Origin of the sequence: Undibacterium hunanense (assembly GCF_014284335.1) — a bacterium.
Taxonomy (GTDB): Bacteria; Pseudomonadota; Gammaproteobacteria; order Burkholderiales; family Burkholderiaceae_D; genus Undibacterium; species Undibacterium hunanense.
The window spans coordinates 173,014-230,684 of sequence record NZ_JACOGF010000003.1 but is presented as its reverse complement, the minus strand read 5'-3'; the positions used below and the strand labels follow the sequence as shown (position 1 = coordinate 230,684).

The window sequence follows — 57,671 nt, the reverse complement described above, 5'->3', positions numbered from 1 at the left end:
GAGGGGGTAACCCTTGACATTATGGAGGCAGGCAAAAGCCCGCTTCATGATACACAAGCTGAAAAGCCCGGATGCCTGAAAAGCACCGGGCTTTTTTCTTGATTTTTAAATGGTCTCAATTCACAGAGACCCAGCAATAGAACCCGCCGCATGGCGGTCGTGCCGGAAAACACCGGATAACACGGGATTCTTTAACAATTTGGGAAGATGTAATGATGAAATCTCGGTTCGTGATCCATGTAACAGGATCATGAACGGAGACGACATCTCAACCTGCGCATGGCATATCGCCGTGTTGCACAACTCAAGGATGACGCTATGTCATCCAACAAAAAATGGATTGATATTCCGCTATGGACGCGGGGCTGTCTGTAAAACAGTTGCTTAGGCTGGCCAGGTTCGATTCCTGGGCGATCCACCATCAGTATTTCTTGTGCTTGCACCAAGGCGGAAAGTTACTGAATTTGAAGAAAAAATAAAATAATAATAAAAGAAGAAAAATTATGTTTACGATTTATTGGACCATCGTTGTTGATGGTCAACGACTGGCTAACTCTAAAGAATTTGGCCGTAATGAAATGACGCAGGCGCTGCACTTTGCAGAAGCCTTGCGCACAAAACAGCGCAATGGCCTGGCGATATGCCATGTCACCATGTCATCTGAAAACCCGGATTCTGTCGGCCTGGCCGGCGTAGCTGAAACAGATTCCAGCTATGCGTGGAAAAAACGCAGGCTGTGATGCTGTCGATTCCATATGTGCATGATCAAACGCACTTCCCACATGCGTTTCGTCAATGAAAATCTCTGCCTGGTTTCCTGAGAGGTCAAAAGGCGCAGTCTGCAAAACTGTTGTTCGCCGGTTCGAATCCGGCACCAGGCTCTTTATCAACACGCATTCCTGTAATGGAAGCGATTTAAAACAAGCTCGACGCATTCGTCAGCGATCATTTATGCAGCGTATGGCAAATGAAAATACCTCACGATTTTTGTTTGTTGTCACCTTGGCTGGTGAGCGCTGCGCCATTTTGTATTTCACTACATTGCTAGCGAGGTGTGAGGAACGCTTGCCCGAAAAGCTTTATACGATGATTGCAATTAGTCGCTACAATGTAAGAGTCAGTCCCCGTCTTCCCAAATTGAAAACATCCCAAAGAAACAGGTGATGTATGCAACAAATACTGGTTTTAGACATAGCAGGAATACCATACGACTGGATCAGTCAAAATGATGCCGCGACCCATTATGCTGCCCAAAAGGTAGCATGGGACATCGGCGATCAGGTGCTGATGCTGCGTGGGGGCTATAACAAGGATGGCGAACAGTCAAAAATCGTCGTTCGTCCCATCATTTCCATACGTAATAGTGAACGTATGTCGAAGAATAGCCGACATCAAATCCCGCTGGGCGATGGTAATCGTCTGTTATATGCACGTGACAAGTATATTTGCGCCTATTGTGGTGAGAAATTTCTTTACCACGAACTGTCTCGTGATCACGTGCTGGCACGTTCTCGAGGCGGTAAGGACGTGTGGGAAAACTGTGTTACTGCGTGCCGTATCTGCAATCAGAACAAGGGCAGTAAGCTGGTACATGACTTCAGACCATTGATTTATGTACCGTATGCTCCCTGTCGTTTTGAACACTTCATTTTGAGTGGCAGGAACGTGATTGCTGATCAGTTGGATTATCTGACCGCCAAATTGCCACGCCATAGTCGTTTATTGCAGTGACGGGCGCGCCATAGCTGCAGTTGGCGTAGTTTTGCATAAGTCCTGATAGGAAAAATCCACTTAACATGTATTGTAAATGCATGTTAAGTGGATTATGATGTTGACAGGAAATCTTGAAAGATGATTTCTTTGCGGTTTCGCATCATTTTTTTAACTTTAAATATGTATTTAAAATACATTTAATGAGGATTTTATGCTGGATATTTCCACTCGTGAGCTGGTTAAAGCCACCGTCCCGGTTCTGAAAGAACACGGTGTCACGCTGACGCGTCATTTTTACGCACGCATGTTTGAACACAATCCCGAATTAAAACCTGTCTTTAATCAGGGTAATCAGCAATCCGGCAACCAGCAGCAGGCGCTGGCAATGGCTGTGCTGGCGTATGCGGAGCATATCGACAACCCCATGGTATTGATGCCAGTACTGACGCTGGTCGCAAACAAGCATGTCAGCGTAGGTATCCGGGCAGAGCACTATCCTATCGTAGGCAAGCATTTGCTGGCATCAATCAAGGAAGTGCTGGGCGATGCGGCCTCGGATGAGCTGATCGCTGCCTGGGCTGCCGCCTATGGGCAACTGGCTGATATATTGATTGCCCAGGAAGCTGCCATCTATACACAGGCCGCAGCTCTCCAAGGCGGCTGGACAGGCTGGCGCAGCTTTGTCATCAGCCAGAAAATTGCAGAAAGTGAAGAAATCACCTCTTTCTATTTGCGTCCGGCTGACGGTGGCAAAGTGCCGGCATATCGCCCGGGGCAATATGTGTCAGTCAAGGTGTTCGTGCCGGAACTGGGCATCATGCAACCGCGTCAGTACAGTCTGTCCGCGGCACCGGGCGGTGAATGCCTGCGTATTTCCGTCAAACGGGAAGCCGGAATAGAGAATAAGCCGGCCGGACTGGTCTCGAATGTATTGCATCGTGACCTGCATGAGGGAGCGATACTGGATCTGGCACCACCTATGGGTGATTATGTCTTGCATGAAGACCGTGAGACGCCTGTGGTACTGATCAGCGCCGGTGTAGGGGTAACGCCCAAGATGGCCATGCTGGAGCATTTGCTGCATAACAAGACATCGCGACAAGTCCGCTTTTTACATGCCTGCCGGCACGGTGGCGTACATGCATTCAAACATCATGTACGTGAACTGACCGGGGCACATGCGCATGTAAAATCGATGATTTACTATGAGTCACCAAGGGTAAATGATCGGCCATCAGTGGACTTTGATTACAGTGGCCGCCTGAACCTGCAAGCCGTTGCAAATGAGGTTATCTTGCCTGAAGCCGATTATTATGTCTGTGGGCCAATACCCTTCATGCAGGCGCAGATTACCAGCCTGCGCGCACTGGGTGTGGCAGCCGACCGCATTCACAAGGAAGCGTTTGGCAGTGGGGGATTTGCGCACTAGGTGCAATAAGCGCAATAAGTACAATAACTGGAATTGACGCCATATCGCCATCCTGATTACGTGGCGTCAGTTTTCATGGCGACATTACTTGAAGCTTAATTTTCAAGGATTTTGGCAACTGTATTATCATGCTTCACCTGACCCTGATTCCAGAATTTTTATGCAACTAACTCACTTTACCGACCTTGGCTTGCGCGTGTTGATGTACCTAAGCCATAAGGAAAGAGAAGAACCCGTGACGATTACTGAAATTGCGACGAAATTTGCGATTTCACGTAATCATCTGGTCAAGGTGGTGCATTTCATGGCACAAAAAAACTGGATCATAACGACCAGAGGTAAAGGTGGTGGCATGGCGCTGGCGCGTCCGGCAAAAACTTATAGGCTTGGTACAACGATCAGGGAACTGGAAGGGGAGAGTGCATTGATTGACTGTGCTACGCCGCCATGTGAGTTGCGTGGCAATTGCCAGCTAAAAACTATACTGGATCAGGCTTTGTCGGTCTTTTATGCGCATCTGGATACCCATACACTGGAAGATGCGCTGGCTGGCAATACCCATGAGGCAATTGTCATGCTGCACAAATTGGGTTTTGTGGACAGAGCACAAATCAGCCGGGGTGCGCAGATAAAGCAATGACGGGGCACATCAGGTGATGCTGTTTTTTTGCATGACATCACCTGATTGGTGCTTGTTACTTGGATAGTACGACAGGCAGAATTGCTTCCAGCTCGCTTGCCCATACTTCATAACCTTCTGCAGACAGATGCAGTTTGTCTTTGCTTAAACCTTTCCAGTTATCGCCCACAGCCGGAAATTTTTCTGCCAGGTTCAGGTAGAAAATGTTTTTCTGGTCTGCCAATGGTGCCAGCAAGCCGTTCACTGTCGCCATTTTTTCGGTGGCGCGGGCGTTCGGCAAAATACTCAGCAAGACGACTTTGATGCCAGAGAATTTTTTCTGGGTAGCGGTAATCACTGCCTTGACGCCATCGCTTATCTCTTCCGGCGTATCGTTCACATTATTGGTACCTATCAGTATTACTGCTGCTTTCGGGCTGAAGGCGGATAAATCGATGTTTTCCAGACGCCAGATGGTATGTTGTGTCTTGTCTGCCCCCAGTCCAAAGTCGATGGCGCGTTCTTCAAAATGTTGCTTCCATACCGGTGAACCTGCACCCCAACGCCATTGCTCGGTAATGGAGTCGCCGATGAAAATCAGGTCGGCTGGCCGATTTTTTCTAAGCGTTATATAGTCATTGAAATAGGTCTGGTAATTGATTCTTGGGCTGTAATTCTGATCGCTGGCAAGCGTGGTTGCCTGTTTGGGTGGTACTGGTGCGGAACTGACCTGTGCGTTACAGAAAGACGTGACCAGAAGGGCAGACAAAAATAAACGTTTCATGATGTGTTTTCTAGTGAGTGAATTGCGTCAGAAAATGCTTTAGTCTGCCTGCGGCGAAATGACGCCAGCTTTGAGCGACAGATAATTGTTCAACCCATTGTTGGATAAACCCTTGATGCCAGCCACGACCGATTCAGCATTGATCCTGGCGCCGGCAATATTGGTGTGGGTGCGCTGATCGCTGAACAGGGTGTCCACTTTTTCCTTGCCCAGGACATCATAAGTCTTGCCGGTGATGGCGGTGACATCAATCAGGGGGACTTGCGTTTCCCTGGCAACAGCATTTGCCAGCTTGCGATGTTCGGCAAAATCGTTGGCCCATTCTTTATGTGGCACTGGCGTGGCAAGAATGACAGAAATGCCTTTGGCTTTGGCATCTTGTATGTATTTCTTCAAATACCAGCCATAGCTGTGCACGACTTCAATACTGCCATCAGGCTTGGTGATGTTTTCAGTTTCTTCACCGGCGCTGCGTATGCTGCCGCGAAACTTGCCTTTGATATCCAGCGGCCCAACATCATTATGCCCAAATTGCACCAGCACAAAATCGCCAGCTTTCATTTCACTCAATACTTTATCCCAGCGACCTTCCTGTATGTAGGTGCGGCTGCTGCGGCCACCTATGGCACGGTTGATGACATTGATCTTGCTCAAATCAAAATAGGGGGCAATTTCATCGGCCCAGCCACGCATGGGGGCGTCACTGCGGGCAGTGGAATCGCCGACGATAAAGAAAGAGGGCAGTTTCGGATCAACCGCATGCTTGGCCGATGCCTGCTTGCTTTCGTCTACCACCGGTCTGTCATCTTCCTTGGTAGCTTGCGCTGAGGCCGAACCTGCAACAGCAAAGAAGAGCAAAAACTGTGCGGCTTTGCGCCAGGATAAGAAAAATGATTTGGTAATGATCATGAAAACCTCTGTGCAGACAATGTAGTAGCAAACATATCGATATGGTTCAACGTAGAATTAGCTGCCGTCAGGCTTTTTGATGCTGACCATGGCGGGGCTGGCCGGGATGGAGAATGACTCCAGCGCATCAGGTTTGGCCGGATCAAAACTGCCGACATCGGCGAGGATGGATTTTGCAAGTGGTAACTTGGCTTGCCGTACACCCTCCACAATACACTTCGCCAGTTCATAAGCTCCATAAGCATTATGATGGGTGCCGTCGCCCGGTTTAAATGCCAGCAAGGATTTTTCTGGTCCCAGCGCTTCATAAAAAACCTTGCTCATGGCATGCAGGTCAATCAGTGGCAAGCCTTCTTCTTTGGCCACTTCACGTACCGCATCCGGATAGCCCTTGTGTGAATTGATGATGGTCCCACCTTCAAACGTACGGCGTTGCACCTGGGTGACCAGTATCACTTGTGCTCGCTTTTCAGCCAGGGCTGCCGTGTATATTTTCAGATTATTCTTGTAGGTAGCTACATCCACTGCCTTCATGTCATTGTGCCCAAATTGTATGAACACATAATCGTAAGGTTTGACCAGGCTCAGTACTTTATCCAGCCGGCGTGCTGATTTGGACGAAGCCAGGGATTCGCCGGATTGCGCATAATTGGCGACACTGACATCTGATGAAAAGAAACGTGGCAGCATCTGCCCCCAACTGGCGTAAGGTTCGCCAGGCTGATCGGTGACGGTAGAGTCGCCCAGCAAATACAGGGTAGGCAGATTGTCTATGCGCTCGATATCGATGGCATCCAGGCTAGGGCGTGGGCCATTGAATTCCAGCGTCAGCTTATCGTCCCAGGTAAATTGCTCTTCGCCGGTTTCGCGTGGCTTCAGTTTGACTTCGCCACCACCAGCAATGCCTGGGCGACGTACGTTGACGACGAAACTTCTTTCTATGCGTTCACCTTTTTTTGTTTGGGCTTTTTCCAGCATCAGGCGACGGGTTTCGGCCTTGACCGTGGTTTCAGAGGCCTCATCGGCGTCACCCAGCGTGAGTTTGACGCGATAATTACCTTCTGGCACAGCAACGGAAAACAGGAAGGGTTTGGTACTGCTGACACCATTGCTTGTTGCCGTGACCTGGGCGCCGTTTTCAAAGCCATATCCAGCTTCTGCCGAATACACGGCATTCGCTTTCACTGTAGTGGACTTTGCCCCTGGTTTGGCACTGAAATCAAACGAATATGTCTGTGCATGGAGCGTATTGCTGAAGGCAATGCTAGCAAGGAAAACAAACAGGCTGGAAGTCGGCAATTTTTTCATGGAGATCAGGAAATGGATGTGGCAATAAAAATACCTGTAAATTATTCACGCATTTTAGGGCAGCCATGTAGCAAAGTGTGTCACCCAGGAAAACAATCAAAGCGGTGATTGACATCAAATTGACGTCAAATCGACATTAAATCGGCATCAAATGAAAACGACCTGGCGACAGGAATCGGCAGGCCGTAGATTGCTGTGTTGCCGCAAAGTTGTATCAGGATTGTCCGGGTGGAGGGCGGCGCATTTCCTGGCGGTTGTTCCCAGCGCCACTCGGCGTAACGCCACCAAAGCGATACGACAGACCTATATAGATCAGGCGGCCATCATAGCGCCGTGTATTGCGTTCTTTAAGTGTATCGGTATCGACGATGGTTTCCGTTTTGTTTGAATTAAATACGTCAGTGACGTTCAAAACCAGATTCAGGCTAGGTGTAATCGTGTGGCGCAGGCTGAAATTGGCGGTGGAATTGGGTTGGCGATAGCCTTCGCCAGACAGGGTTTTTCCTTGCGCATTCAGGCTTATTTGTAACTGATCCTGTTCGGTCAACTGGTAATTGAAGCGCCCACGCAAGCTTAAGGATGATGCCTTGCGTGTGATTTCCTGGCCACTTGTAGTCAGGATTTCCTGACCGACAGCATTCAAGATTCTTGGGCCGCTTGTAGTCAGAATTTTTTGTTCGATAAACAAGAGGTTGCCGCTAGTATTGATGGAAAGCTTGGGCGTTAGCTTGCCGCTGAGCGTGAACTCGATGCCGCTGGAATGATTGCCGCCACCATTTTCCAGCGTTGTCCGTACTACAGTGCTGCTGATGGGAATTTGGCGAGTCAAAATACTGTCGCTTTCTGTGCGATAGTAGCCACGGATATTCATATCCAGCCCGATTACCCTGGTTTCATACGCCAGTTCAAAAGAATCTGTCTGTGCTGGCTTCAATTTTGGATTGCCACTGGATTCATTGAAATCATCGCGATAGACGACGAAAGGATTGAGCTCATTGGCATTCGCGCGACGGATGCGATGGGCATAGCTGAAACGTATGGTGGTATCGTCACTGGCCTTGTAACTGGCAAAGAAGCTGGGAATATAGTTAATGTAATGATTGGTCGCTTCTATACCTTGCGTCAATTGCTGGATGTCGATATGCGTATACTCTGTTCTCAAACCTGCCAGTACACCCCATTTTTCATTCAGGCGCAATTGATACGATCCGTACAGGGCAATATTGGCTTCATCAAGATTGTAGCTATTGGTTCGTAACGGATTCAAGGTAGCGACGTTACTGAATGGGTCAATATTAAAAAAACTGGTATCAAATTCGCTTTTGTTGTTGGCTATTTTGTAGCCCATTTTCAACAGACCCTGATCATCGGGACGTTCATAGTCACCGGTAAAATCAACGATTTTGATGTTGTTGGCATTGTTTTGTTTGCTGTGTACATCGGGAAAAGAGGCGGGATTGATCGCATACACGTTGGAATATGCATTGGAGCTGGCATTGTCCGACCCTGAAACGCGCAAGTCCACCCGCATGATTTCGCCGTTGATATCACCCTTGTGGTCATAGCGCCCACCCCAACTGTAGTTGGTGCTTTCGCCACCGCGCTGTGTAGAGCGCACATAGTCATTATTGATTTGGCCAAAGTTCAGGTAATGATCTGATGATTTGTTGTCATTGTTGCGTCTGGCATAGGAAAAATTGGCAGCCAGCGTGTCCTTGGTGCCGACGTTGTACGTGATAGCAGCATTGATGCCAGAAGAATTATTCAGACCCGCAGAACTGGATGTCTGAGTGCTGTGCTGATCAGGATTAGTCAGGGTGCGGACCGAATCACCTACAGAATTTCTGCCATCGTGGCGGAAGTTGATGCCCCCCTGTATACCAAACGGACCTTCATGGTAACTGCCGGATACGGCACTGTTGTAGCGACCTGCTGATCCGGCATTGGCATTGACGACACCGAAACCACCGGGCTGACGATTGCGTCGCATGACCAGGTTGAGAATAGGCCCGCCACCGCCTTCGTTACCAAACTGCGCGCCGGGATTATTGATCACCTCTATTGATTCAATGTCGTGCGACGGCATGGCATTCAGCGATGCGCCACGGTTGTCGCCCTGCATCATGGCGGACGGTTTGCCATCGATCAGGATTTGTACTTTGGTGCTGCCGCGCAGGCTGACAGTGCCATCAGGGTCAACTGATACAGAGGGGATATTATTGAGTGCATCGGCGGCGGTACCGTTGGTGCTGGCTACATCCGCTTTAACGTCATATACCTGACGATCAATACGGTTGCTGGGACGTTCTCCCTGCACGGTCACGGAAGGTGGCTCGCCGCTACCATTGGCTGGAGTATCAGATGCAGCAGGTTTTGTCTCGGCTTTGCCGACTGTACCTGTCTTGCTGTCGGTCTCTTCCGGCTTGGTTTCTACAGGCTTGGCTGGCGTGGTGGGAGTCGTTGCTTTGGCTGGTGCTGTTGCAGGCGCTGTGGGTGTAATGGGTGTAGCCGGAGCAACTGGCTTGTCCGGGGTTTGGGCGTAAGCTGTTTGCCCCATGCAAAAGATATCTGTGATCAATGCACCCAATACCAGATTGCGTGTGGTCTTGCCACCCTGGCAGACAAATTGCGTTACAGTTTTTCTGTACATTTTTTTGCGGTGTGTTGTCATGATTTAGGTTTAGTTGTACACCAATGAATGAAATTGCCAACACTATGACGCAAAAATGTCCGGGTGGTTCAACTTGCTTTGTATCAGTTTGTTGTCAAAAGATGGATGCGTACCGTTTGTTTAGAACTCATTTCATCAATAGGGGTGAGATGCGTTTGTCTCATAACGTGGGCTGGCAAGGCGGACGAGGCAGTCAATAGCGGGTCTATTGACAACGAGTCGAATTGTTCACACCTTGCAGTCCAGCACACGTTATGAGGCAAACCCTTCGGGAGCGGGCAATTCGGGCGCATTGCAGTGCGAGGTTGTGACACCACGCTTGCTAAGGCACCAGCCTTAGCTACGCGACACGCCTTGCACTGCATCCCGAATCGCCTTGCTCGCACTCATCCCTATTGATGAAATGAGTTCTAATCATTGTCGGTGGCATCCATTTTCTTCAGGTCCGCCATCGAGGGAATATACTCACCGATGAGTGCCAGATTCTGTATTGCAGCCAGGCCCCACTGCGCTGTGTCATTGGTACTGATCCATGGCACTTCATCAAAGGGATTGAGGCTGTTCACCCCCTGAACGCGTGTGGTTTTCAGCAACGGGCCAGGTACGCCACGGTTACCAAAAAACTCGCGCCAGGCGCGCTGTGCCAATGCGGGATTTTTGTTTTTCCAGGCGACGTAGGCAGTGAGTCTGGAGTGGCCGTTACGCAAGGCATTGCCCGCACCATGTGGCATACCCAGTGCATTGATCTGTTCCTGTTTGCCAGCATTGAAGAGTTCACAATACTGTAGCCATGCCTGTACAAACCTGGGTTCGTCGGTCAAGGTCACCAGTTCGGCAAAAATTTCTACCGCACCAAAGACAGCATTCAAATGGCTGGCTGATGCGCGGTTACCAAAGACATTGATCAGGTGGCTGGTATCGGCATCATAGGCAAAGCTGTTGCCATTGAAGAAGCCGTGTGGCATGCCGGCAATGTCACGCATGCCGGTCAATATCTTGTCACGGTATCTGACGTCACCGCTGCGTTCCCATTCGGTCAGCCAGTTACCGGCGAGTGAACCCCAGTCTGTGCCGAAACCGGCATGTGCCTTGATATTACTGATGTCTTCCCTGGGTTTTAGTTTGCGCGCCGGGTCTGTGCTCTCCAGTTTTTTGTCGGCATCTATCAGTGAATGCATGATGTCGCCTATGCGTTCATCTGCTGTCAGGTAGTAATAAAAGCGGCGATAGACGGCTGCACTGATGCGCAACTGCTTTGCACTGCAACCCCAGTGCTGTACATTGTGGCGTGAACCCAGACCGGCAAACTGACCCAGGTGATGGGTATCAACTTCGCTGGTATGTCTGACCATGGCTTCGGCAAAACGGAAGATGTCTGCCCGTCCGGTACGCAGGAAGGAATACCACAGCCAAAGGTCGGGGGATAGTTCGGAATTATCCCAGGCAAAACCGCCGACGTCATAACGCCATTCATGCCGGTCCAGATCATAGGTATGGCGGATGTCACCATAATCCCAGAAACCATACCAGTGGCGCTGTTCAACCTGTTCCTTGTAAAAATTAAAACGGAAATCGAGCTGGTCTTCAAGCGCTGCTTTTACCGGATGCGAGCGATCTGGCAAGCTCCACAGTCCGCCGAACACGCCAGTCGCCAGGAAATGACTGGGCTTCGCTACCAGTTGTGACGGTGTCTGTATGGCGTCAGCAAACTGCACCAACTTTTCCCTCGAAGGGGTGGCGGCGCATATCCATAAGGTGATTTCGCTGCTGCGGGCTACACCCATGGGGCTGCCAAATCCTTTTTCGTAATCTTCGTAGGTGATCTCCAGGCCTTCGCGTTCCTGATCATGGGTTTCCATACCCATGCCATCATGATAAAAGCGCAGGTCCATGGCCGGGGCATCCGGGGACCACATCCAGACGGTGACCTGGGCGGTGTCGGTATGCGCCTGACGGATATCCAGCTGGGTAGGGTGGCGCTGCCAGAAATCGCGCAAGCCAAAAGCAACGCCGCCACTGATGCTACCTATATAGCCGGTGCCAGGTGACCTGTGTCCCCAGGCGGCTTCTACCCAGCCATAACCGGATTTGGTACGTTTGCGTATCTTGAAACCGTCTGCCGATTGTTGTGACAGGGTGTAGTCACCCCATGCCGGTACCAGATGGATCAGGCGTTGTATCACATCAGGGAACTGTGACAGTGGTGGGCAGGCAAGCCCTGCCAGTTGGGCATTGCGTACTGCCGGGCCGGGGTCACGGCGCAGGCCGGTCATATTACGCACACCTTCTGCCCACAAGCCGGCATTTTCACCGGCAAAGCGCACATGCCTGTCATGTAGGGCATCACGCATGGCGACATCGAAACGCAAGCCTATGCCACGCAAGAAATCGCGTTGTTCGTCTCCATCATAAACAAAGCTGTGCATGACGCGTATGGTATCCGCGCCTGCATAGAAATACAGCCTGACCACGAAAGGCAGCCAGGCCCGTTTGGCATCCTTGTGCATGCCTTCCACCTTCAGCACCGCACGTACCGGGCCATGTTGTTCAAGGCTGACCTGGCTGATATTGCTGATGTAATTTTGCTGACGGGTAGTGCCACTTTCACCATCCGGCTGATCGTCGGTGATGACGACCAGGTGGCCATTGCGCATGATATCTTTGCCATCACGCTGCACGCTGCGGATAAACTGCGCCCCATGAGCGGCGACATCACATACTATCACGCCGGTATCTATCAGATACCCGTCTTTGCTTTGTTTGACACTGACGATGTTTTCAGATGGCGGGGCAGTTTTTGCTACAGGTTTGACCTGCAATTCTGAACCCAGGCTGACGCCGGCGGCTACCGCATGTGCAGTCCACTTCAAGGTACCATCGGGCCAGTATGCCAATGGCCAGCTTTGGGTAGGCAAGTCTTTGCCGTCCTGATTGATCAGTTGAAACTGCTGGCTTTTGCTGATCTTGCCGCGTGGCCAGGGTACGCCTACTGTCGCACCCGTCAATACTTGCGGGGTTTTGCCTTCCAGCCAGTTCAGACGTATGAATTCATTTGCTTTTACCATCGCGCCTGTTTCACCCGTAGACAGATTCTGCGCCTGTAGGGAAGGGATGTGACCGACAAGCGCAGTAGCTGCCGTTGTTTTGATGAAGCTGCGACGCGTTAATTTAAACATTGTTCGTTACTTTGCATGTCTGGTTATAGCAGTACTTACTTGCGGTACTTATTAGCGGTACTTGTTTTGCATTACTGATGATCATGAAGCTTCAGGAGATATCAAGGTGTATAAATAAGCTCTGGTTTGGTCAAAGTCATGCCATCGCCCAGATAAAAACTTGGGTGAGGTGGCTGGTTGTAACCGGCATTTTGTCCTGCCACCTGCATTCTGTATTGTGGGTTGTGCATCAGGCTGGTGATGCGGTGCACTGTCGGTATGGTGGTACTGAATACCAGCAGGGCAGTGCTGTCATTATTGCGCCAGACGACTTCTTCGCGCCAGTCACCAAACAAGTCAGCCGACAGCACAGGGGTGGATTTGGTGCCATTATTGGATGCTGCATTATAGGTTGCACCATTCAGCAAACGCTCGAAGGCGAAGGCTTTGGGGTTCCATTTTTCTATCAGGGTACCGTCCAGCGATTCACGCAATAACTCACCATCCCACCAGATAGCAAAGTTGACGCGTCGCGGGTGCTGAGGTGAAATCTCCACACCGCCAGCACTTATCAGGCCACCGACTGATCCCCAGCATTCTTCACCAGGGTAAGCCGGGTCTATGTCCATGCAGACGCCACGGCCAACATCGGCACCTTTGCCATCTACGCTCCAGATTATTTTTCCGGTAGCGGCATCATGCATTTCCAGACCATGCGGGCCATAACAACTTGGTGTTTCATGCACCATATAAATTTGTTGCCCCGGGCGATTGGGGTCAAGCTTGCCTACATGCAGGGCATCACCGTGGCACAGGCCCGTGCTGTACAGCATTTTGCCGTTGCTGCCTACCGTAGCAGCGCCATAAATGAGATCGTCCTTGCCATCGCCGTCCACGTCGGCGACCGACATCCAGTGTGCGCCCTGGTGATTGACCGGGCCGCCTTCGATATCGCTGTCAAATGTCCAGCGGCTGGTGAGTTTTCCATCGCGCCAGTCCCAGGCTGCAATGACTGCGCGGGTGTAATAGCCGCGCGAAAAGACAGCGCTTGGACGTTCTCCATCCAGAAACGCCACCGTGCCAAGAAAGCGGTCCACCCGGTTGCCATAGGCATCCCCCCAGGCTGCGACATCACCACGTGTCGGGATATAGTTTGTGCTGGCCATGGCGGCACCCGTCATGCCGTTGAAGACAGTCAGATATTCAGGGCCAGATAAAATATAACCTTTATCGTTACGATAATCGGCAGCAGCATTGCCTATGACTTTACCTTTGCCATCTACGGTGCCATCCGCAGTTTTCATCATGACTTCTGCCTTGCCATCGCCATCAAAGTCATACGCCAGGAAGGTGGTGTAATGTGCTCCGGCGCGGATGTTTTTTCCCAGATCAATGCGCCACAACAGTTTTCCATCAAGCTTGTAGGCATCTACGTAGGTATTGCCGGTGTAGCCAGCCTGGGAATTATCCTTGGCGTTGGTCGGTTGCCATTTGACGATGAGTTCGTATTCACCGTCGCCATCGAGGTCAGCGGCTGAGCCATCGTTCAGTACATAGCTATAGGCAGATCCATTCGGCGTGACACCATCAGCAGGTTTTTGTACCGGTATGGTTTTGTATAAATTATTCCACGTGCTTTTTGGGGCATCTGCCAGTAATTCGGCACCGTCAATGACCGGGCGTATGGTGTAGCTGCTGGCGGTTGTGCCTGCATCATCGGTGAAATTGGTTTCACGCTGGGGTACGCGGTTTAATTTGTCCTGCCCGCGATAAATGTTGAAACTGATATTGTCAGGATCGGTTCCCAGCAGACGCCAGCTGATGAAATTGCTTTTGCCGGTATTGATGGCGACGACACCGCGATCCAGTTTTTCCATTTGCTTGCCGCGCGGCGATGCGTTGGCAAGGCTTATGGCTTTTGCTTTAACAGCGGCAGTGGTCGCTTCGGCCTGCACCTGACTGCTGCAAACACCAGCCAGGCTGGCGAATACCAGAGCGCCGGTCAATACATGATGGATTTTCATAGGTGCAGATTTTCCGTTTGTCATCAGCGTTGCAGGTTGGAAGGGCTTGGTACCAGCTCCAGCGGCGCACCGCCACGGGCGGTACGTATCTTGACCAATTCCAGCGGTTCCAGCGCATTCGCAGCCTTGCCGTCGGTACTGACGGCCAATGTAAGCGTATTTTCACCATTCGGATTCAATATGCCTGGTGGCAGGATGAATAGACGCTGCGGACCTATATGAGAAATGAAATTTCCCATATTCCAGCCATTGACGAAAATCAGGACACGGTTTCTGCGGTCAGAACGTGGCTGGCTGGTATCACCTATGGCCAGACCCAGTTGCACGTCATGACCTGCCGGCATATCCAGGGTGAAATTGGTACGTAACCAATACGTACCAGCCGCTGGTGGCGCCGCATCTGGACTGGCTTTTTCCCAGCCACCGTTGTCCGGTTTGGACTCGGCCTTACTGCTGACCGGCAAATACCAGCCTGCACGTTCGCCATACAGACCACCGTTATTCAAAGGTCCGCGCACCAGATCGGCGATTTCTTCACCACCTTTATTGCCCTGGATTTTCCAGTTGATAGGTGTAGCAAATTTCTCTTTGATGTCATGCGTCAGCGACGCACTGATCAAGCCACGTGCGACTTTATGTTCGTCATCCGCCGCCAGATCCCAGTTGTGGGAATTATTTCTGACCATGACCGACAGTACATGTTCGCCTGCATGCAATGCTTCGGCGGGCAGCTTGAAGTTGGCTGTGCCCCAGTTATCTGGCTTGGGTTTTCCGGTTGGCATTTCATTTTCACCGATGTAGACACCATCCAGCCACAGTTGCATGAAGCCTGCGCCACCACCACCATAACTGATTTCCAATTGTTCAGGCAGTGGTTTTCCGGCCAAAATCTTGAAGTTGCCACGGTACCAGACATCGCCATGGTGAAAGCCATAATCGCTCATGCTGAGTATGGGTTGGCCAGCAGGAGGCGTGGTCTTCACGGTGGCAGCCGTGGTGGTCAGGTCAGTCTTGCGCCATTTGCTGTCGTCAAAAACTTTGGCAGCCTCTGGCGAATCCATGCGACGCATCCATGTCTGTTGCATCAGTTTTGGTAAAACAATGTCAGCAGGGCCAGCCAGGGGCTCAGTCGACAAGCTGCCATCGGCATTTTTGTTGCTGGTGATGGCGGCAGTATTCCAGGTGATTTGTGTGACGGCTTTAGGTGCCCATATGTCCAGCTTACTGCTTTCGTGCGTATCGCCACTCAGGTGCAGGGTGTTGCCTTGCACATTGGCCTGGCGCACCAGTGCTGGCGAACGCTCAAGGACGGGGCCGTGTGCGGTTTCCTGGCGCCAGAAATTGCGACCGGTTTCATCGTCTGCAAGCAACAACAGTAAATCTGCTTTGCCACCACCACTGATGCGTACGCGTATCAAATCCTTGTGTACATAATTCAATCGCAGATCGCCCGTTTTTTGATCAAACACCGCATTGGTTGCACCTTCCAGTACTTCGACCTTTGGCGCTGATTGATAACGCAATACGGTTTCGCCATCTTCGCCCTTGCGGCCGTACAGCAAGGCGATATCGCGTTCATCCTGCTGCAGGTGGGTCTGGGTGTCGGATGTGGTGTAGACCAGATGCTGACGCTCCATTGCATAGTCAGACAACAGCAGTTTGACGTTCTGGTCCTTGATACGCAAAGTACCTGCCTGCGGGATCTGATAGCTGCCATCGCGTGTGGTGAGCTTGAAGCTGAACAATTCTTCTGTGGTTGAATCGGTCTTGGTATGGATGGCGAAAATCAGGTGCGAGCCATTCACCGGACTGATATTGTGATACAGCCTGACAGCAGGATTGGAGGTGGTGATTGCCTCGCCTTTATCCATGGCGCTCAACACAGATTTTGCGGCTTCTACAAAATGCCCCATCTGCTTCAGTGTCAGGGCTTTTTCACGCAAGCCACGGCCTTCGTCGATGGCTGCTCCATAATCGTAGGACGTATATACAACCTGCGCAGGCAGCCAGCCCCAGGATGTGCCACCATACATCATGTAGACGGAATGGATGGAAATGCCATTGATCAAATTGGCACCGTAGAACGTGCGCACATAATTCGATCCGGTGCGTTGCGCGGTGCAGTCATAGGTGCCGACGCTGCCCCAGAAATCAAACCAGCCGCCGCCCATTTCTGCTGCAAAGCCTGGTGTATTTGGCGAGGCGAGGGCGCCAATCTTGACTGGCCCGGTTCCTGTATTGGCAGGAATTTCACCATACATGCCCCAGTTGGGCACGACATTTGGTTTGCCAATTTCTTTGGTATTGGTACAGCCACCACCGGGGTAACCGTCAAAACTGTACAAATCGGTGGGGCCAGGGACTGCATAGGGCGCGCTGGAATTGGGCGGCGTCCAGTTCGGCAGACGACCGGCAGAATTGTGGAACAGCGGCACGCTGATGCCATCTGCCCTGGCTTTGTCTGCCAGGTGCTGCATGTAGCGCTTGTGCGTATCCGAGGTATTGGATAATTCGTTTTCCAGCTGATAGGCAATGACAGTGCCACCACCATTGGTGATTTGATGGCGCGCGATAATCGCGTCAATCTGAGTCAGCCATTCATCTGCTGACTGCATATATTCAGCAGCATCAGTACGGGCAATCGCTTTTTGCCTGGCCAGATAACCAGGGAAACCGCCCAGTGTCAGTTCAGCATTCACATAGGGGCCGGGGCGGGCAATGACATACATGCCTTCCTGTTCTGCCATTTCTATCGCCAGTTCTACATTGCGTATGCTGGAAAAATCATATTGATTCGGGCGTGACGAGTGATAACCCCAGTCAAAGTAGATGGCTACCGTGTTGAGCCCGGTGGCTTTCATTTTCTGTATGACATCACGCCACAGTGAGGGATTGGGTAAGCGGAAAGGGTGAAATTCACCGGCCCAGATCATTTCCCTTTTGCCGTCTATCATTAGCGAGTGTTTATCCCAGGTGATCTTTTTCGCTGGCGATTTTGCGGCAATCGCCTGCTCCAGGACTTTGGTAGGTTCACTGATGACAGTGAAGTGGCGTACCGCACCCGATACACCCCCCAGTTCCTGCTTGGCTGTCCAGGTCTTGAAATTGTCCTTGCTGTCGGAATACCAGTAATGCTTAGTCGTATAGTCGTCAAAGTAAATGCGCCAGCCGCCATTTTTCAGCTTGACCAGGGCCTGACCTTCCGAAGGCTTGCCCCAGCCTGCCCAGTCACCCGTTTTTTCCACTTTCCATGGACCAGCAAGGGCAGGGGCGGTCGCCATTTCTATGTACTTGCTGGTTTCATTTTTAGTGAAAACCACATAGCGTGACCCATCCTTGATGGGGAAAGTATCAATGTAATTATTTTGCAGACCTGCCATGGCCTGGGCTGGCGAGAAATTGGCATACGTTTTGTCCAGCGCATGCAGCACGTAGGCACCAAAGGGCCCCTTGGTTCCCTGTGTGGATATGGACACGACAATGTGGACAGTGCCATCACTGTCGGTGAACCATTCAGGTGCCCAAACATTGCTGATTTTGGCATTCGCATCCGGCAATTGCAGGTGCACGTCACGTACATGCTGCCAATGGCGCAGGTCGCTGCTTTTGGCAACGCCAAACGTATCGCCAGCCCAGCCGGTAGTGTAAATCACATAATAATAACCATCATCTGCATGCAAAATGGAAGGATCACGCAGCAGGCCTTGTGGCGGTGTATACGCTTCAGAAGCCAGCGGTGCAAAGCTGGTGCCGTCGTAAGAAGTAAACAGGCTGAGCTTGTTTTGTGATGTAGAAGGAAAGGCTGACATCAGGAAGCTGGTGTCACCCTTGAGCGGAATCACTTTGGGGTTGGCATTTGGTGGGGCAACCGTACTATTGGTCTGTACCTTGTTGGTACTGGTCAGCCCGAAGCTGTCCATCAGGGCATCGCCAGTGACGGGCGGGCTTTGCGGCGAATTCTGTGACGGTGCAGTATTTTGTGCCTGTGCCAAGCTTACGCTGCACGTCAATGCCAACATGGTCAATCCGGATCGTACTACTGAGTTCATCATTTTCCTTCTGACGAATAGTCAAACAAAGAATTGGGAATGAGTAGATGAATGCCCACACTTGGCAATGAGCCATGGCCATCTGGCATGGAAGCTTGATTTGATACGGCTTAGTGTGAGATGTCTCTATTTTTATGGCCGCATTACTATCTTGATTACTATCTTGAAATGCAGCTTATTATTTTGAGTATCAATTTCAGGAAGGGGCATGTCAACAAAACTGAGCTGGTTTGCTTCATGTAATCACGTTTCTGAGCAATGGCAGGATATTTGTATTTTCCTGTCAACCAATTGAATATAAGCAGTTAATTAACTGTTCTTCGCACGATTGGTTTTGCGCATTCAGGCAAAATCAGTCTCGCTTTGCTCAATATTAATCATCAAGTTGAACATTCTGACTGGACGTTCGTTTGTTTTTTAATGGTAATCTCGAATGATAATTTGCATGGATAAAAAGAAAAAATGCCATGAAAAATCTATTTTAAAAAGATCAGCCGGAGACAAAAGATTGAATAAGCAGACATCATCGCCATTGCGACGCGGCTTTTTGCGCATGTTTGGTACGGGCGCTGTGGTCGCTACGCTACCCGTGTACGCACTGCCAGCGATGGCACAAAAAAAATCAGCTTCAAATGCGAATCTTGCTGGTAATTTCAATGTCAGGGCTTACGGTGCTGGCGGCGACGGTAAAAAGACAGATACCGATGCCATTAACCGTGCCATTGCCGCAGCGGCAGCAGCAGGGGGCGGAACAGTGTTTTTCCCTGCGGGTAAATACCTGAGTTTTTCCATTCGCCTGCAAAGCCATGTCAGCCTGTATCTGGATGCTGGCGCCACACTGATTGCGGCTGATCCGGCAAAGCATGGTGGCAGTTACGATGCAGCAGAACCGAATGAGTGGGATGCCTATCAGGATTTTGGCCATAGTCACTGGCATAACAGCCTGATCTGGGGTGAAAACCTGGAGCATGTTTCCATTCTGGGTACCGGTCTTATCTATGGTGCTGGCCTGACTCACGCGGGGCCGGGGCCACGTCGTGTACCCAAACCTGGCGACATGCCTTCCAGCCTGGGTGATAGTGATCCGCACGGCGAGCGTGGTAGCGGCAAGCCTTACGGTGCCGATATGATAGGCAAAGGCAACAAGGCGATTGCCTTGAAAAACTGTAAAAATGTCATTTTGCGCGACATCAGTATTTTTAATGGCGGTCACTTTGCCTTGCTGGCGACCGGCACCGACAATATGACCATAGATAACCTGAAAGTGGATACGGACAGGGATGGGTTTGATATTGACTGTTGTCGCAATGTTCATATTTCCAATTGCAGCATCAATTCTCCGAATGATGATGCGATTTGTCTCAAAAGTTCGTTTGCGCTGGGGTATAAGCGCTTTACTGAAAACATCAGTATCACTAATTGCCAGGTGTCCGGTTTTGATTTGGGTACCTTCCTGGATGGCAGTTTCCAGCGCAAGCAGGAATTTGCGCCAGACAAGGAGGGGGTTGCTGGCCGCATCAAGCTGGGTACTGAGTCAAACGGTGGCTTTCGCAATATAACAATCTCCAACTGCGTGTTCGAGCGTTGTCGTGGCCTGGCCATCGAGAGTGTTGACGGTGCCGTCATTGAAGATATTGCCGTCAGCAACCTGGCCATGCGTGATTTAACCAATCCGCCGCTGTTCATTCGGCTGGGCAGCCGTTTGCGCGCACCTGATGGTGCAGTAACCGGTGCCATACGACGCATCAATATCAGTAATATCGTGGTATCGGGTGCCGATTCGCGTTACGCATCCATTATCAGTGGTGTGCCTGGCTACCCAATAGAAGATGTGCGCATCAGCAATGTGCATGTTGTGCATCAGGGTGGTGGTGACATCAGTAAAGTACTTGCCAATCCACCGGAAAATGCCGGTAGCTATCCTGAGCCCAGCATGTTTGGCCTGAGCCCTGCACATGGCTTGTTTGCGCGCCATGTCAAGAATCTGGACTTGCATCACGTGGATATCACTTGCAAGCAACCCGACAGTCGGCCTGCCTTTGTTTTGCATGACGTGAACCGCGCTTATTTTGGTCAGGTGAATTTCCCTCAGCAAGCAGGCTCGCCAGGTTTCAGTCTGCAGGATGTGAAAGAATTTTCAGTAAAAGACTGTAGTGGTCTGGCAGATACCCAGCGCAAACAGGTTGCACGAGAGAGTTTGTAAAACGAAAGCGCTTATCTGCAGTGGCAGGCATTGATCAGTGTCGGATTGACGATCAATGCTTGATCTTCATCCGATACTGGCAGCAGGCGATCCTTATCTATTGAGTCATTCCCTACCACGTTCCTATGCCCACTCATCGTGTTTTACGTCGTCAAAACAGGTTTTTGCTGATTTTTTCCTTGATGGTTACGGCAATATCTGCCTCGCCTGTATCGGCAAGAGTACCGGATCAATATGCATCCGGTGGCAATTCTCAGGGCTATGATATGGCACCGGAAACCAGGCTGGAAGTGGTGCAGGCAGCCGTTGCCGCACTGTCAGCCAGCAAGGTGCCGGGGCCGTTCCAGGCCAACTGGGATTCGCTGAAGAAAAATTATCAGGTGCCTGCCTGGTTCAATGAAGCGAAGTTTGGCATTTTTATGCACTGGGGGCTGTATTCTGTTCCGGCGCATCATAATGAGTGGTATGAAAAACATATGTATGGCGCTGACAGGCAATGGCATGCCACGCATTTTGGTGATCAGGAAAAATTTGGCTACAAGGATTTTATCCCCATGTTCAGGCAGGAGAAATTTGATCCTGACGAATGGGCAAGCCTGCTCAAAAAATCGGGTGCCAGGTTTGTGATTCCCAGTGCCCAGCACCATGATAATTTTGCCATGTGGGATAGCGCCGTCACGCGTTTCAATGCCAAACAGATGGGACCTGGCCGTGACCTGATCGGTGAATTGGCCAAATCTGTGCGTGCGCAGGGCTTGAAGTTCGGGGTTTCCAATCATGGAATAGAGAATTTTCAGTTTATCAATCCGCCTGCTGACCTGGCAGCCAGGCTGAAAGCGAAAAAAGCTGATCTGTATGATCCTGAATGGGCTGACTTTTATAACGTCGCAGACCGTAGTGACGAGGCATGCAAGAAATTTCTGGTGGACTGGTATCTGCGCAATGTGGAGCTGATAGATAAATATCAGCCAGACATGCTGTGGTTTGATAATGGTGTTGACCAACGTTATCTTGATCCGCTGAAATTGCAGATCGCAGCCTATTATTACAATCGCGCCAGTCAGTGGGGGAAAGAAGTTTCCCTGAGCACTAAAAAAGCAGCGTATTCGCCAAGCAATCAAAATACCGAGACGATCGCTTCCATCATCGATTTTGAAAAAATCGGAGAAAGATCACCTTCCGGCATTCGTCCTGGTGCCTGGCAGGTAGATGAGCCCATAGGCAGCACCTGGGGCTATACCGAAGGCATGAAGATCGCCAGTCCTGCCAGCATCATTGCCAAACTGGCCGACACAGTCAGTAAAAATGGTACCTTGCTGTTGAATATTTCGCCCAGGGCAGATGGCAGCACTCCGCAGGAACAGCAAGATACCTTGCTTGGCATTGGTCAATGGCTTGCGGTGAATGGCGAAGCGATTTACGGTACACATAGCTGGACCAGCTTTGGCACAGGTGGTGGCCGCAATGAGGCAGGCCCGCATATCCGTTTCACCGTAAAAGAGGGCAACCTGTACGCCATCATCATCGGTGCAAAACCTGGTGCAGAGTTGTTGATTGCACCATTATCCACAGCGACCGTGTCAGGAAAAATAAGCCAGACCAGCTTGCTGGGCAAGGTAGAAAATCTGGCATTCGTACATGATCAGGCCGGTTTGAGGCTACAAATGCCGCAAAACCTGCCTGCATCGCCCGCCTATACGCTGAAAATTACAGGACTGAAGATGAATTCGTCATCCGCAACGCGTTCGGGTAATCCCACCTGGTAAGAAAAACGGATTCATCGAAAGCGGATGACCTTTGCTTTTCTTTGTATAGCCATGTTCGTCGCTATTCCAAATTCATATACTTTGGGCTAGTTAATTCATATTTCTTATCATGAGTGCCCATCTACACTCATGACTTCACTTGCCAAACCATTGCGTCATGAAAATAACAAAACTGACTACTTACCGTGTTCCTCCAAGGTGGATGTTGCTGAAGATAGAAACCGATGAGGGTATCGTCGGTTGGGGCGAGCCTGTCATTGAAGGACGGGCCCGTACGGTAGAAACAGCCGTACAGGAATTTGCACCTTACCTGATAGGGCAAGACCCGGCCCGCATCAACGACCTATGGCAAGTCATGTACCGTGGTGGCTTTTATCGTGGTGGTGCCATTCTCATGAGCGCCATGGCTGGTATTGATCAGGCTTTATGGGATATCAAGGGTAAAGCCCTGGGTGTGCCGGTATATCAATTGCTGGGTGGCCTGGTGCGTGATCGCATGAAGACCTACAGCTGGGTGGGCGGTGACCGTCCTGCTGACGTGATCGCGGATATCCGCCGGCTGCGCGAAGCGGGCTTTGATACCTTCAAGATGAATGGTACGGAAGAATTCGGCATCATAGACAGTGCTGCGGCAGTCGATGCTGCGGTGGGCCGTATTGCCGAGATTCGCGAAGCATTTGGTAGCCAGATCGAATTCGGCATTGATTTTCATGGTCGTGTGGCTGCACCCATGGCCAAGGTCTTGTTGCGTGCTCTGGAACCGTATCGTCCTCTGTTTGTTGAGGAGCCGGTGCTGGCAGAACAGGCCGAATATTATCCGCGCCTGGCAGAAAGTACTTCAATACCACTGGCAGCAGGCGAGCGTATGTATTCGCGCTTTGAATTCAAGCGCGTGTTTCAGGAAGGTGGCATCGCCATTGTTCAGCCTGACCTGTCTCATGCCGGTGGTATTTCCGAATGCCATAAAATTGCCGCGATGGCAGAAGCTTATGACATTGCCCTTGCACCGCATTGCCCGCTGGGGCCGATTGCCCTTGCCGCCTGCCTGCAACTTGATTTTGTCGCCCATAACGCCGTCTTGCAAGAACAAAGCATGGGCATCCATTACAACAAGGATGCAGAGTTGCTTGATTACGTCATCAACCGCGAAGATTTGCGCATTACAGATGGCTATATTGCAGCCTTGCCGAAACCGGGCCTGGGCGTGGAAATTGATGAAGAGCGTGTGAAAGAGGCCAGCCTGCGTGCCCCTGACTGGCGTAATCCCTTGTGGCGTCATGCGGATGGCAGCGTTGCAGAATGGTAGGACTGAATATGGAACGCAGCAAGGACATCGCTCCCTTGAGTGGCAAGGAAGACGTACGTCTGATCGGTATAGACTGGGGTAGTACAGGCTTGCGGATTTTTTTGATGAGCGAGAATGGACGGCTCATCGGCAATCGTGAAGCGGCCTCCGGCGTTTCCGTCATACAGGGCGGGAATGCGGGTTATATGCGCACCTTGCAGGAACTTGCCGGCGACTGGTTGACGACCTGGTCTGATGCGCCTTTGCTGGCATGTGGCATGGTCGGCAGCAAGCATGGCTGGCAAGAAGTGCCCTATGTGAATTGCCCGGCAGATGCACAGCATATTGCGCGTAATGCTGTTCGTGTTGATACCGGCAGTTTGCTGGCAGCGCCCCACAGCCTGCACATTTTGCCCGGCTTGTTGTACCGGCCTGAAGGTGGGGCACCTGATGTCATGCGCGGCGAAGAAACGCAAATCGTTGGTGCCCTGCAAGGGCAGTCCGACTGGGCCAGTCAATCATGCATAGTCATGCCGGGTACGCATTCCAAATGGGCCAGTATCGTCGATGGACAAGTACATGCCTTTGCCACCCATATGACAGGTGAATTGTTTGCCGTGCTTAAACAGCATTCAGTGCTGGGACGATTAATGCCGATAGCATCGGATGCTGCGACAGGCAAGACCGAAACTGAAGAAGTTTGCTTTACAGCGGGCCTGGATGCTGCACGCAAAATGCTGGGGCAGGGCCTTGGCCATCAACTGTTCAGTGTGCGTACCCTGGGTCTGATGGGCGATATGCCGCCTGCTGGCTTACCAGATTATTTGTCTGGCTTGTTGATTGGCAATGAAATACTGGCAGGCTTGCAATGGCGCTCAATACATGGTCTGGGTCATGCTCCCCTCATACTGATCGGTGAAGCGTCTCTGTGTGCTCGCTATGCACGGGCTTTGTCCTACTTGGGTGTCAAGCCCGATGCCGTGCTGGTCAATACTGCGCCTGCTGGCTTGTGGCACCTGGCAAGTTCTGCCCGTTTGGTGTGATCCCTGGTCACCTCTGCATCTACCTTTTCTGGAAAACAGTACATGACAACTTCCCTTATCAGTTTTGATCAGGCATTTGCCGCTTTACCCCTGGTTGCCATTCTGCGTGGCATACGGCCGGAAGAAGTGCAGGCCATTGCCCTTGGCTTGTACGAAACAGGCTTTCGCATCATAGAAGTGCCGTTGAACTCACCTTCTGCGCTTGAATCAATCAGCCTGCTCAGTCGCAGCCTGCCTGCGGACGCCTTGTGTGGTGCCGGTACGGTGTTGAGTACCGATGCAGTAAGGCAGGTGCGTGATGCGGGTGGACGTCTGATTGTCATGCCGCATGCCGATACGCAAGTCATCAGCGAAGCCAAGGCGCAGGGGCTGTATTGCGTGCCTGGTGTATGTACATTGACAGAAGCCTTTGCCGCTTTGCATGTCGGTGCCGATGCGGTCAAACTTTTCCCGGCTGAATTGATCACGCCACCTATCGTACGCGCCATGCGGGCGGTATTGCCATCCACTCTGCGTTTGTTACCTGTTGGTGGCATTACCCCTGACAACATGCAAGCTTATCTGCAGGCAGGCGTCAGTGGCTTTGGCCTAGGTTCTGCCCTGTACAAGCCGGGTATGGATGCGGCGGCGGTACAGCAGCAGGCACGCAGATTTGTGACTGCGATCAGAGAGCAATCACAGGGTAATGCAATTTTGTAAGCAGGTAGTTGATTTTTTGAAAATATCTATTCCAATCGGATATAGATAATTCTTAAAATTGTATTTGTTCGGAATAGCTTCGCTTGCTATCTTATTGCATAAGTTATTGCATAAGTTGGCAAATAAGTTAGCGTGCAGTCTCTAGTGACAAGTCTGGCCTGGCCAGATATGGATGATGGATTTTAATTGCCCTTGTGTTCGATGGGCCTGTTTGCAGGAAGTCTATGTTAGTCAATCCGCTTTTTCAAACCGAGTCATCAGCCAGCGATAAGGCCAGCCTGCAACAAGCGGTGACTCATCATGCAACCCTGGGCGAAGGCCTCGGCTGGCATGGTGCGACAGGAAGCTGGTGGTGGACCGATATCGAAGCCGCGACTTTGCAAGCCTGGTCGCCAGGCAAGTCTGTTATTACCTATAAATTACCTGACCGGCTGGGTTCGTTTGCACACTGCCAATCCGGACGCATGCTGCTCGGCCTGGCGAAGCGGCTGTGCTTTACCAGTCCGCCAAAAAATCCTGGGGCGACATCAGCCAATCCTGTAAGCGCAGGTGCAACAAGCACTACTGCGTTGCAATTACCTGTGCAGTCACTGGTGGCAGTTGATCCGGCAGAAACACGTACACGCGTCAATGATGGTCGTACTGACAGACGCGGTTATTTTGTGTTTGGCACCATGAATGAGGCGGCTGAAAAACGTCCCATCGCCAGCTTTTACCAGTTTTCCATGCAATATGGCCTGCGTCGCCTGGCTTTGCCGGCAGTGGCAATTGCCAACAGTATCTGCTTCAGTCTTGACGGTAAGACCATGTACTTTACCGATACCCTGACGCGCCGTATCCAGCAATGTGATTATGACGCTGAATCGGCAAGGGTGGATAATATCCGCCTGTTTGCCATACCCGATGACGACAGAGCTTATCCGGATGGTTCCGTGATAGACAGTCGTGGCTGTCTGTGGAATGCCGAGTGGGGTGCGGGCAGTGTCACGCAGTACGCGCCGGACGGGCGTCGTTTGCAAAGACTGTCGGTCGCTACCAAAAATCCTACTTGCCCGGCTTTTGGTGGTGCCAATGGCGACCAGCTTATGGTGGCAAGTGCCCGCCAGGAAATGAGTGCCGAAGAACTCTTGCGCATGCCCGGTGCAGGTAGTCTGTTTCTATTGCAGATGGATGAGCCGCTTGCCGTTCCCGATACCTTATTTGATGACAACGATGCTGGTGCAGTATTGCAGCCAGTCCCTAAAACAATAAAGAGACAATGATAATGAAAAACGCAATAAAAAAAGTCTGTTCGCAACTGATAAGTGCGACCCTGACTGCAGGTTTTCTTGGCCTGGCTGCGGTTTCGGCTGCACAGGCGGCTGACCCTGTAAAAATAGGCTTCCTCGTCAAGCAGGCGGAAGAACCATGGTTCCAGGACGAATGGCGCTACGCGGAACAGGCGGCCAAGGAAAAAGGATTCACTCTGGTAAAAATTGGTGTGGCCAATGGTGAAAAAATGATGGCCGCCATCGATAATCTGGCAGCGCAAAAAGCCCAGGGCTTTGTGATATGCGCGCCGGATGTCAAGCTGGGTATGGCAGTTGAACGCGCTGCCAAAAGAAATAACCTGAAAGTGATGTCGGTAGATGATCAGCTTGTCGATGGCAGTGGCAAACCGATTGCATCGATTCCACATATGGGTATTTCTGCCTATGAAATTGGAAAACAGGTTGGCCAGGGACTGATAGAAGAAATGAAATCACGTGGCTGGAATATGACTGAGGTTGGTGCCATGCGCATGGCCTTTGATCAGTTGCCGACCGCACGTGAACGCACCCAGGGTGCCGTGGATGCATTGAAGGCCGCGGGCTTTCCGGTGGCAAATATTGTCGATGCAGCGCAGGCGAAAACTGATACTGAAAGCGCATTCAATGCCGCCAATATTGCGCTGACCAAGCAAACCAGATTCAAGCGCTGGGTTGTGTTCGGCATGAATGATGAGGCTGTCCTGGGAACCGTCCGTGCAGCAGAGGGCAGGGGGCTGCGTAATGATGCCGTGATAGGTATCGGCATAGGTGGCAGCAAAACTGCATTGAATGAATTTGCCAAACCCAGCCCTACCGGATTTTATGGCACAGTATTGATCAGCCCCAAGCGCCATGGCTATGAAACTTCGGTCAATATGTATAAATGGATTGCCGAGAGCAAGGTGCCAGCAGCCTTGACCCTGACTACCGGTGTATTGATGACACGTCGCAATCAGGCTGATGTCCGCGCCGAATTCGGACTTTAGGATATTACCTGCCATGTCGTCATCTCAGGTTCCATCTCTTCAGTTTGAAGAGGTCTGTAAATTCTTCCCGGGTGTGAAAGCACTCAACGGCGTCAGTTTTGAAGCACATGCCGGTACTGTTCACGGCCTGCTTGGTGAAAATGGTGCCGGCAAATCCACTCTGTTGAAAATACTGGGTGGACAATATAAACCAGACGGTGGTCGCCTTTTGTTGAACGGGAATGTCTGTCATTTCACCTCGGCTGGCGATGCCATTGCAGCAGGGATAGCAGTCATTCACCAGGAACTGCAATATGTTCCTGAATTAACCGTAGCAGAAAATCTGTTGCTGGGGCGTCTTCCTCAAAAGCTGGGCTTCGTGAACAGAAACGAAGCGCGGCGCATGGTTAGCCAGCGTTTGCAGCAGATGGGTGTGGATTTGAATCCGGATGCCAGGTTATGTGACCTGTCGATTGCCCAGCGCCAGATGGCAGAAATATGCAAAGCCTTGTTGCAGGATGCGCAAGTCATTGCTTTCGATGAGCCGACCAGCAGCCTGTCGTATCGTGAAAGTGAAATTCTGTTCCGGCTGATACGTGACCTGCGGGCGGCTGGGCGCACCATTATCTATATATCGCACAGACTGGAAGAATTGTATGCGCTGTGTGATGCCTGCACGATTTTCCGTGATGGTCGCAAGATCGTCACCCATCCCGTCATGGCTGATGTGCCGCGTGACGTGCTGATCAATGACATGGTCGGGCGGGAACTCAGCGATATCTATGATTACCGCCCACGGGCAATTCAGTCTGAAAGACTGGTGGTCCGGCAACTGAAGGGGGATGCACTTCCCACTGGCCAGGATTTCAGCGTACGCGGTGGCGAGGTATTGGGATTTTTTGGTCTGGTTGGTGCCGGTCGTAGCGAGTTGATGCGACTCTTGTATGGCGTTGATAAACGTGGTGGCGGTTCCAGTGTCGTGCTGGATGGTACTGCAGTTTCTAATGATGGACCTGCTGCTGCGATTGAAGCAGGTATTGTTCTGTGCCCGGAAGACCGCAAAGAGCAGGGTATTCTGGCGCAGGCATCGGTGGCCGAAAATATCAACATCAGTTGTCGTCGTCACGGATTATTAGGTGGTTTGTTTTTAAGGCATAAACGCGAAGCAGAACTGGCTGATCGCTTTATCCAGAGATTAAAAATCAAAACCCCGAACCGTGAACAGGAAATTCGTTTGCTGTCTGGTGGTAATCAGCAAAAAGTCATTCTGGCACGCTGGTTGGCTGAACCAGGCATGAAAGTATTGATACTGGATGAACCCACACGTGGCATTGATGTCGGTGCAAAAAACGAAATCTATCGCATCATTCATGAAGTCGCAGAGCGCGGCTGCTGTGTCATTGTCGTATCCAGCGAATTGCCTGAAGTCTTGGGCATCTGTGATCGCATCATCGTCATGCGCGAAGGACAGATCAGCGGTCAGCTTGAACGTGCGCAGGCAAACGAAACAGCAGTGCTTGGTCTGGCTTTGCCGGATATGCAAACCACATAATTTTTACAGGAATCTTCCATGTCTTCCCTTAGTCCCGCACAGGCAGATGATGAATCAGCAGTTAAGCAGCCAACACTCAAGCAAAGTACAGGTATGAAAACTACTCAACACTGGTTACAGGAACAGAGCATGCCTCTGGCGTACGCCTTACTCTTCGTGGTGTTGTCATTCACGGTAGAGAATTTTTTCTCGACTACCAATATAGTCGGGCTGATGCTTTCGGTCGCGCAAATCGGTATGGTGGCCTGCACCATGATGATGTGCCTGGCATCGCGCGACTTTGATTTGTCGGTCGGATCCACCATTGCATTTTCTGGTGTATTGGGCGCGATTATCCTGGAACGTACACAAAGCATCACGCTGGCAGTCGGCGGTGGCTTGCTGGCCGGCGCCCTGATTGGTGCCGGGAATGGCGTGTTGATTGCGTATTTGCGCGTGAATGCCCTGATTGCGACACTGGCCACCATGCTGATGGTGCGCGGTCTTGCTTTTATCGTGTCCAAAGGGCAGGCAGTGGGTATTTCAAATGAGACCTTCATCAGTTTTGGTGATGGACGTTTGTTTGGCCTGCCTTATCCTGTACTGGTAGTGGCGGCTTGTTTTCTGGTATTTGGGGTGTTGCTGAATCATACGGTTTTTGGTCGTAATACATTGGCGATAGGTGGCAATCCGGATGCGGCACGCCTGGCGGGGATACGGGTAGAACGTTTGCGCATATGGATCTTCCTTTTGCAAGGATTGGTGACTGCATTGGCTGGCTTGATCCTGGCTTCGCGCATCACGAGTGGTCAGCCAAATTCTGCACAAGGCTTTGAACTGGATGTCATTTCTGCCTGCGTGCTTGGTGGCGTATCCCTGCAAGGTGGCAAGGCTAGAATATCTGGTGTGCTGGTTGGTGTCTTGATCATGGGAACAGTGGAAAACGTCATGAACCTGCTGGACGTTGATGCTTTTTACCAATACCTGATGCGTGGTTTTATCTTGCTGGCTGCCGTGCTGCTGGATCAATTGAAAAGCCATGCAACACGCAAATCATGACTGATCAATCTTTACAAGTGCAAGCTTCTGTAACTGGCAGGTTGCAGGGTAAAGTCGCCATAGTGACGGGATCCACGCTGGGCATAGGTGCTGCGATTGCACGTTTGTTCTTGCAGCAGGGTGCGCGGGTTGTTCTGAATAGCCACAAACATGATGAAACAGCGACGCGCATCATCGCAGAACTCGGAAGTGAAAGCTGCTTTTTCATTCAGGGTGACGTAGCCGATGCGGCAGCAATGCGGTCCGTGGTGGAGCAGACCCTGGCAAGGTTCGGGAAAGTGGATGTACTGGTCAACAATGCCGGTATGAATGTGTTTGCCGACCCTTTGCAAATGAGTGACGAAGAGTGGCAACGTTGTTTTTCTGTCGATCTTGAAGGTGCTTGGAATACTACCCGCGCTGTTCTGCCAGCCATGCTGACACAGGGTGCAGGCAGTATCATCAATATTGCATCGGTACACGGTCATAAAATCATACCTGGCTGCTTTCCTTATCCGGTAGCCAAACATGCATTGATAGGGCTGACACGCTCACTGGGCATAGAATATGCCGCACGTGGCATACGTGTGAATTCGATTTCACCCGGGCTGATCATGACCGAGGCAATCCAGTCCTGGTTTGCCAGTTGCCCTGACCCCGTGGCAGAACAACAACGGCAGGCTGATATTTTGCCATGCCGCCGTATAGGTGAGCCGCAAGAAGTCGCCTATACTGCGGTATTCCTTGCCAGTGATGAAGCACGTTTTATTAATGCCACCGACATCTTGATTGATGGAGGCCGATCACAGCTATACCATGATTAACACCTGACCACTATTCCATATTGCTGATGCCATGAGCAACTCCAGCCCTGATCGTTTTGTTCGTACACATTTAAAAACACGACACCTGGTGTTGCTGGTCGAACTGGGTCGGCATGGTTCCATTTTTCATGCAGCTGAAGCCGCACATCTGACCCAGCCTGCAGCATCAAAATTGTTGACCGAGCTTGAATATGCGCTGGGTGTGCAATTGTTTGAACGCTTGCCACGGGGTATAGCACCCACCTGGTATGGCGAGATCATGATACGGCGTGCTGGTGCCGCATTGGCAGAAATGGATGCGGCACATCAGGAAGTCATGGAGCTGCTCTCTGGTTTAAGTGGTTGCGTATCGATTGGCGCCGTGATGACGCCATCTACCAACCTGATTCCACAAGCGGTAACCTTGCTCAAATCACGTCATGCGCGTTTGCATGTGGCGATACAGGTTGATACCAGCAAGATACTGATACAACGTCTGCGCGCCGGTGAACTGGATATGGTCATAGGACGCATCCTGGACACAGAATCCGCTGCGGAATTGAATTTTGAACCGTTGACCGATGAACCGCATAGTCTGATTGCACGCGGCAATCATCCGCTCGCACAACGCAAAAAATTAACACTGGAAGACCTGGCGCAGGAAGCCTGGATACTGCCTCCCGGAGGCAGTATTTTGCGTGATCGTCTGACTGCTTTATTTTTATCTCATGGGCTTGATCAGCCGACAGAAACTGTTGAAACCCTGTCGCTGCCTGTGATCACCAGCCTGCTGTTGGCAAGCGACATGATCGTCGCCTTGCCAGAAGACCTGATCAAGACTTATCTTGATTCAAATCTGCTCACTGTGCTCCCATATGATCTTGGATTGCGCATGGATGCCTATGGAATTGTCACCAGAAAGCAACATCGTCTTTCGCCAGGTGCGCAAGCCATGCTCGATGTTTTGCGCGAGTTGGCGCTGCAACGCGCGAATAAATAATTTTCCTCAGCGCTTCACTCAAGACGCAACATCTCCCTCGTCGCTTTCTACGCGGAAACTAAGCTGGGTATAGTTTTGCGAGCGATGTGATGAAAAAATAAGCAAATTTATCTTCGCCTCAGCATCTTTTTTTATTTTCAATAAAGCATGTTGCAGCGCATGAAAATGCATGAAAAATCAAAAAACGTATTTGGTTATTTCTATATTTTCTCGTCTGAAACGATCAATTTTCTGCTTAAAAACCAATCACTTTCTTGATTCTTTTTTTCAGGTTCGTAATTGGAATTAATCATCACTTAGAATCATTTTCGTTGAATGTGCTTGTTTTAATGACAGACCAAAATCGATGGTCGGAACACAGCCAATAACACAGCCAGTAGATGGCCGACAACCGGAGGAGAACATTGTGTTAACTAATCGCAGCAAGAAAGTATTTTTCAATCCCAAACTTAAAGGTACAGCATTGGCTGTACTGTCCGTCATGGCCGCCAATTCAGGTATGGCACAAGACACAAAAAAGCCCGCTGAAACAAAAGAGCAGGCAGATCAGGTTGTCGTTGTTTCTGGAACGCGTAAATCGGTCGCTTCAGCCATTGACAGAAAACTGCGTGCAGACACTGTCGCTGATTCCATCGTTGCTGAAGACATTGGTCAGTTTCCTGATAAAAACGTCGGTGAGGCATTGTCACGTGTTACAGGCGTACAACTCGAACGTTCTTTTGGTGAAGGTACCAGCGTTTCCATCCGTGGTGTTGAACCGGATCTGAATCGCATCGAAATCAATGGCGTATCCGTATTGAGTACGACTGGCGGAGCTGGTCGTGGCGCCGATCTGCGTGAATTACCTGCAGAACTGATTTCTTCGATTGACGTCATCAAAGGCGTGACCGCCAATATGACTGAAGGCGGTATTGGCGGTTCGGTGCAAATCACCACGCGCAAGCCACTCGATTTCAAGAAAATGACTATCGTTGGCAGTATCGCTGGTGAACAGGCACCGCAACGCGGTGGTGTACAACCACGCGCCAACTTTTTCATCACCGACAAATTTCTGGATGGCCGTCTTGGCCTGATGGCGAACATCATTTACGACAAGGTATTAACCCGCGGTGACTTCTCGCGAAATACTTCATGGCGTTATTTCCGTGACTGGGATTTTTCTGCTGATAAAACTGTTCCCAGCATAGACCCGGTACTGGCAGGCGTAACTACCAAAGCGAATTGCTCCAATCTGAGCGCACCGGCGAATGCGACGCAAACTGCAGCAGCAGCGACAACAGCGCTGCAGGCTAGCTGCGTGTCGCAATGGAATGATTATTCACCACAGATTGCCCGTTACGGTATCTGGGAACGTGATCATGAAAGAACATCAGCCGAGTTGACAGCGCAATACAAATTCACTGATCGCCTGAATGCATGGGCAAGTTATCAGACCAACGTCCAGAATCAAAGATTGCGTGACTACAATTACGGCACCGACTTCAGTGCAGTAACGCGCTTGTCCAGCACAGGTACTTTGCCTACCTATAATGCAACTACTGCCGTCCCAACAGGCGGTTCATGCACACCGGTTTCGACAACGACCACGCCGGCTGGCATGATCGTGGACAATCATATCGTTACTCAGTATGTGTTGGGTAACTGCCTGGTGCCAGGTACTGCGGCTTCACCAAATGGTGGGCAGGCAGGCTTCAGTACATCCTTGCGTGATTTTGCATTGAAGATTGATTCTAAATACACGACAGCCGGTTTCAACTATAAAGGTGAAAAACTGGATGTGGATGGCTTGATTTCTTCTGCCAAGTCCACGTACAGCAGTGATTCGAATAATCTGATATTGACGCAGAATGCGCCAGGATTGCAAGTCAATCTCGATGCTTCCGGGCAGCCGCATTTTACATTCCCATCCGGCTACAATCCGTCAAATCCTAATTCTTATGTTGCTGCCCAGTTGCAGTATCGTCCTTCAGAAACAATCAATAAGGAAGACCAGCTCAAGCTTGATTTCAAATATAAGCTGAACACGGATTTCCTGTCACGCATCTGGTTTGGTGTGCAGGCACAGCAGGCAAAATCCAGCCAGTATAATGGCGGCGGTTATCTTGCCAGCGCGGGTAATGATCTGGTTAGTACAGCAGATGACGTGTATGTGCAAACAGCAAACATCAATCAGACTTATAACTATGATCCACTGAATACGACCAATGTAGTGCGTGCCACAGTAGGTCCGACAAATCTGGCTGATGCAAATGCCTGGACCAAGTCGATCAATAGCTCTGCAATGGCTGCATTGGCGCAATCTGTGTTCTCGACTTCGCCAGGCACTTTCTTCAAGGGCTATAGTGGTATCAGTAACGTGCCTGCCAATTGGGTGGCACCGTCTTTTGCAAACGTTGCTTCCATTTTCGATTTGACGCATTTCAATCACGATTACCTGTATAACGCACCAGGTAGCGATGGAAAAATGTATGCGCAGATTCCTGCCTATGTCGTTGATGAGAAAGTTAAATCTACGTACTTGCGTGCAGACTTTGACACTGAATTGTTTGGCAAGGATATCTTCGGTAACATCGGTGTCCGTTATACGCAAACACGTGACGTTTCCCAGGGTTTGTTCAAGCAACAGATCAATGTGGAAAAAACACCTGGTTCTACCACGTTCAATACAGTCATTCTGTCAAATTCCATCACCAGCATCGACAATACCTATTCAAATGTATTGCCTAGCTTTAATGCTGGTGCATGGCTGATACCAAATCAGTTCCTGGTGCGTGTGGGCTGGGGCAAAGTCATGGCGCGTCCTAGAATTCTGGATATCGTCCCGAATGCGACCTGTACCAAAAATAGTGGCGCAGCGCAGTTTGGTGGCGATGGCACGGATGATTGCACGGCCGGTAATCCGTCTTTGAAACCGTTCCAGGCAACCAATACCGATCTGAGCCTGGAATATTATCCAAATGCTGACAGCCAGCTCAGTCTTGCCCTGTTCCGTAAAAACATCACGGTCGGTAACAGCGTATCGACCAACGTAAAAAATGTGGATCTGTTCAAAGACGGTACCTTGTGGGACGTCAAAATGCCAATCAACTATCCAGGTGCTGTGACACGTGGTGTTGAACTGGCAGGCAGAACAGCATTGACTTTCTTGCCAGGTTTCCTCAGTGGTTTTGGTGTTGACGCCAACTATACCCGCATGACTTTCACATATGCACCAGGTACAGAACGTTTGAATCCACTGGATAACTCGATCCTGCCTTACGCCGGTTTGTCCAAGAATGCATACAATCTGGGCTTGTGGTACGACAAGGACAAGTTCAATGCACGTCTTGCCTATCACTATCGTGACCGTTATTACACAGGTACCAATGACGTTTCTGGCAATCCTAACTTTATCGAGAAAACCGGTTATCTGGATGCGAAATTTCAGTATCGCTACAATAACTTCGTCACTTTCTCTTTTGAAGGTAAAAACCTGACTGATCAGGCGAACATCACTGATGCTGGTGACATTTCTCGTCCAAATGAACTGGCATGGTCTGGCCGTCGTTACTTTGTTGGTGTATCGATCAAGAATTAATTTGTAGGGCGTTTTGGAAAGCGCAGTAGTTCATACCAGCCATTCTTGACCAGATGGCTGGTTTTTTTTCATCATGAAAAATTAAAACGAACTGCATATTCCGAACTGTATATTCGCTTCTCTTTTACTTATCTCATGACCACATTTTTTAAACATCGAATAAGCATTTTTTCACTGCTATGCGTGATCATGATGTCTGTCTGTGCCTCGCTGGCAGCGCAACCGCTTTTCAATAATCCACTTGTGAAAAATCGGGCAGATCCGCAAATGTTTTTGCATACGGATGGCTACTATTATTTCACCGCTACCGTGCCAGAATATGATCGCATCGAATTACGACGGGCACCCAGTATCAATGAAATTAGTACGGCAGATGCCAAAGTGATCTGGCGCAAACATACAAACGGTCCCATGAGTCATCATATCTGGGCACCTGAGTTGCATTTCATCCAGGGTAAATGGTATGTGTATTTTACGGCCGGCAGGGCAGATGCCATTTGGGACATTCGTTTGTATGTGCTGGAGAACGCTTCCGCCAATCCGCTGGAAGGGGAATGGATAGAGCGTGGTCAGCTAAAGACGGGTAGAGAATCCTTCTCACTGGATGCGACCACCTTTGCGCTTGCCGGGCAGCGATATCTGGTGTGGACCCAGCGTGACCCTGCACCAGACAAAAAGAATACCAATATTTATCTGGCGAAAATGGATACGCCCTTGTCCATTACCGGGCCGGTCGCCTTGCTGTCCCGTCCTGACTACAGCTGGGAAAAAATTAAGTATGAAGTCAACGAAGCGCCTGCCGTATTGATCAGGAATGGCCGCGTATTCATTACCTATTCCGCCAGTGCGACGGATGAAAATTACAGCATGGGTTTATTGACTGCACCCGCAGATGCTGATTTGCTTGATTCCAGGGTGTGGCAAAAGTTTGCCCAGCCGGTATTCAAGACGAGTGCAACAAATGCCCAGTATGGGCCTGGACATAATTCATTCACGACCACCGCCGATGGTAAAACGGACGTATTGGTATACCACGCCCGTGATTATCGCGAAATCAAGGGCGATTCCTTATATGACCCTAACCGCCACACCCGGGCCCAGGTATTTTACTGGCGTGCAGATGGTACTCCTGATTTCGGTGCACCTGGTGCGCCTACCATCAACCTGGGAAAGCAGGCAGCCAAACCCCTGTTTCGTGACCCGGTGATGGATGGTGCTGCCGATCCTGTTCTGGTACGCAATGCCAAACTGGGGAAATGGTGGATGTTTTATACCAATCGCCGCGCCAATGCTAGCGAGGCACGCGGCGTCACCTGGGTACACGGCACACGCATAGGCATTGCCGAATCGGATGACGAAGGAGCGAACTGGCATTACATTGGCGAAGCCGATATAGAATTGCCAGCGCAAATGGGCGGGGCAGAAGCTACCCATTGGGCACCGGACATTATCCGTGCGAATGATGGTAGCTACCACATGTATCTGACGGTGGTGCCTGGCATTTTTGAAGACTGGAAACATCCTCGTTACATGGTACATTTGACCAGCCAGGATCTGCGGCACTGGCGTAATGCCAGGGTTTTGCAACTGGCGTCTGAACGTGTGATCGATGCCACCGTGTTGCGTTTGCCGCAGGGCGGATATCGCATGTGGTACAACAACGAAGTCGATAAAAAATCGATTTACTATGCTGATAGCCCGGATCTGGAAAACTGGACAAACAAAGGCAAAGCTGTTGGCGATCAGGGTGGCGAAGGCCCAAAAGTCTTTCGCTGGAAAGATCAGTGGTGGATGATTACTGATGTATGGCGTGGTCTGGCTGTATATCGCTCTGATGACCTGCTAAACTGGAAACGTCAGGTGGGCAATCTGCTTGAGGTACCGGGACATGGTGAGGACGATGAAGTAATCGGCGGACATCCAGATGTCGTTGTCAACGGTGACAGGGCATTTTTATTTTACTTTACTCATCCTGGCAAGCGTGGCCCGGACCAGAAAAAAGATGGCAGGGAACAAAGGCGTAGTTCCTTGCAGGTGGTTGAATTATTGCATACGGAGCAGGGCTTGCGGGCTGATCGTGATGCACCGGCTTATGTGCGTTTACCGGCAGAGTAATCAGTGAATAAAATGGGAGCGACTTGTTGCTCCCATTCAGTTCTGCTATTGCAGTTTATGTCCGCAGTCTTAATGTTTATCTGGACGCCACCAAATCCAGCCACTGGTCTTTATACGCTGCCCAGGCTGCCGGCTCCAGTTTGGCAACCGCTACCGAAGACTCGCTCATCCTTGGCAAGTGTTCCCAGTGATGCAACATCCAGGCGCCATATGTCGTGCCGCTGGTATCATTTGACAGCTTGATGCTTTGCTGTGGTCGCAGACTTGCGAGCAAAGAGGCGAAGTAGGGGTTATTGGTAAAACTTCCTTCGACGATGATATCGCCCACTGAACCCAGCTTGTTGAGGCAATAGTCCGTCATCAGCACGCAATACAAGGTGGCAAGCGCATATCTTTCCTGCATATTGTCTGGTGCCTGGCCTTCTATCCTGGCAAGTTGCCCGGAAAACGGACCGCCTGATTCGGCGAAACAGGGCAGCGCAAAGCTTCCCTGTTTAATCAGTTTGTCAATATCGGATAGCGTACAGCTTACCGGTTCCTGGCCTGCAAGCGTGGCAAATTCTCGCCCGCCCATAAATCGCATACAGGAAACGGCTTCACCCAGTACATTGGTGTTGGCCAGCATGTCGGCATCTTCATCCAGGCAAGCTTGCGACGCCCCCAGGGCTGCTGCAATCATCCAGGTGCCGGTGGACAGCACTGTGCATTTTGTATTCGTGCCCGCATTGTGCAGATGGCGTAGCAGGGAGGCATTGCTGTCATGGATGCCGCATACTATCTGGCAGGTTTCAGGCAGGCCGGTTTCCATTGCCAATGTCGGGCGTATTTTTCCCAGCCTGGACCAGGCTTTTTGCATGGGCGGGAATAGCGGTGTCCAAGCCTTTTGTTCTGTAAGGGACGAATATTGCTGCCGGTTCGTATCCCACAGATCAGTATGGCAGCCCAGAGAACTGACTTCCGTCGCAGCAATGCCGGACAGGCGCCAGGCCCAATACTGCGGATACATCAGGATATGTGATGCACGTGCAAAATCAGAGGGGTAAGTACTTTCCAGCCAGGCCAGTTGGCGACCCAGGTTTAGTCCGGCCGGCAAATCGGGGGAATAGCTTTGCTGGTAAGGCGGGCGCAATGGACGGTATTTGCTGTTTTCCTGTTCCGGCAAGTCAGACTCATAATCCAGAACAGGCAATACCAGACCCTTATCATTGACCAGTGCAGCAGTCGCACCATGGGTCACGGGTATAATCGCGGTCACTGTGGCAATACGCGAAAACTCACTAAAAACACGCAACATCCACGCCCAGATTCTGTCAGTATCATGATGCGGGTAGATACCATCCTGAACGATATTGTTGGGGCAACGCTGCGCAGCCAAAGTATTTGCCTGCGCATCCAGTAAGCTGAGTTTTACATTGGTTTTGCCTATGTCCAATACGATACTGGCGTTCGTTTGCAGTGTTTTCATGGATTCTGTTTTACTGCCTTGCATATTATTTTCTTTGTTTTTTACGATTCAACAAGCGTGGCAGGGCGATGGTAATCAACAGCAAAATGCCGACCACAATAGTCATGATGATGCCGGGTATATTCGCCAATGCCATACCGTAATTGACTACGCCGAGTGTCAGTACAGCCAGGAACACGCCGACTATGGTACCGGCTCCGCCTGCGATACTGACACCACCCAGGATAACCATGGTAATGATTTCCAGTTCCCAGCCTGTGGCAATATTCGGGCGTGTGCTGCCTATGCGTCCGGTCAACAAAAAGGCGGCCAGTCCGGCCATGGCACCTGTCAGCGTAAACAACATGAAACGGTATTTGTCTACTGATACGCCTGAAAACCTGGCTGCAACCGGATTATTGCCTATGGCATAAATCCTGCGCCCCCAGCTTGTCGCATGCAGAATGATGGCAAACACGACGACAAAGAACAGCAAGATGATGAACTGCCTGGGGATGAAATCAAAAAAGTAACCCTGGCCCCAATCAATCAACAATTGTGGATAAGCCGTGAATGCCTGGTCACCCAGCACCACACTGGCCAACCCGCGAAACAGGGACACGCTGCCTATGGTCACCACGATGGATGGCAGGGCAAAACGTGTGACCAGCAAGCCGTTCAGACTGCCGCAGGCTGCTCCTGTAAAAACGGCAATAAACAGCAGGCTATACGCTGGTAAACCATGTGAATTGGCAAGACCCATGGCTACAGAGCAAAGCGCCAGGATGCCGGAAACTGAAATATCAATCTCGCGACAGATAATCAGCAAGGCCATGGGCAGGGCAATCAGCGCCTTTTCACTGAAGTTGAAGGTGCCATCTGCCAGGTTATGCAAGTCAAAAAAATTCGGCAGCAGCAGGCTATTGATGATGAATGCTGCGACAAACAGCAACGCCAGCAAGGTTTCCCAATGGGAGAAGAATTTTTTGAACTGGAATTCTTCCTTGTCGCGTATGGTATAGCGGGAGCTGTTGGTTGGTGATGTCATGGTGGTCGTGTTCACGTACTACTCCTGATGGCATTTTTCTGCAGCAGTTGCAAAGGCAAAATTTGACGGCTGCCTTTTTTATTGCTGCGTGCATTGATCATGACGGCAGTCAGAATAACCACGCCCGTCAATGCACTTTGCCAGAATGGGGAAATTTTAACGACTGGCAGCGCATTGTTGATGACAGCCAAAAACAAAGAACCTAAAACTGCTCCGGATACCGTGCCGGCACCACCGGCAATATTGATGCCGCCAATGACGCAGGCTGCGATCACGGTGAATTCGAAACCATAGGCAATTTCCGTATAGGCCACGGCATAACGCGCCACCCACAGGTAACCACACAAACCAGCCATCAGGCCCGACAATCCATATGTCCAGAACAGGCGGCGTGGGGTAGGGATGCCAATATAGTTAGCGGCCGTGGGCTGATTGCCAATGGCATACAAATCCCTGCCAAAATGGGTATAACGGGCCAGATACCACATCAGGATAACCACAATGGCAGCAATCCAGACCAAATGCGTAATTCCCAGTAACTGGCTGAGCGGGAAGGCAATGAAGGCGGCAGGCATCTGATGTGACGATACCCAGGCGCCACCGGACAATACAAAGACCAGGCCGCGGTAAACGCTCATGGTGCCCAGTGTGACAACGATAGGCGGCAAGCTCAGGTAACCGATCAGGTAGCCATTGATCAGGCCCAGACCCAGGCCTATGGCCATGGCCACCAATACAATCAGCAACAGCGGCAGATCCGGGAATTTGGATGCCAGCAGGGCCGACATCATGCCTGACAGCGCCAGATTGGAAGCAACAGACAAATCAATACCACGTGTGATGATGACAAACATCTGGGTCACTGCCAGCATGACCAGCAGGGTGCTGTCAGTCAGCAGATTGGACAGACTGGACATGCCAAGGAAGATAGGCGCACGTACGCCAACCAGACCGATCAGCAAGACGATCATCAATCCCAGTAATACTTCCCTTTGCTGCAGGTACTTCAGCAAATACTTCAAACGGTTCATGCTATTTCCTCTGCCATTTCCACTGCTAATGAGTCGCTGCCAGATGCTGCTGCGACGACGCTCTCTGGCGTGGCATGGGCTCTGTCAAATACTTTTTTGATATGTCCCTGATGCATGACGATGACGCGGTCAGACATGCCCAGTACTTCAGGTAATTCGGATGACACCAGAATCACTGACAGGCCGGTCGACACCAGTTCACTGATGAAGCGATGCACGGCAGCTTTGGAGCCGATATCTATGCCCTTGGTTGGTTCATCCAGAATGATGACCTTGGGTTTGGTCGCCAGCCACTTGCCAAGCACAACTTTCTGCTGGTTGCCGCCCGACAGTTCGGCAATCATTTGCGTCAGATGACTGGCTTTCAATTCCAGCTGTTCACTGTAATGCCTGGAAATTGCAGTTTCTTCATTGCGACGTGTTCCCAGCAAGAATCCGATTCTGTCCAGTATGGGCAGGGTGATGTTCTGTTGCACCGACATGGTCAGATGGCCGCCCTGGTGTTGCCGGTCTTCCGGCACATAGGCTATGCCATGGGCGATGGCATCTTTGGCAGATTTGATGTCCAGGATTTTGCCAGCCAGGCTGACACTGCCGCGCACATTGCTGCTGAGCCCGAACAGGGCTTGCATGACTTCTGAACGACCGGCACCAACCAAGCCATAGAATCCCAGTATTTCACCCTGACGCAGGGAGAAATTGATATTGTCGAATTCGGTAGGGTGGCAAAAATCTTTCACTTCCAGCAGGGTTTCGCCTATCGCCACTTCCTGTTTGGGGAAGGTCTGATGGATGGAACGTCCCACCATCAGGGATACCAGATCCGGTTCGGAAATGTCGGCCAATGCACCTTCGGCGACAAAATGGCCATCGCGCAATACTGTGTAGCGGTCTGCCACGGCATAAATTTCATCAAACTTGTGCGAGATGAAAATGACGGCTGTGCCCGCTGCACGCAACTGCCTGATGATGCGATACAGTTCCTGTATTTCCCGTTGTGACAGGGATGCCGTTGGCTCATCCATGATGACCACGCGCGCATCTTGTGACAGGGCACGTGCAATTTCTACAAAGTGGCGCTGTGCCACGCTCAGGTCTTTGACCTTGGCCCGCACTGGCAATGAAACTTCCAGACGGGTAAACAGGCGTTCTGCCTGCGCTTCCATCAATGGCCAGTTCACACGTGCGGGAAAGCCGTGCATGGGCTGCCGGCCTATAAAAATATTTTCAGCCACCGTCAGTTCGTCAAACATGACAGTTTCCTGGTGTACAGCGGTGACACCGGCCAGCATGGCCTGCTGTGGCGTGGCAAACCGGACTTCTTTACCAGCAATATGCATACTGCCGCTGTCCGGCTGGTAAATGCCGGTCAGGGTTTTTACCATTGTAGATTTGCCTGCCCCGTTTTCACCTATCAAGGCCATGACTTCGCCAGCCCGGACATTCAGAGCAACTTCATGTAATGCAACGATGCCCTGGAAGCGTTTGCAAATACCCTTCAGCGTCAGGATAGGCGGGGCCAGCGAACCGTCGGGCGCGATAGGAAACGGATTGTGCTCGTTCGTCATTAACATAAGGCAAGGAGATGATGGATAGGAAAATTCAGCCGTCTGCCTGTCTGCACGCAAGAATTGAATCTGTGACAGACAACTGATTTTCTGTTTGCAGATGACCAGGCGACAGGCGCTCAGGTCAACATTCGTGGGCTTCTTTGCTTAAAATATCTTGGAGAACTGCTCCACATTATCTTTGTTATAGGTGAACGGAGGCGCCATGGCTGCTTCACCATTGACATCAATCTCAATCGTTCCCATACGGCCTATGGTAAAACTGCCGCCAGCCTTGGCGTTCGGGTTACCTTTGACAAATTCATTGGCAATGTAGGTCGCTGCATAGCCAAGATCGATAGGATTCCAGATGGCAAATTCCTTGACAGCGCCGCTTTTAACGTGCCCAGCCATTTCTGACGGCAAGCCCAGGCCGGTAACAAATACCTTGCCGACCAGATGTTCATCCACCACCGCCTTGCTGGCGGCATTGATGCCGACAGTAGAAGGGGAGATGATCACTTTCAGATTGGGATTACTGCGCAGCAGGCCTATCGCTTCACGATAGCTCTTGTCGGACTGATCGTCGCCGTAGACAGTTGCCACCAGTTTCAGGCCGGCAAATTCTGGCTTTTCCAAATCCTTCTTCATCACATTGATCCAGATATTCTGGTTGGTTGCCTGGGCGGATGCCGACAATATGGCGATTTCACCCTTGCCGCCGATGGCATCAGATGCCATCTGCAATTGCTTGAGACCGATCAAATCTGCATTTGACGGGTTCAACTGCATCAACCTGCCTTCTGGTGCAATGCCGCTATCGAAGGAAATAACTTTGATGCCACGCTGCATGGCTTTTTTGGTGATAGGAACCAGCGCATTGGCATCGTTGGCAGAAATGGCGATGGCATTGACTTTCTGGCTGATCAGGGAATTGATGATTTCAATCTGCCCTTCAGCGCTAGGGGTGGTTGGCCCGGTATAAATAATTTCCACATTGCCGATTTGTTTGGCGGCTTCCTTGGCACCTTCATGTGCTGCATCAAAAAAGCCATTTCCCAGATTTTTTACGACAATGGCAATTTTGACCTTATCCGATTTTTGCTCGCAACCCTGCAGTGCGCCCAGCATGCTCAGTGCTATCGCTGCAAGTAATACCTTTCTTCTTTTCATTCCACGGTCTCCGGTTGGAACATGCTTGCTGACTCCATGTCATAAGCCTGATTAAATTTTGTAGCCGGGTACTTGACCGGCATCGTTTCTGGCGCAACGGTAATGACTTTGACGCCAGATTGCTCAAGCAACTGCACGGCAGAATCAGACGCATTGTTATCAGTGATCAGGCAGGAAACACGGTTGAGTCCGCAGAGTATCAAACCGGCCTTCTTGGCGAATTTTGAACTGTCTGCCAGTACGATCAATTCTTCGGCCTGGCTGATCAGACGTTTTTCTGCCTGTATCAGGAGCGGGTCGACTTCCATCAACCCCAGCAGGGACAGCCCATACACGCTCATGAACATCTTGCCGGCATAGTGATGCTGGGTGATGTCGTTATCGAAAGGGCTGAGGATGACATTTTGCTCACGATAGACACGACCACCGGGAACGATGATTTCGTTTTCGCTCGATACCAGCAGACGCTCGGCCATCATGAACGAATTCGTCAGGATTTTCAGCTGTTTGTCGACCAGAAATTCAGCCATCATGAAGGTGGTGGTGCCACCATTGATGATGATGGTTTCGCCATCGCTGCACATATTGCTGGCATAACGCGCAATAGCCCGTTTACGATCAGCGTAGCATTTGATATTGTTTTGAAAGGTTTCGCTGGTCAGCGCTATAGAGCGCTTTTTCTGTTGCAGATTTTCTGCGCCGCCGCGTGTGCGGGTTAACAGATTACGTGCAGCAAGCCAACTTATATCGCGCCGGACGGTTGCCGGGGATGCGCTAAGCCACTCAACCAACTGTTGGACGCTTGCTGAATTGTGCTCGACGAGCAGCTTCAGCAAACGTTTACGACGTTTGTGATTCACCATTTTTGTCTCCATCTGTAGCCGTCTTTTGTCTTTATCGAGGCTTACCACCAGTCATTGCTTTGTAATAATTTGCTGGCATATAACGAGACTAATCACTTAAAAATCGGACGTCAATCAAAAACTGATCAATCAAGTGATTATTTCCCCATTTGGTAATCTGCTACGGACAAAATCAATCATCATGCTGACTATTCCAATTTCAATCAGCGTCTTGATTGCTTCTGTATTGACACTCAATGCTGGCTGTTTTCTACTGACTGCCACTGCCGTACCGGGCCAAAATGCAGTCCAATCACAAACTGCTCAATCGTTCCGGTAACCTCTCAGGAGACCAGGGGGTAAGGCTAAGGAATTTGTCATAAAAATATTAATCAATCACGGAGAGTGTATGACCTCAACGATTCAAACTGAGCAGAAAAAAGCTATCACTTCACTTTGGGACGACGCGTACGCAGCTGGCTTGTCTGAGCCAGAATTATTGCTGTATCGCTCGAATCTGCTCGGCTCTGATATGCGCATTACCAACTTTGGCGGTGGCAATACCTCTGCCAAGGTAATGATGCCGGATTACCTGACTGGCGAGCAGGTAGAAGTACTATGGGTAAAAGGTTCTGGCGGTGATTTGGGAAGCATCAAGATGGATGGCTTCTCGACGCTGTACATGGATAAACTGCATTCCCTGAAAGGCCGCTATCGCGGTCTGGCGCTGGAAGATGAAATGGTGGCTTATTTGCCACATTGCACGTTCAACCTGAACCCACGTGCTGCCAGTATCGATACGCCACTGCATGCGTATATCAATCGCAAGCATGTTGATCACATGCACCCTGATTCAGTCATCGCTATTGCGGCCTGTGCCAATAGCAAGGATTTGACACAAAAAATATTCGAAGGCGAGCTGGGCTGGTTGCCATGGCAGCGTCCTGGTTATGACTTGGGCCTGAAACTGGAAGCAGTTTCCCAAGCACAACCAAATCTGAAAGGCATCATCCTCGAAGGCCATGGTCTGTTCACCTGGGGTGATACTGCCAAGTCTTGCTATGAAACCACATTGGCAATCATCCAGCGTGCAGAATCATGGCTGGAAGAAAACAGCCGCAAGCCAGCATTTGGCGGTGCCAAATACAGCGCGCTGCCAGCTGCAGAGCGTGCCAGCCTGGTTGCCCGTCTGATGCCGGTACTGCGCGGTAAAATCAGTAAGACAGAATTCAAACTCGGCCACTTTGATGACAGCACCACAGTGCTGGATTTTGTGTGCAGCAAAGACTTGCAGGCACTGGCAGCGCTGGGTACATCTTGCCCTGATCACTTCCTGCGCACCAAGATTCGTCCGTTTGTGATTGATTTTGATCCTTCCAATCCTAACTTTGATCAACTTTTGAGCGGTTTGGATGAAGGTCTGAATCAATATCGCGCAGATTATGTTGCGTATTATGAACGTTGCAAGCACGATAATAGCCCGGCAGTGCGCGATGCCAATCCGATTATTTACCTGATACCAGGCATCGGTATGTTGTCTTTTGCGAAAGATAAGGCAACTGCAAGGATCGCTGGCGAGTTTTATGTGAATGCCATCAACGTGATGCGCGGTGCGAATGGCGTTGACAGCTATGTAGGTTTGCCAGAGCAGGAAGCCTTTGATATCGAATACTGGTTGCTGGAAGAAGCCAAACTGCAACGCATGCCCAAGCCGAAAAGTCTGGCTGGCCGTATTGCACTGGTGACTGGTGCTGCCGGTGGCATCGGTCAGGCAGTGGCACGTCAGTTGTTGCAAGAGGGCGCTTGTGTCATGTTGACAGACATCGATGGCGAGGCATTGAGCCAGGCACATCAGGTCTTGTCCAAAGTGGCAGGCAAGGATAATGTGGCGACCATCAGTGCCAACATCACCCGTGAAAGCGATGTCGAAGCCATACTGAGCGAAACGTCCCTGCGATTTGGTGGTATCGATTTGCTGATCTCGAATGCCGGTATTGCATCTTCAGCACCGCTGGATGAAACGACACTGGAAATCTGGGAACGTAATCAGGACATTCTGGTCAAGGGTTACTTCCTGGTCAGTCGCAGCGCATTCCGTATCATGAAGCAGCAGCAAATCGGCGGCAGCATGGTGTTTGTGGCCAGCAAAAATGGTCTGGTTGCTTCTGCTGGTGCATCTGCATATTGCACGGCAAAAGCGGCTGAAATCCACCTGGCACGCTGTATCGCCCTCGAAGGTGCGGCCCATGGCATACGCGTCAATGTGGTCAATCCGGATGCCGTGATCCGCGGTTCCCGCATCTGGGATGGCAAATGGAAAGAAGAGCGCGCTGTCTCGAATAAAATCGATGCAGATGATATCGAAGAATTCTATCGTCAGCGCAGCATGCTGAAACTCAGCGTATTGCCGGAAGATATCGCAGAAGCAGTGTACTTCCTGGCCAGCGACAAGTCTGCCAAGAGCACAGGTAACATTATCAACGTAGATGCAGGCAATGCTGCTGCATTCACGCGCTAAAATATAAAAAGTAGATTGACCTGAATCAAATATCTGATTCAGGTCAGCAATGAGACGGAGACATAAGATGGATAAAGTAATTGACCATGGCCAGGTGGCAGAACATAACGCCAAACTGCAACAGAATCTGGATGCTGACTACGCTGCCCTGGGCAGCATTCTGGCCAGACGCGGACAGGATATCGAACAACTGACAGCCAAAGCCCAGACTTTTGCTGTGGCCCTGCCAAGCTGGGGTGTCGGTACCGGTGGTACCCGCTTTGCACGTTTCCCAGGCAAGGGCGAGCCACGCGATGTCATGGAAAAACTGGAAGACTGTGCTGTCATCCATCAACTGACACAGGCTACACCTACCGTATCCCTGCATTTCCCCTGGGATAAAAGCAGTGATCCGGCTGCCATGCGTGAATTTGCCAGCAAACATGGCCTGGGATTTGATACTGTCAATTCAAACACTTTCCAGGATCAGGCCAATCAGGAACAGACCTATAAATTTGGTAGCCTGACAGCCAATGCCAAAGCCGTGCGCGAGCAGGCGGTAGCACACAATATCGAATGCATAGAATTGGGGCGTGCACTGGGTTCCAAAGGCTTGACCGTATGGGTAGGTGATGGAGCCAACTTCCCGGGGCAGCATAATTTGCGTGGTGCGCTTGAGCGTTATCTCGACAGCATGCGCGACATTTACAAGGCCCTGCCTGCAGATTGGCTGATGTACATCGAGCACAAGCTGTTTGAGCCAGCGTTCTACGCCACCACGATTGCTGACTGGGGCACCAGCTATGCCTGCGCTAATGAGTTGGGCCCTAAGGCAAAATGCCTGGTTGATCTTGGTCACCATGCACCAAATACCAACATAGAAATGATCGTTGCCCGCCTTGCGCAATTTGGCAAACTGGGTGGCTTCCATTTTAATGACAGCAAGTATGGTGATGACGATCTGGATTCTGGCAGTATCAATCCTTTCCAGCTGTTCCTGATTTTCAATGAGCTGGCCGATGTAGCACAGCGTGACGGTGATGCCTTCAAACCATCCTACATGCTGGATCAGTCACATAATGTGACCGATCCTATAGAAAGTCTGATGTCCAGTGCTATCGAAGTACAACGTTCTTTTGTACAGTCTGCACTGGTAGACCGCAAGGCATTGAGCGCATATCAGGAAAACAATGACGTGCTGCTGGCAGCACAAACATTGAAACAGGCTTTCCGCACTGATGTCAGTCCTATCCTGGCCATGGCACGCGCCCGTTCTGGTGCGGCTATTGATCCGGTTGCCTGCTATCGTGCAACTGGCTATCGTGAAAAACAGGCTACACTCCGTCCACCAAAGGCTGGTGCCAGCGGTAGCGGTATAGTCTGATTCAACTCCCTCTGAAGCATATTTGCTGTTGCGCATTCTTGCGTAATGGTGATCTGCTTCAGGGGGATTTTTTCATAGCCATGTCTCCGGATGGAATAGACTTAGCAATAAGCTGATGTCCATTCAGGATAGACGCCTGTTCTCTATTTGTCTGGATTATCATTTTCTATGACCAAGTCTACCTTGCCTGCATTTGCGGTTAACAAATTGCGCACCTGCGTCCTTTTTTCTCTTGTCATGCTATGTGCTGCACCAACAATGGCACAAACCAGGGCAGCAGCGAATTCCCCATCTTTGAAAGAAGTCGTCAAAGCCTTTGCCACGCCACCCGATGATGCACGTCCCATGGTGCGCTGGTGGTGGTTTGGACCATCGGTGGAAAAGAAGCAACTGGAACGCGAAATACTGGACATGAAGGCAGGCGGTTTTGGTGGTTTTGAGATTCAGGCCGTCTACCCCATGGAACTGGATGATGAGGCCAAAGGTACACACAATTATCCGTATTTGTCGAAGCAATTTCTTGAACACGTCAGTTTTGCCAATGACAAGGCACGTGCCAACAAACTCAGGGTTGATATTACGCTGGGCAGTGGCTGGCCATACGGTGGTCCACATGTCACTGTAGGTGATGCTGCCGGTCGTTTGCGGGTGGCTGTGATTGAGCTGCCAGCCGGTAATGAGAGTTTTGCCTTGCCGGCCATCATGAATGGCGAAAAATTATTGGCCAGCTTCGTGGCCGATGGTACGCCAAAACAGTTAGATAGCAGCAAATTGCAGTTATTTGAACCCCAGCTGCTGGCAACTAAAAGTGGCCGTGCAGGCGTCAAGGCTGCTGTCGCTGACCGCGTAGTGGTGTGCTATATCGCCAGCCGTACTGGCCAGCAGGTTAAACGTGCAGCTTTAGGGGCAGAAGGTTTTGTACTTGACCACCTGAGCCGCAACGCCATTGATCATCACCTGAAAACCGTGGCTGAACCACTGTTGAAGGCTTTCGGAAAAAATCCACCATACGCCGTATTTTCTGACAGCCTGGAAGCCTATGGTACCGACTGGACCGATGATTTCCTGGCCGAATTTCAGCGTCGTCGTGGCTATGACCTGAAACCACACCTGCCAAAAATCGAATCTGGCATTGGTGCAGATGCTGCCGCCATACGGCGTGACTGGGCATTGACACAGACCGAACTGGCAAACGAACGTTATCTGGTGCCAGTGAATCAATGGGCCAAAGCCCATGGCACCCGCTTCCGTTCCCAAACCTATGGTGAACCGGCGGTGACCATGTCGAGTAATAAACTGGTTGATTTGCCAGAAGGCGAGGGCTATCAGTTCCGCCAGTTTTCATTTACACGCTGGGCAACATCTGCGGGTCACCTGTATGGCCGCTCCGTCATTTCTGCTGAAACCTGGACCTGGCTGCATTCGCCCGCTTTCAGCGCGACACCGCTGGATATGAAAGTCGAAGCTGATCGCATGCTGTTGCAGGGTGTTAATCAGTTCGTTGGCCATGGCTGGCCCTATACACCACCGGGCACGCTGGAACCTGGCTATGCATTCTATGCTGCGGCGGTATTCAACACCCATCTGCCATGGTGGAATGTCATGCCGGACGTCAATGGCTATTTGCAAAGAATGAGTTATCTGATGCGTCAGGGGAAACCGGCAAATCAGGTGGCCGTATTCCTGCCTACCGATGACGTGTACGCGACCCTGTCTTTGGGCAAGGTGTCTGTGTCGGCAGAAATGGGTAAATATGTGACGCCAGAGCTAAGTGCGCAGGTACTTGATGCCGGGCATAACATTGATTATGTGGATGCCGAATCCATCATGGAACTGGGCATCAATTATCCCGTTCTGATTTTGCCGCATGTGACCCGGCTGGCACCGGCAGTCATTGCCAAATTGAATGATTATGTGCGTGCCGGTGGCAAAATCATTGCGGTTGGCAGCAAACCATCACTGGCACCAGGCTACCTGAATGCAGCGCGCATCAGTGCAGAAGTGCAGACCGCATCAGATGCCCTGTTTGCCAATCAGGACAAGGTCAGCCTGGTCAGCAGCGATAGCGCCGTGGGTGCCGCTTTGAAGGCTGCAGTTCCCGCAGACATGGAGTTGAGTGCTGAAAAAGAAAACATAGGCTTCATTCGTCGACAACTGACTGATTCTGATGTCTATTTCATCGCCAATACTAGCAATCGTGATGTGACCGCGAATGCCGCCTTCCGTAGCAAGTACAAAACAGCTTATTGGTGGAATCCGTATGACGGCAAAATCAGCAATGCCGATGTCAAGCCGACTCTGCGTCTGGCACCATATGAATCACGGGTGCTGGTACTGACCGATACGCCACAAAATGCACAGCAGGAAGCAAAACTGGCAGATGCCACCACCGTTGTTGATTTAAGTCGTGACTGGAAAGTGCAGTTCAGCGAAAAACCACAGGCGGTCAACATGTCCAGTCTGCGTTCATGGACGGAAGATGAAGCAACGCGCTATTTTTCTGGTATCGCAAGCTATACCAAAGACCTGGAATTGAGTGCGGCACAATTAAAGGATAGCAGACTGACGCTGGATTTCGGTCCGGGCACACCATTGGAAGTGACGCCCAAAGTACCAAGCGGCATGCGTGCCATGCTTGACAGCCCGGTACGGGAGGCTGCAGTCGTCTTCGTCAATGGTCAGCGTGCCGGTTCGGTATGGAAACCGCCTTACCAGTTGGATATCAGCAAATTGCTGCGTGCCGGTAATAACCGTCTTGAGATACAGGTCGCCAACCTGGGATTGAATGCGCTGGCCGGCCATGCCTTGCCGGATTATCGCCTGCTGTCTGCCAGGTATGGGCAGCGATTCGTCCCTCAGGACACGCATCTGATACAGGCTCAACCTGCCGGTATTCTTGGAGCAGTCAAATTGATAGGCGCAAAGTTGCAATGAAATTGTTAGCGCGGCGCTGGTTGCGCCATACTGAAATGGTATTTGTCTTGCCTGTGCTTTTGCATCTGGCAGTCGCTGCGGCATTGATGTCCGTATTGATATTGACATCGTTTACCGCAGCGGCAAAAGAAATCAGTGCCGGTACCTACGGTGCCACTGGCGATGGCAAGACGCTCAATACCAGCGCTATACAGAGTGCAATTGATGCTGCTGCCAAAGAAGGTGGTACGCTGACTTTTCCGGCGGGTACCTACCTGACCGGTGCCTTGTTCCTTAAAACAGGTGTGACGCTGCGTCTGGACAAGGGCGTGACTTTGCTGGGTTCACAAAACATACAGGATTATCCTGTCATGCCTACCCGGGTTGCCGGCATAGAGATGAGCTGGCCAGCAGCGCTGATCAATGTGTATGAACAAAACAAGGTTGCCATCACTGGTGAAGGTGTGATTGACGGTGACGGCAAGGTATTCTGGGAAAGTTACTGGAACCTGCGCAAGGCCTATGAACCTCGTGGCCTTAGATGGGCATCGGACTACGATGCCGGTCGCCCTCGCTTGTTACAAATCTATAAGGCATCCGATGTGCGGGTGGGTGACGGCTTGCTGTTGCGTCGCTCAGGTTTCTGGACTTTGCATATCTGTTACTCGAATAAAGTGGTCGTAGATCGCCTCACCATCCGTAATAACGAAGGCGGACATGGCCCATCCACTGACGGCATAGACATCGATTCATCCAAAGACATTCTGGTCCAGCATGCAGACATCGCAGTCAATGATGACGCGATCGTATTGAAGGCCGGGCGGGATTCTGACGGCCTGCGGGTCAATCGCCCAACAGAAGATGTGGTCATACGCGATATCACTGTCCGGGAAGCAGTTGCCGGATTGAGTTTTGGTAGCGAGACTTCAGGTGGATTCCGTCGTATTGAAGCATATCGCTTCACGGTAATGAAAGATGTACCCGTAGGCATACTGTTCAAATCGGCACATACACGTGGTGGTTTCGGCGAAGACCTGAATATCCATGATTTTGTCATGCATGACGTGCCAGTGGTATTGCGCGTGATCATGAACTGGAATCCGCAATACAGCTATGCAAAAATTCCTGATGATGTGAAAGATATCCCAGCTTACTGGAAAGTACTGGTCACGCCGGTACCAGAAAAAGACGGCATATCCAGACTGCGTCGTGTCAATATTTCCGGCATCAAGGCGCGTGGCGCAAAAACCGCCTTTGAAATTGAAGGATACGCGCAAGCGCCGCTTGAAGATTTTAAGCTCAGCAAACTCGATATTGAAGCAAACACCGGTGGTTTTATCCGTTACGTAAAACGCTGGAAAATGTCGGATTCCAGGCTGGTTTTTGAAGATGGCAAACCGGTAAATATTTCCGCAGATTCTGAGGTGTCCGGCCTGAGCGTCAATGGTTCCGGACCTGCAAAATAAGAATGAAGTAAACAACAATAAAATGAAGGAGAGCACTTTGAAATTTCAAAAAAAATACCTGATGCTTGTTAGCCTGGGTTTTGTCGGCAGCATGTTGCCAGCCCTGGCCTGGACGCAGAACTATCCGCTTCCTACGCCAGCCATGCAGGCTATCATCGACAAGGATACTTCGCGTCATTTTGGTGATGCACCTGCTGATGGCGGCCCTCTGGCAACCGATCTGTCTGCAGAACTGGAACCAGCAGCGATAGAAAAAGTCTTGCGCAAGGTGGCGGATTGGCAACTGGCCCGTTCACAGGCGCACTTTGGGCGTATCTGGACATCCAGCGTGATGTACACCGGTTTCATGGCAGCGTCAGAAGCCACAAATGACAGCAAATACAAAGACGCCATGCTGGCCATGAGCCAGCAACATCAATGGCAACTGGCGAAACGCCTGCCGAATGCGGATGACCAGAGTGTGGCGCAGACTTATCTGGATTTGTATTTCCTCAACAAGCAGCCAGAATTTATCACTCCGACCAAAGCTGATCTGGATACCCTGATTGACTTGAAGACCGTCAGACCAGGCGATGACCGTCTGCCATGGTGGTGGTGTGATGCCTTGTTTATGGCACCGCCGGTATGGGCGAAAATGTATGTGGCAACAGGTGAGCGCAAATACCTGGATTATGTCCATACCCAATGGAAAAACACTTACGATCTGCTGTACGACAAGCAAGAACACCTGTACGCACGCGATGTCAGCTATATCAACAAGACCGAACCCAATGGTAAGAAAATTTTCTGGTCACGTGGCGAAGGCTGGGTCATGGGTGGTATAGCCAGAACACTGGACTACATCCCCAAAGATGACCCGCAACGTCCTTTCTACATACAGCAGTTACGTGAAATGTCAGCCCGCATAGCACAGCTCCAGGATGAAAACGGACTGTGGCATGCCGGTTTGCTGGATCCCGCTACGTATCCCTTGCCTGAAATTTCTGGCTCGGCCCTGTTTGTATATGGCATGGCTTACGGCATCAATCGCGGCATTCTTGACCCCAAGGAATACCAGCCAGTAATCGCCAGGGCATGGAAGGGTATCCTGAAGCACGTGTATGCAGATGGCAGGTTGGGCGGCATACAGCAGACCGGTGCCGAACCAGCCTTTTACAGGCCAGCATCCAGCTTTGATTATGGTGTCGGCGGCTTCATGCTGGCCGCTGCCGAATTGAAGAAGATGGTCACAGTCAAACCAGCGAAATAACAGCAGGAGAGCCATCCATGATAACGCGTGCTTTCCGGATGAAACTGAAACCAGGCAATGTAGAGGAATATCACCGTCGTCACGATAATTTGTGGCCAGATCTGGCAGATGCATTGCGCGCTGCCGGTATCTATGATTATTCCATTTTTCTGGATGAAGAGACTTTGCATCTGTTTGGCGTACTCAAATTGCACCCTGATCATCAGATCAATGATTTGCCCAAGCATCCTGTCATGCAACGCTGGTGGGATTATATGGCAGACCTGATGGAAGTCGAGGCGGATAACCGTCCCAAACAATTGGCATTGAAACCTGTGTTTTATTTCGAGTAAATAAAAAATCGCCAGTCCATAATCTGATATGGGCTGGCGATTTTGATATGTATTTTTCAGTTTATTTTACTGCTTATTTCCCTTGTGACTGGCTGTCGGCTTGCAGTATTTTTTTGTCCCTCAGCCATTCTTCGGCGCGATGCGGCCATTCCGATGCATTGCCGTTACCAAGTCGCATCGCCATGCCATGTGTGCCACGTTCAAACAAGAGCATTTCCGCCGGTACACCAGCTTTGGTCAGAGCCTGATAAAACAGGATACTGTTTTCGACCGGGACAGTTTTATCATTCTGGGTATGGATCAACAGAGTAGGGGGTGTCGTGCTGCTCACCTGTTTTTCCAGCGACATCAGCTGCATGGATTCTGCACTGGGCGATGCACCCAGCAAGGCTTTGCGTGATCCGGCATGTACCGACGGGTCTTGCATGGTAATCACGGGATACATCAGTATCATGAAGTCAGGGCGTGCATTGACGCCGTCAAGTGCGGCACCAGTGCGGCCCAGGGGGTGATCAAACAGGGTGCCGGCACTGGCTGCCAGATGGCCACCCGCCGAACTTCCCATCACACCGATGCGATTGGGATCTATACCATATTGCGCTGCGCTGGAACGCACCAGACGAATGGCACGCAAGACATCCTGCAAAGGGGCAGGGTGGCCAAATTCGGCCAGGCGGGATTTAAGCACAAAACTGCTGACACCCAGGGTACTGAGCCAGTGCGCATATTGCTCGCCTTCACGCAGGGTAGACAGACGTACATAGCCGCCGCCGGGGCAAATGATCACGACGCTACCATTTTTTCTGTCGGCAGCAGCGGGATAAAAAGTCAGGTTTGGTTCGCTGACATTCGAAGTGCGGCCATCAGCCACCTGTTCTGGCCCTATATTTTTCGCGCCCGGTACGCCTTCTGGCCACAAGCTGATGGCACTGGATTGTGCATGAGAAGAAATGCTCGACAAGGTCAGTAACAAAGTGAAAAAAAGTCGTTTCATGGCAGTAAATGAAGTATGTTATAAAAAAAATCCGGCTATCCTGTGTAAAGCGGTTTTGTATCAATACAAAAATATCTATTCCATTTGAGAAAGAACATCATGCGTCAACTTTCCCGTTTTTTGAAGCCTTTTCAATTATCAGTATTGCCTGTGGCATCCATTCTGTCTGTTATGGCCATTCCTGTTGCCAATGCGGATGAACTGTTCAATGGCCGCGATTTCAAGGGGTGGGAAATCCAAACTACACCGGCAAGCAAGATTGAAGAAGTCTTCAGTATTACAGCGGATGGTGTGATTGCTTCTGCTGGCAAACCTTCAGGTTACATTGCTACGACGGAAAGCTATAAAAATTTTACGCTACATGCAGAATGGCGCTGGACAGCTGCCCCTGGCAATGGTGGCGTGTTGATACACATCAGTTCTGGCCCCAAAGACAAAGTCTGGCCGCTTAGTCTGCAAATCCAGACCAAATACAAAAATGTTGGCGACCTGCTGCCCATGGCTGGTGCCAGCTTTGCCGAACCTCTGACTACGGCCGAGGGAGCCTATCCTCCCATCAAGGCAAAACTGGCTGATAGCGAAAAACCGGTCGGCGAATGGAATAGCTGCGACATTCTTGCCAAAGATGGATCGGTTGAAGTCAGGATCAATGGCATATTACAAAACAAAATCAGCAAATCCAGTCCGGATTCTGGCCACATCGGCTTTCAGCTTGAAGGCACCGCGTATGAACTGCGCAATGTGCGCATACAAAAACTCGATTGATGATCGATTGATGATCGATTGATGGCCGATTGATACGGGATTAATACACGATTAATGTCTGCAAGCCAGGCCATGTTCGCCACATGACCTGGACAGCTTGGTCAATTGGATACAGGAATAATGCAGATATTCAGTGTCCGGTTGTCTGCCGACAGCATGGCCGACTGGATTTCTATCTTCTTGCCATCCGGGCTGAATGTTGGGTGAGGGTGATCAGCCGCTGTATCCTTGTGTCCGGTGCTGAGCAGGCTCATCTTGCCGCTTAAGCGGTCTATCAGATAGATGCTGCGGCTGAAATCATCGCCGACAGCCCAGCGTCCATCACTTGATCCATGCACATGCCATAAGCCGCTGCCTGATGGTGTTTGCCCAGCAATACGCATTTCACGTGTACGTAAATTCACAATGGCAAGACCACTGGGTTTTTCGCGTGTGCCGGCATTGCCCCAACCCGGATCTTGCCCCGGATTGGCACCTTCAACGGCAGTGCCCTTGTTGGCACTATTATTTGTTCCACCGATACTGCGATGGCCCATAATCGCTATCGCCACTTCATCTTTTGAAATGACTGCTTCGTGGGTCACCCATTCATAGTCAGCTTCAGGATACAGCGGGCGCAAGCCACTGCCGTCTGCCATCACCACCCAGGTGCGTTGAGGTGATTTGCCACCAGTTTCCCAGCAAAAAATGATTTCACCCGGATTCCACAGGTTCGCCTGAATATGGCCGATCTGGAAGGGTACTGAAACAACATGGCGGATTTCACCCGTCTTCACATGCATTTTTGCAATGCCGCCGGGGCCGGCACCCATGTTTCTGGGGCCGAAGCTTTTCTCTATGCGTGCATTTTTTGCCAGGTATTTTGCTGCCTCCTGCGACGTCTCGCGGAAGTATATCCATTCATCGGCAGCATCCAGCGCCAGGTCGGCAGCTTGTCCGACTTCAGCAGGTACTATGCCGCATATACGTTGGTAGCTTTCTGCCGGCTTCATCTTGCCAGCTTTGCTATCG

The 57,671-nt window shown here is 50.8% G+C and carries 40 protein-coding genes and 2 tRNA genes (2 of these 42 only partly in view); 27 read left to right on the top strand and 15 right to left on the bottom strand.

Annotated elements, in window-relative coordinates; translation table 11 throughout:
• From H8L32_RS07100 to H8L32_RS07070, 7 genes are all read left to right on the top strand, one after another.
• Positions 1-17, top strand: the end of a protein-coding gene (locus tag H8L32_RS07100; protein WP_186946471.1) for a hypothetical protein. The gene continues 271 nt to the left of window position 1, outside the view; 17 of the gene's 288 nt are visible here — the last part of the coding sequence; its start codon lies off the left edge, out of view; the stop codon is at positions 15-17.
• Positions 18-337: 320 nt separating this feature from the next.
• Positions 338-421 (top strand) — tRNA-Tyr (locus tag H8L32_RS07095).
• Between the two features lie 82 nt (positions 422-503).
• Positions 504-740, top strand: a complete 237-nt coding sequence (locus H8L32_RS07090) for a hypothetical protein (protein ID WP_186946470.1) — start codon at positions 504-506, stop codon at positions 738-740.
• A gap of 67 nt (positions 741-807) precedes the next feature.
• Positions 808-881 (top strand) — tRNA-Cys (locus H8L32_RS07085).
• 286 nt (positions 882-1,167) lie between these two features.
• On the top strand, positions 1,168-1,731 hold the full coding sequence (locus H8L32_RS07080; RefSeq protein WP_186946469.1) for an HNH endonuclease: 564 nt from the start codon (positions 1,168-1,170) through the stop codon (positions 1,729-1,731).
• 193 nt (positions 1,732-1,924) lie between these two features.
• Positions 1,925-3,142 carry an NO-inducible flavohemoprotein gene (gene hmpA, locus H8L32_RS07075; RefSeq protein ID WP_186946468.1) on the top strand — a complete coding sequence of 406 codons (1,218 nt, stop codon included), beginning with the start codon at positions 1,925-1,927 and terminating at the stop codon, positions 3,140-3,142.
• 160 nt (positions 3,143-3,302) lie between these two features.
• Positions 3,303-3,782, top strand: a complete 480-nt coding sequence (locus H8L32_RS07070; RefSeq protein ID WP_186946467.1) for an Rrf2 family transcriptional regulator — start codon at positions 3,303-3,305, stop codon at positions 3,780-3,782.
• A gap of 55 nt (positions 3,783-3,837) precedes the next feature.
• On the opposite strand, the gene H8L32_RS07065 is transcribed toward H8L32_RS07070, so the two are convergent.
• From H8L32_RS07065 to H8L32_RS07035, 7 genes are all read right to left on the bottom strand, one after another.
• Positions 3,838-4,545: a GDSL-type esterase/lipase family protein gene (locus tag H8L32_RS07065; RefSeq protein ID WP_186946466.1), complete on the bottom strand. Its 708-nt coding sequence runs from the start codon at positions 4,543-4,545 to the stop codon at positions 3,838-3,840.
• Positions 4,546-4,584: 39 nt separating this feature from the next.
• On the bottom strand, positions 4,585-5,454 hold the full coding sequence (locus H8L32_RS07060) for a rhamnogalacturonan acetylesterase (protein WP_186946465.1): 870 nt from the start codon (positions 5,452-5,454) through the stop codon (positions 4,585-4,587).
• 57 nt (positions 5,455-5,511) lie between these two features.
• On the bottom strand, positions 5,512-6,762 hold the full coding sequence (locus H8L32_RS07055) for a rhamnogalacturonan acetylesterase (RefSeq protein WP_186946464.1): 1,251 nt from the start codon (positions 6,760-6,762) through the stop codon (positions 5,512-5,514).
• Positions 6,763-6,976: 214 nt separating this feature from the next.
• Entirely contained in the window at positions 6,977-9,412 is a 2,436-nt protein-coding gene (locus H8L32_RS07050; protein WP_230412105.1) for a TonB-dependent receptor domain-containing protein, read from the bottom strand.
• A gap of 431 nt (positions 9,413-9,843) precedes the next feature.
• Positions 9,844-12,609, bottom strand: coding sequence for an exo-rhamnogalacturonan lyase family protein (locus H8L32_RS07045; RefSeq protein ID WP_186946463.1), 2,766 nt, complete (start codon positions 12,607-12,609; stop codon positions 9,844-9,846).
• 101 nt (positions 12,610-12,710) lie between these two features.
• Entirely contained in the window at positions 12,711-14,612 is a 1,902-nt protein-coding gene (locus H8L32_RS07040; protein WP_186946462.1) for a rhamnogalacturonan lyase, read from the bottom strand.
• A gap of 23 nt (positions 14,613-14,635) precedes the next feature.
• The gene (locus H8L32_RS07035; protein WP_222619262.1) at positions 14,636-18,661 is read right to left on the bottom strand and encodes a beta-galactosidase; all 4,026 of its coding nucleotides are present in this window, start codon (positions 18,659-18,661) and stop codon (positions 14,636-14,638) included.
• A 508-nt stretch (positions 18,662-19,169) separates the two neighbouring features.
• On the opposite strand from H8L32_RS07035, the gene H8L32_RS07030 reads away from it, so the two are divergent.
• The 13 genes from H8L32_RS07030 to H8L32_RS27555 all read left to right on the top strand — a co-directional run bounded on the left by H8L32_RS07030 (position 19,170) and on the right by H8L32_RS27555 (position 37,975).
• Positions 19,170-20,864, top strand: a complete 1,695-nt coding sequence (locus H8L32_RS07030; RefSeq protein ID WP_222619260.1) for a rhamnogalacturonidase — start codon at positions 19,170-19,172, stop codon at positions 20,862-20,864.
• Positions 20,865-20,989: 125 nt separating this feature from the next.
• Positions 20,990-22,630, top strand: a complete 1,641-nt coding sequence (locus tag H8L32_RS07025) for an alpha-L-fucosidase (protein ID WP_186946461.1) — start codon at positions 20,990-20,992, stop codon at positions 22,628-22,630.
• Positions 22,631-22,787: 157 nt separating this feature from the next.
• Positions 22,788-23,936 (top strand): galactonate dehydratase, encoded by a 1,149-nt coding sequence (gene dgoD, locus H8L32_RS07020; RefSeq protein WP_186946460.1) that lies wholly within the window; start codon positions 22,788-22,790, stop codon positions 23,934-23,936.
• Between the two features lie 8 nt (positions 23,937-23,944).
• Positions 23,945-24,958, top strand: a complete 1,014-nt coding sequence (locus tag H8L32_RS07015; RefSeq protein WP_186946459.1) for a 2-dehydro-3-deoxygalactonokinase — start codon at positions 23,945-23,947, stop codon at positions 24,956-24,958.
• A 42-nt stretch (positions 24,959-25,000) separates the two neighbouring features.
• Positions 25,001-25,657 (top strand): 2-dehydro-3-deoxy-6-phosphogalactonate aldolase, encoded by a 657-nt coding sequence (locus tag H8L32_RS07010; protein WP_186946458.1) that lies wholly within the window; start codon positions 25,001-25,003, stop codon positions 25,655-25,657.
• Positions 25,658-25,881: 224 nt separating this feature from the next.
• Positions 25,882-26,919 (top strand): SMP-30/gluconolactonase/LRE family protein, encoded by a 1,038-nt coding sequence (locus H8L32_RS07005; RefSeq protein WP_186946457.1) that lies wholly within the window; start codon positions 25,882-25,884, stop codon positions 26,917-26,919.
• A 2-nt stretch (positions 26,920-26,921) separates the two neighbouring features.
• A complete protein-coding gene (locus tag H8L32_RS07000; RefSeq protein WP_186946456.1) occupies positions 26,922-27,932 on the top strand; it encodes an arabinose ABC transporter substrate-binding protein in 1,011 nt (336 codons plus the stop codon).
• Positions 27,933-27,945: 13 nt separating this feature from the next.
• Positions 27,946-29,463, top strand: a complete 1,518-nt coding sequence (araG, locus tag H8L32_RS06995) for an L-arabinose ABC transporter ATP-binding protein AraG (protein WP_186946455.1) — start codon at positions 27,946-27,948, stop codon at positions 29,461-29,463.
• Between the two features lie 18 nt (positions 29,464-29,481).
• Positions 29,482-30,501 (top strand): L-arabinose ABC transporter permease AraH, encoded by a 1,020-nt coding sequence (gene araH / locus H8L32_RS06990; RefSeq protein WP_186946454.1) that lies wholly within the window; start codon positions 29,482-29,484, stop codon positions 30,499-30,501.
• A complete protein-coding gene (locus tag H8L32_RS06985) occupies positions 30,498-31,304 on the top strand; it encodes an SDR family oxidoreductase (RefSeq protein ID WP_186946453.1) in 807 nt (268 codons plus the stop codon). Before araH ends, H8L32_RS06985 begins: the two co-directional genes overlap by 4 nt.
• A 31-nt stretch (positions 31,305-31,335) precedes the next feature.
• Positions 31,336-32,283: a LysR substrate-binding domain-containing protein gene (locus tag H8L32_RS06980; protein WP_186946452.1), complete on the top strand. Its 948-nt coding sequence runs from the start codon at positions 31,336-31,338 to the stop codon at positions 32,281-32,283.
• Positions 32,284-32,689: 406 nt separating this feature from the next.
• Positions 32,690-35,860, top strand: coding sequence for a TonB-dependent receptor (locus tag H8L32_RS06975; protein ID WP_329605159.1), 3,171 nt, complete (start codon positions 32,690-32,692; stop codon positions 35,858-35,860).
• A 135-nt stretch (positions 35,861-35,995) separates the two neighbouring features.
• Positions 35,996-37,975, top strand: a complete 1,980-nt coding sequence (locus H8L32_RS27555; RefSeq protein ID WP_222619259.1) for a family 43 glycosylhydrolase — start codon at positions 35,996-35,998, stop codon at positions 37,973-37,975.
• 76 nt (positions 37,976-38,051) lie between these two features.
• Here H8L32_RS27555 and H8L32_RS06965 read toward each other — a convergent pair whose 3' ends face one another.
• From H8L32_RS06965 to H8L32_RS06940, 6 genes are all read right to left on the bottom strand, one after another.
• Complete coding sequence (locus H8L32_RS06965; protein WP_186946450.1) at positions 38,052-39,440, bottom strand: FGGY-family carbohydrate kinase; 1,389 nt, start codon at positions 39,438-39,440, stop codon at positions 38,052-38,054.
• 25 nt (positions 39,441-39,465) lie between these two features.
• Positions 39,466-40,482, bottom strand: a complete 1,017-nt coding sequence (locus H8L32_RS06960) for an ABC transporter permease (protein ID WP_329605158.1) — start codon at positions 40,480-40,482, stop codon at positions 39,466-39,468.
• Positions 40,479-41,498 (bottom strand): ABC transporter permease, encoded by a 1,020-nt coding sequence (locus H8L32_RS06955; protein ID WP_186946449.1) that lies wholly within the window; start codon positions 41,496-41,498, stop codon positions 40,479-40,481. The genes H8L32_RS06960 and H8L32_RS06955 overlap by 4 nt, the downstream gene beginning before the upstream one ends.
• Positions 41,495-43,072: a sugar ABC transporter ATP-binding protein gene (locus tag H8L32_RS06950; protein ID WP_186946448.1), complete on the bottom strand. Its 1,578-nt coding sequence runs from the start codon at positions 43,070-43,072 to the stop codon at positions 41,495-41,497. The genes H8L32_RS06955 and H8L32_RS06950 overlap by 4 nt, the downstream gene beginning before the upstream one ends.
• Before the next feature lie 141 nt (positions 43,073-43,213).
• The gene (rhaS, locus tag H8L32_RS06945; RefSeq protein WP_186946447.1) at positions 43,214-44,218 is read right to left on the bottom strand and encodes a rhamnose ABC transporter substrate-binding protein; all 1,005 of its coding nucleotides are present in this window, start codon (positions 44,216-44,218) and stop codon (positions 43,214-43,216) included.
• Positions 44,215-45,081, bottom strand: a complete 867-nt coding sequence (locus tag H8L32_RS06940; RefSeq protein WP_186946446.1) for a DeoR/GlpR family DNA-binding transcription regulator — start codon at positions 45,079-45,081, stop codon at positions 44,215-44,217. The genes rhaS and H8L32_RS06940 overlap by 4 nt, the downstream gene beginning before the upstream one ends.
• 388 nt (positions 45,082-45,469) lie before the next feature.
• Here H8L32_RS06940 and H8L32_RS06935 point away from each other — a divergent pair, with 388 nt between their 5' ends.
• From H8L32_RS06935 to rhaM, 6 genes are all read left to right on the top strand, one after another.
• Positions 45,470-47,578, top strand: a complete 2,109-nt coding sequence (locus H8L32_RS06935; RefSeq protein WP_186946445.1) for a bifunctional rhamnulose-1-phosphate aldolase/short-chain dehydrogenase — start codon at positions 45,470-45,472, stop codon at positions 47,576-47,578.
• A gap of 67 nt (positions 47,579-47,645) precedes the next feature.
• The gene (gene rhaI / locus H8L32_RS06930) at positions 47,646-48,941 is read left to right on the top strand and encodes an L-rhamnose catabolism isomerase (RefSeq protein WP_186946444.1); all 1,296 of its coding nucleotides are present in this window, start codon (positions 47,646-47,648) and stop codon (positions 48,939-48,941) included.
• Positions 48,942-49,109: 168 nt separating this feature from the next.
• Complete coding sequence (locus tag H8L32_RS06925; RefSeq protein ID WP_230412103.1) at positions 49,110-51,875, top strand: glycosyl hydrolase; 2,766 nt, start codon at positions 49,110-49,112, stop codon at positions 51,873-51,875.
• Entirely contained in the window at positions 51,872-53,320 is a 1,449-nt protein-coding gene (locus H8L32_RS06920) for a glycoside hydrolase family 28 protein (protein WP_230412102.1), read from the top strand. Before H8L32_RS06925 ends, H8L32_RS06920 begins: the two co-directional genes overlap by 4 nt.
• A gap of 37 nt (positions 53,321-53,357) precedes the next feature.
• Complete coding sequence (locus H8L32_RS06915) at positions 53,358-54,569, top strand: glycoside hydrolase family 88/105 protein (protein ID WP_230412101.1); 1,212 nt, start codon at positions 53,358-53,360, stop codon at positions 54,567-54,569.
• Between the two features lie 17 nt (positions 54,570-54,586).
• Complete coding sequence (rhaM, locus tag H8L32_RS06910; RefSeq protein ID WP_186946443.1) at positions 54,587-54,901, top strand: L-rhamnose mutarotase; 315 nt, start codon at positions 54,587-54,589, stop codon at positions 54,899-54,901.
• A 73-nt stretch (positions 54,902-54,974) separates the two neighbouring features.
• Here rhaM and H8L32_RS06905 read toward each other — a convergent pair whose 3' ends face one another.
• Positions 54,975-55,895 carry an alpha/beta hydrolase gene (locus tag H8L32_RS06905; protein WP_186946442.1) on the bottom strand — a complete coding sequence of 307 codons (921 nt, stop codon included), beginning with the start codon at positions 55,893-55,895 and terminating at the stop codon, positions 54,975-54,977.
• Positions 55,896-55,994: 99 nt separating this feature from the next.
• Here H8L32_RS06905 and H8L32_RS06900 point away from each other — a divergent pair, with 99 nt between their 5' ends.
• The gene (locus H8L32_RS06900) at positions 55,995-56,660 is read left to right on the top strand and encodes a 3-keto-disaccharide hydrolase (protein ID WP_186946441.1); all 666 of its coding nucleotides are present in this window, start codon (positions 55,995-55,997) and stop codon (positions 56,658-56,660) included.
• Between the two features lie 101 nt (positions 56,661-56,761).
• On the opposite strand, the gene H8L32_RS06895 is transcribed toward H8L32_RS06900, so the two are convergent.
• Positions 56,762-57,671 carry the 3' portion of a hypothetical protein gene (locus H8L32_RS06895; RefSeq protein WP_230412100.1) on the bottom strand. 494 nt of this gene lie beyond the right edge of the window, so the window shows 910 of its 1,404 coding nt (coding positions 495-1,404); its start codon lies beyond the right edge, outside the window — the gene reads right to left on this strand; it ends in the stop codon at positions 56,762-56,764.

What these genes read in the sequence shown, in the direction of transcription:
- H8L32_RS07080 (WP_186946469.1), top strand. Translation starts at nt 1,168, where the DNA reads ATGCAACAAATACTGGTTTTAGACATAGCAGGAATACCATACGACTGG.
- H8L32_RS06950 (WP_186946448.1), bottom strand. Translation starts at nt 43,072, where the DNA reads ATGTTAATGACGAACGAGCACAATCCGTTTCCTATCGCGCCCGACGGT.
- H8L32_RS27555 (WP_222619259.1), top strand. Translation starts at nt 35,996, where the DNA reads ATGACCACATTTTTTAAACATCGAATAAGCATTTTTTCACTGCTATGC.
- H8L32_RS06985 (WP_186946453.1), top strand. Translation starts at nt 30,498, where the DNA reads ATGACTGATCAATCTTTACAAGTGCAAGCTTCTGTAACTGGCAGGTTG.
- H8L32_RS06935 (WP_186946445.1), top strand. Translation starts at nt 45,470, where the DNA reads ATGACCTCAACGATTCAAACTGAGCAGAAAAAAGCTATCACTTCACTT.
- H8L32_RS07015 (WP_186946459.1), top strand. Translation starts at nt 23,945, where the DNA reads ATGGAACGCAGCAAGGACATCGCTCCCTTGAGTGGCAAGGAAGACGTA.
- dgoD (WP_186946460.1), top strand. Translation starts at nt 22,788, where the DNA reads ATGAAAATAACAAAACTGACTACTTACCGTGTTCCTCCAAGGTGGATG.
- H8L32_RS06980 (WP_186946452.1), top strand. Translation starts at nt 31,336, where the DNA reads ATGAGCAACTCCAGCCCTGATCGTTTTGTTCGTACACATTTAAAAACA.
- H8L32_RS07070 (WP_186946467.1), top strand. Translation starts at nt 3,303, where the DNA reads ATGCAACTAACTCACTTTACCGACCTTGGCTTGCGCGTGTTGATGTAC.
- hmpA (WP_186946468.1), top strand. Translation starts at nt 1,925, where the DNA reads ATGCTGGATATTTCCACTCGTGAGCTGGTTAAAGCCACCGTCCCGGTT.
- H8L32_RS06965 (WP_186946450.1), bottom strand. Translation starts at nt 39,440, where the DNA reads ATGAAAACACTGCAAACGAACGCCAGTATCGTATTGGACATAGGCAAA.
- rhaM (WP_186946443.1), top strand. Translation starts at nt 54,587, where the DNA reads ATGATAACGCGTGCTTTCCGGATGAAACTGAAACCAGGCAATGTAGAG.
- H8L32_RS06900 (WP_186946441.1), top strand. Translation starts at nt 55,995, where the DNA reads ATGCGTCAACTTTCCCGTTTTTTGAAGCCTTTTCAATTATCAGTATTG.
- H8L32_RS06925 (WP_230412103.1), top strand. Translation starts at nt 49,110, where the DNA reads ATGACCAAGTCTACCTTGCCTGCATTTGCGGTTAACAAATTGCGCACC.
- rhaS (WP_186946447.1), bottom strand. Translation starts at nt 44,218, where the DNA reads ATGAAAAGAAGAAAGGTATTACTTGCAGCGATAGCACTGAGCATGCTG.
- H8L32_RS07025 (WP_186946461.1), top strand. Translation starts at nt 20,990, where the DNA reads ATGCCCACTCATCGTGTTTTACGTCGTCAAAACAGGTTTTTGCTGATT.
- H8L32_RS07005 (WP_186946457.1), top strand. Translation starts at nt 25,882, where the DNA reads ATGTTAGTCAATCCGCTTTTTCAAACCGAGTCATCAGCCAGCGATAAG.
- H8L32_RS07055 (WP_186946464.1), bottom strand. Translation starts at nt 6,762, where the DNA reads ATGAAAAAATTGCCGACTTCCAGCCTGTTTGTTTTCCTTGCTAGCATT.
- H8L32_RS07045 (WP_186946463.1), bottom strand. Translation starts at nt 12,609, where the DNA reads ATGTTTAAATTAACGCGTCGCAGCTTCATCAAAACAACGGCAGCTACT.
- H8L32_RS07040 (WP_186946462.1), bottom strand. Translation starts at nt 14,612, where the DNA reads ATGAAAATCCATCATGTATTGACCGGCGCTCTGGTATTCGCCAGCCTG.
- H8L32_RS07010 (WP_186946458.1), top strand. Translation starts at nt 25,001, where the DNA reads ATGACAACTTCCCTTATCAGTTTTGATCAGGCATTTGCCGCTTTACCC.
- H8L32_RS06955 (WP_186946449.1), bottom strand. Translation starts at nt 41,498, where the DNA reads ATGAACCGTTTGAAGTATTTGCTGAAGTACCTGCAGCAAAGGGAAGTA.
- H8L32_RS07060 (WP_186946465.1), bottom strand. Translation starts at nt 5,454, where the DNA reads ATGATCATTACCAAATCATTTTTCTTATCCTGGCGCAAAGCCGCACAG.
- H8L32_RS07065 (WP_186946466.1), bottom strand. Translation starts at nt 4,545, where the DNA reads ATGAAACGTTTATTTTTGTCTGCCCTTCTGGTCACGTCTTTCTGTAAC.
- H8L32_RS07000 (WP_186946456.1), top strand. Translation starts at nt 26,922, where the DNA reads ATGAAAAACGCAATAAAAAAAGTCTGTTCGCAACTGATAAGTGCGACC.
- araH (WP_186946454.1), top strand. Translation starts at nt 29,482, where the DNA reads ATGTCTTCCCTTAGTCCCGCACAGGCAGATGATGAATCAGCAGTTAAG.
- H8L32_RS07035 (WP_222619262.1), bottom strand. Translation starts at nt 18,661, where the DNA reads ATGAACTCAGTAGTACGATCCGGATTGACCATGTTGGCATTGACGTGC.
- H8L32_RS07050 (WP_230412105.1), bottom strand. Translation starts at nt 9,412, where the DNA reads ATGTACAGAAAAACTGTAACGCAATTTGTCTGCCAGGGTGGCAAGACC.
- H8L32_RS06940 (WP_186946446.1), bottom strand. Translation starts at nt 45,081, where the DNA reads ATGGTGAATCACAAACGTCGTAAACGTTTGCTGAAGCTGCTCGTCGAG.
- H8L32_RS06905 (WP_186946442.1), bottom strand. Translation starts at nt 55,895, where the DNA reads ATGAAACGACTTTTTTTCACTTTGTTACTGACCTTGTCGAGCATTTCT.
- H8L32_RS07090 (WP_186946470.1), top strand. Translation starts at nt 504, where the DNA reads ATGTTTACGATTTATTGGACCATCGTTGTTGATGGTCAACGACTGGCT.
- rhaI (WP_186946444.1), top strand. Translation starts at nt 47,646, where the DNA reads ATGGATAAAGTAATTGACCATGGCCAGGTGGCAGAACATAACGCCAAA.
- araG (WP_186946455.1), top strand. Translation starts at nt 27,946, where the DNA reads ATGTCGTCATCTCAGGTTCCATCTCTTCAGTTTGAAGAGGTCTGTAAA.
- H8L32_RS06920 (WP_230412102.1), top strand. Translation starts at nt 51,872, where the DNA reads ATGAAATTGTTAGCGCGGCGCTGGTTGCGCCATACTGAAATGGTATTT.